Genomic DNA, 56,719 nt, shown 5'->3' on the forward strand with positions numbered 1-56,719 from the left:
TCGACGAAGCATCAAAGCACTAACGCCACTGGGGCGGCTTTGGTCGCCCTTTGGTTACTTGAAAGGCGAATTTATGACGAATGAAGAAAATGCGCGTCGAGTAGTAAGGGAGTACTTGGACAGCAGGCAAAGCCATCTCTCTTGGAGTGGTCTGGAATTCCGAGGATTGGGCGCGGCAATTGAGGCAGGAGCTAGATTCCCGGTGGAGAGGGATTACATCCTGACGGAACTCACAGCCGAAAATCAAGATAACCTACGATCCCTGGTTAAAGATTCCATTCATGATTCGATTGCATGGGAGGCGTGCAAGCAAATTTCAGAACAGTTTATAAGGCGGCATGAGCCGGTTCCTGCACTGCTGGAGAGTTTTGTCTTGGATCTACTTAATGGCAATAATCCCCGGCCAACTGTGCAGAGAACGGGGCCAGACCCATATAAAAACGACGGCAGGGATTCAGCTATAGTAATGGCTGTCTACAAGGCAACAAAATATCTGCCTGAGTACAGCAACGGAAATGAAACCGGTATGACTGCCTGTGCGCTGGTCGCTGAGATAATGCGCGAATACGGAGTGAATATTAAAGTTTCAACCGTTGTTCGGATTTGGGAAGAGACTATAAAGCAGAGGTTTGGGAAGCAAACCCACACGTAAACCAAAGTCAAAATAAAACATTTTTTAATATCCTATCCCGCCCCATGGCACGAAAGTAAATTGACTCCAAACACAGTAACGTTTGGAGTCCAATATGTCGATCAAGTCAAAACTAAGCCGCACTGAAAGCGCGGAATTTCTCACCAACCAGGGATTCCCTGTTAGCCCTCGGACGCTTGCCAAATATGCTTGCATTGGCGGCGGCCCATCATTCCGAAAATTTGGCCAGCGCGTCCTATACACTCCTGATGATCTAATTGCTTGGGCTGAGGCTAAAACCTCCGCACCCGTCAACAGTACCAGTGAATCACTGGCAGGCGGTGCATAATGCAGACAAAAAAATACCCCGGACGCTCTAACGGCCAGGGCACAGATAAGTTTTCTAACACCTCGAATTATAGTACAGCCAAAACGGAATCGCTATCGCTTGATGATGTGCGGCAGATGTTGTCATTCATTCCCGCCGATGACTACGACGAATGGCAAAAGGCTGGAATGGCAATTCATTCAGAATTTGACGATTCCGGCTTTTCTGTATGGGACGACTGGTCGCAAAGCGCCGATAATTACAAACCGGCATCTGCGCGGACGGCATGGCAATCGTTCAATCCTGGTGCAATAAAAATTGGCTCTCTTGTCTACTTGGCGAAACGCTACGGATGGAGCCCTCAAAGCGATCCTAAGCCGCTTCGCCCTATACCTAACCCAAAGCCCGCGCCCAAGCCGATAGCGTCCAATACGCAACGCTACGCGCTTGAATTGTGGCTCGCTTCTGACTATGACGACGATGTTGTAGCAGGCCATGAGTATGCTCAAAGAAAAGGCATTGATTGGGCCGCTGGCGCAGCACGTGGTATTGCTTCCGGCAAGCTGATCGGCAAACAAGCCGATTGCATTATCGTTCCCATCTACTCTATCGAAACCGGAAAGCTACAGGGCGTTCAGTGCATTAATTCAGAGGGCGAAAAACAAAGCTTTGGCAGAGTGTCCGGCGGTTGTCTATTACTTGGCAACACCCTTAACAAAGCGTCCTCCTGGTACGTTGCCGAAGGCTGGGCAAGTGCCGTTTCTATGGCTTTTCACCATTGCAAAGGTAATTCAGTATGCGCGGCATCCTTTGGTAAAAGCCAGCTCGAAAATACAGCGCGAAAAATCGGAGAAGTTCACCAGCCAAGCGAGATTGTAATTCTCCAGGAGGTGGACGCATGACAACGATTAGAAAGGCAACCTTGCCAAAAGATGATCGTGGCAATGATCCCAATGACCACAGAGAAGATCCGCATTACCTGGATAAGCTCCAGCCCATATCGTCGATGCTATCCCGCTTTACGCTTAACGGGCAGGCCGGAGAAATGAAACTCCGAATGCTGGACGACAAGTTTGTAATGGGAACCATTGCACTGCTAGGCCAAAGCACGGTTATTTATGCCCGCCCGAATGCCGGTAAAACCTTGCTGGTTATCTGGATGATTATCCACAACATACAGTTGGGCGAGATGCGCGGCGAGGACGTGTTCTATATCAACGCCGACGACAACCACAAAGGACTGACCCATAAGCTCGAACTGGCAGAACAGCACGGTTTTATGATGCTGGCGCCAGGCTATAACGAGTTCCGCGCTGACATGTTGGCGGGTGTACTGGCTGAATTGATGGAAACAGGCGAAGCACGAGGCAAGGTGTTGATATTGGACACCGTGAAGAAGTTTGCTGACCTAATGCGCAAGGATAAAGCCTCCATCTTTGGTAATGCCGTTCGCCAGTTTGTAAGCCACGGCGGAACAGTGATTATGCTCGCCCACGTCAATAAACACGCAGACGCAGATGGCAAGGTGATATTTGCCGGAACCAGTGATCTGGTAGATGATGCCGATTGTGCTTTTACGTTGGAAGTTTTGACGGACGATAAGGCAACCGGCACCCGCAGCGTTAAGTTTGAGAATTTCAAAAGCCGGGGGGACGTCGCACAAGAGGCGGTCTATGAGTACAACGCTGGTGAGGGCGTAACCTACTTTGAACGGCTGGCCTCAGTTCGCGCTGTAAACGATCAGGAGCGCGAGGAGCTGGAACTGCGCCGTCGCCTGGATATTACCCTAGATCGAAACAGAGAAGCGGTTGAGGCGATCAAGGAGGCGATCAAGGCCGGGTTCACTCAGAAGACGCCCTTAGTTAAAGAGGCGTGCTCAAGGTCAGGACTCACAAGGCGCAAGGTTATTCGAGCCCTTAGTGACCACACCGGGAACGACACTTCAAAGCACCAATTCTGGCATGTAAACGTGGAAGACAAGAACCGGCACGTTTACCAACTCAATTGGGGTGTCAATTGATGATCTGCACCCACCCCCTGGGAAACAGGAAAACTGGAAAACTGAATTTCCATCACTCAGGGCTTGTGGTGGGCAAGAATCCTACACCCCGCTCTGTGACTAAGTTTCCCAGTTTTTTATGTTTCTTAGTTTTTCTAGTTTTCTTGGTTTTCAGTTTCCCAGTGTGCGGGAGGCTTTTTTGATGCAAACCAGAGAATTGAGCCCTACCGCCAGAGATACCCCTGGAAGCTACCAAGCAAGCCGCTGGTATCGAGTAACCACTGGCACCGGATCCTGCAAGATGATCTGCCCCCACCCAATGACCCGAGACGAGGCGCTGAGAGCAGCCAGAAGGCGCTGGGATGAAGCCGAGATAGACACTAGCTTAGATAACCAGGAGCAACCATGAGCAATAAAGTTTCAGCCAAACACAGACGGGAATTATGGCAGCGGCAACAAAGAATCCTAACTTCTAGGAAGAAGCCAAGGCGGCCTGACGAGCCTGTACAAGCAGACAGTGCTATGCTAGGCTGCAAACACAGAACGAATTCTGGCAACGCGGTTATCCCTATGGGAGCTCGCGGACCCGGACACCAGTTTGGCACTGCTATGCGGGGCGCGACTGACCTAAACCATTAATTGTTTAATGGGTGGGTTGGCCGCGCCTTTTTGCGTTCTGGCCCCCGCCCTCAGAAATGAGGCAACAACATGTTTAACGATCTAACCACCAATCAGCGACTCGCTGTTAAAAAACGTGCTGGCGAACAACTCCGCAAAGCTGGTTTTACTGACCTTGAGGTAATGGAACCGCACACGCTCCAATGGAATGAATTGCACGAACGCAAAAAGACGTTGGCAGTTACGGCCCGCCAGCTCCTGGACACCATTATCGACAGCACCTCCGAACTTGAAGCGCGGGAGATCGAGTCCGCTGTTGATGGCCTTATGGCTGCACACGGCGCCATACAGGGCGAGCTAGATACCCGTGGCCAGCTCAACGACAAGAGCCCTCGCGCCCATGGTGGCGATACCCGCCGGCCCATTGGCGAAGACATGACCGTGCGCGGTGATGGGAGCCTGGCCGGCGACAGTCGTTCCGATGTATGGCGAGACAAGGAAGGCAAAGAGATTCGCACCTATGCGCCCAATGAGCGTATTTCACAGGGTACTGATTCCAGCCTGTCATTTGGTGGTGGTGTTCGCGCCCTTGTATTTGGTGCAAGGAATGAAGCCGAGGGCCGAGCCCTAAGCGAAGGCACGAACAGTGCCGGAGGCTGGACAGTGCCGGCACCTTTGGCAAGCCAGTTCATTGACGCATTACGTGCGCAATCCGTGGCGATCCAGAGCGGCGCAATCACTGTACCAATGACAAGCGAAACGTTGCAGATTGCCAAGCTCGCGAGCGACCCCGGCTTTGCATGGCGAGCCGAGAACGCGGCAGTAGGTGGCAGCGATCCAACGTTTAGCCGCGTGTTGTTTACAGCCAAATCTTGCGCAGCCATCGTGAAGGCATCCCGTGAAGTGCTGGAAGACTCGGTTAACGTCGAGCAAATCCTGATGCAAGCATTCGCCCAGGCTGCCGCACTGGAAATTGACCGGGCTGCCCTGCAAGGTTCTGGTGCAAGTGACGAGCCGCGCGGCATCCTGAATATTTCAGGTATCAACGAAATGGAAATGGGCACCAACGGCGCGGCCTTCACTGATTACGATCCATGGTTGGATGCAATCTATGAGCTGGAGCTGGACAACGTGCCTGGACCTTATGCGAGCGCCATGCACCCGCGTACAGCCCGTGACCTTCGCAAACTGAAAACCGGCCTAAGTGGTGACAATACGTCACTGGTTATGCCGCCCTCAGTGTCAGAAATCGCCCGGCGCATTACCACCACACTGCCCATCGACGAAACCCAGGGAACAGCCGAGAACGCATCTAGCGTGATTATCGGCAACTTCTCTCAGATGATGGTTGGCATACGCTCTGACTTGCGCATTGAAGTGTTGCGCGAGCGATACGCGGACAACAATCAGATTGGTTTCCTGGCTCACTTCCGGATGGACATTCAGGTGCGACACCCTGAAGCGTTTTGTGCAATCAAGGGCGTGATACCCGCCTAAGACTTCCTGCTGTTCCCGCAGTTGGAGAAATGGCCGTAATCGGCTGGGATTAGACGGTTAGTGCCCGGTTCTTCAGCCTAAACCCCGTCAGCCCGTGGGGAGGAACCTTTAACCAATGTAACCCATTGGCCTCCCGCGACGGGCACTCATTCACTCACAGAGGCAGCACTATGAATCAGCAAGAAGCAGCAGAAGCATTTGAGAGAGAGCTGGCAGCAAGCGATATGCCAGAGGAAAAGAAGGCAGCAGCACGGGAGCTTATAGAGCGCCTTAACAATGGCGAGAGAGTAGCCGCTGTACTCAAGGACTTAGCTGTACCGCTTGGCCTGACGGTTGACCACATCATGGCTGCACTCGTGCCGATAGATGAACAGAAGACGTTGCATTGATGCTGTGCTGTGTAGGTGGGGAGGGGCCATTGCCGTTTGCGGAGCCTTCCCGCTCCAGACCAGCGGGGTAGCCGTTTATTCAGCCACACGACCAAGTTTTGTTTTTTGCAGGGCTCCAAAATGTCAAAGGTAATACCGATAACTGATGCCGTACCGGCTCACCTCAGCGCCGAATCAAAACGGTTGCTGCGTGATCTGCAAGCAGATTACAGCCTGGACGACAGCGCTGGTCAAGCGCTATTGCTTCAGCTTGGCGAGACCCTGGACCACTTGCGCGCCTGTCAAAAGCAAATCAAGGAAGACGGTTTATCCGCGCCAGGATCGCGCCGAGGGACTGTCAGACCGCACCCACTGTTAAAGGAGTGCACCGAAGCGCGGCGCCACATACTGGCGATTTTCCGCAGCTTGAACTTAGACCTGTCACCGCCGAGCTAACTATGCCAAACCCCAGACTATCCCGACAACGTAAACGCAAGTCCGCGGCCCTCAGTGGTGCGGAACTAACTTTTCTTACTGGTGAGCTTCAATCGCGCACCAACATGTTCGAGCTCAATCAATCCTTGCTTGGCCCCCCTGGCCTTGTCCGCCGTAAGCAGTTAATCGAGCAGTACCCGCAGCTTATACCGGATACCAAAAAGATCGAGCTTATGAAAAAACGCGACTGCTCACGATTAATCGAGAATGAAGGAGTTCTGACGTATGACTGACTTTGACCCAATAATCTCTCAGGGCATTGGCGGTTCGTACAAGTGGCGCGTTGCCCGGATAGTGAGCTGGTGTTATCGAAACCGCGCAAGCGACTCATTACCCATACTGGTGTCGATGGCGGACGCCGTAATTGACGCCACAGAGGACGAAGAGTCGTGGCTCTCTTTGATAGAGGACTATTCGCCGCCGGATGCTAAGGAGGGCGCTTTTGAGGATGTGCGCAATACCCTTCAGGCCGAATACTCGAGTAACCCCAAGGACACCCTGGGCGCTTTTCTGGCTGGCATGGACGGGCTGTTGGTGGTGTGCGAAGAAGTAGCGTCTGTATATACCGGCATACTTGACGGCGAGACCCACCCGCAAGCGGAAGAGTTCCTAGATTTACACGCGATGATTGCTGCCGCGTTTTTAACCGGGTACGCCAAAGAATTAGGTAGCACACAACGTGGCCACTTGAGCCGACTGCGCGGCTACGTGAGCCCATTGCTCAGCACGGTGAGAGATCCCTTGTACCACCCCCTAAACACGAATCGTCTATTTCTGCTGCCGCCATTCTGGGCTGAAGGTATGCACATTAGATTCAAGCACGGAGAGGCCACTAAAAAACTCTTCCCGTGAGCCGCACCTACACCAACAAGCACGGCACCACATCTTTACGCATGGTACGCAGAAAAGTATGTAAGTAATTGATTCAAAAAGAATAATGCCGGAAGGCGGGGATTTTTGTTGCGTGGAAATTATTTTTTGCTGCTTACCCTGTGCTTACCCAATAAAAAAGGGCTAGCAGTTACTAACCTGCTAGCCCTCCGAATAGTGGTAGCTAGGGGCGGACTTGAACCGCCGACCCCAGCATTATGAATGCTGTGCTCTAACCAGCTGAGCTACCTAGCCACTTCAAGGGCGCGTATTTTGGCCAGAGGGCGCCCCAAAGTCAAGCCCCGTGGGGCTCGATTTCCTCGCCTTTTTTGACTAGACGTTAAACCGGAAGTGCACCACGTCCCCGTCCTTCACCACGTATTCCTTGCCTTCCAGGCGCCAGCGTCCGGCGTCTTTGGCGCCCTGTTCGCCCTTGTGAGCGATAAAGTCGTCGTAGGCTACCACTTCGGCGCGGATAAAGCCTTTTTCGAAGTCCGTGTGGATTTTGCCGGCGGCCTGGGGGGCGGTGGCGCCAATGGGGATGGTCCAGGCGCGCACTTCTTTCACGCCGGCGGTGAAATAGGTGTGCAGTCCTAGAAGGTCGTAGCCGGCGCGAATCACACGGTTGAGGCCGGGTTCGTCCATGCCCATTTCGCCCAGAAACTCGGCTTTCTCGTCATCGTCCAGTTCGGCTATTTCCGCTTCCAGCTTGTTGCAGATAGGCACCACGACGGCGTTTTCCTCGGCGGCAATGGCCTTGACCTGATCCAGGTAGGGGTTGTTCTCAAAGCCTTCTTCGTCCACGTTGGCGATGTACATGGTGGGTTTGACGGTGAGCAGATTCAGCTCGCCCAACAGTGCCAGTTGATCCTTGTCCAAGCCAAAGGAGCGTAGCGGCTTCGCCTGGTCCAGGTGTGGCTGAACCTTTTCCAGCAGGGCCTTCATGGCGATGGCGTGCTTGTCCTGGCCTTTGGCGGCTTTGGCGAAGCGCTGCAGGGCTCTATCCACGGTATCCAGGTCGGCCAAGGCCAGCTCGGTGTTGATCACCTCAATATCCGCCGCGGGGTTGATGGTGTTTTCCACGTGAATGACGTTCTCGTCCTCAAAGCAGCGCACCACGTGCGCAATGGCGTCGGTCTCACGGATGTTGGCCAGAAATTTGTTGCCCAGACCTTCGCCCTTGGAGGCGCCCGCCACCAGTCCGGCGATATCGACGAACTCCATGGTGGTGGCGATGACTTTTTCGGGTTTGACGATTTCGGCCAGGCGATCCTGGCGCGGATCGGGAACCGCCACCACCCCGGCATTGGGCTCGATGGTGCAAAAAGGAAAGTTTTCCGCGCCTATGCCCGCTTTGGTGAGCGCGTTGAAAAGCGTGGATTTGCCGACGTTGGGCAGGCCGACTATGCCGCAGTTAAAACCCATGTTGCTGTACCCGATGACTGACTGAAGGCGCGATTATACAGATCACACCCATTGGACTCTATGGCCCCAGAAATTAAGCGCGCTCCGGCTTGACAAGGATCATGGTGCCACTAAAGGGGATGTGGTATAACACGATAAAAATGCGGGGCCTAATTGCGTGGTCGTAGTGGATGTATTGACCACCAGCGAATAATAGGGTTCTCTTCACTGAGTGTGTCTTAAGGATAGGTTATGCACAATGTACCGCTTTTCAACACGTCTATCGGCCTAGAAGCCCCGTGGCAGATTTAGAGCTCGGGCTGGCAGGCCACATCCAAGCTCCCGGTCGGCGCGGCCCAGAGTTCGACCGCTCGCTTCTGCGTGCCATTCAAGAAGCCTCTCCAGACGGCATTCTCGTGGTCGACGAGCAGGGTGTGGTGGTGTCCTACAATCAGCGCTTTATCGAGACGTGGAAAATCTCCATAGATCATCTAGATTACCACTCCAGCGACGATGGCACGGTTCCCGAGGATCGTTTAATGCACGCTGCCCTGGCTCAGCTTAAGGACCCGGACGCTTTCATAAAGCGGGTTATGGAGCTGTATGCCACACCTTCGGCAAGGGACCACTGTGAGCTTGAACTGAAGGATGGGCGGGTGCTGGAGCGCCACTCCGTGGGTTTACACAACGATCTCAATCGGTACTTGGGGCGCGTGTGGTTTTTCCGGGACATCACTGAGCGCAAACGGGTAGAGGCGGCGCTGCGGGAGTTGGCTTGGCGCGACCAGTTGACCGGCGAGATGAGCCGCGGCCACTTTTTGTCTTGCGCCTCCGACGAGTTGGCCCGGGCAAAACGGTACCGACACCCCTTGGCCATTCTCATGATTGATTTGGATCACTTCAAAAGCATCAATGACCGCTATGGCCATGCAGCGGGCGATGTCGTGCTGGTGACGGTTTGTCAGCGTTGGCGCGACGTTTTGCGGGAGGGAGACCTGCTCGGGCGTATCGGCGGCGAAGAGTTTGCGATTTTGCTGCCAAATAGTGACCGGGAAGCGACGCAAAAGGTGGCTGAACGCTTGCGCGCCTGTGTGGCTGAACCATCCATCCAAGTTTTCGATGACGAAATTGCCTGTACCGTGAGCGGCGGGATTGCCATGGTGGACGTCGACCAGGGTTCCATTGACAATGCTCTGAGCCGAGCCGATGACGCGCTGTACCGTGCCAAGCACAAGGGCCGAAATCGCATGGAAATGGATGGGGCAGGTTAAGCTTTGGTGTGTAGCCGGTTCATTGCGGCAGCCCATTCACCTTTGGTCAGTTCAGGCATCACATCAATTGCCCGGTCAATGGCATCCTCGATGAGGCGCTGATCGTCAGGCTCCGCCTTCTTTAGTACATAGACCACCACTTGCGACGCAGAACCAGGATGGCCGATTCCCAAGCGGAGACGGTTAAAGTCACGGTTGTTCCCCAAGGCTTTAATGGTGTCGCGCAGACCGTTGTGGCCGCCGTGGCCGCCGCTGTGCTTGAGACGCGCGGTACCGGGGGGTAGATCGAGCTCATCATGGGCAACAAGAATGGCTTCGGGGGGGATTTTATAAAACTGTGCCAGTGCGCCAATGGCCTGACCACTGCGATTCATAAACGTGGTGGGAATCAAGAGGCGCAGGTCGCGCCCCTGGATTTGGATGCGGGCAGTTAGCCCAAAGAACTTGCTTTCCGGGCTGAGGCTGGCGCCGTTACGGCGCGCCAGCTCAGCAACAAAGTCAGCACCGGCGTTATGACGGGTCCGGTCGTACTCGGGGCCGGGATTACCCAGCCCCACAATGAGTTGCAGCGGAGTGTCCATGACCAGTGCTAACCTCGCTCAGCTGTTTTAGGCTTCGCCTTCCTCGGACTCGCCAGCTTCTTCCGCATCGTCTACCGCAGCGCCTTTAGGCTTGTTCACGGCAACCACGGGCAAATCGTGGTCCGCGCCGTGGGACAGAGCGACTGAAGTGACGCCTTTGGGAAGTTTCAGGTCGGAGATGTGCACCACCTGGCCCAATTCCGCATCGGCCAGATCCACTTCAATGAATTCCGGCAGGTTGGCGGGCAGACAGCTGACTTCCAGCTGAACCATGTTGTGTACGATCTTGCCACCCTGGAGCTTAACGCCTTTACAGGTGTCTTCGTTCAGGAAGTGCAAAGGTACGCTGGTTTGCAGCTTGTGGGTTTTGGATACACGCAAGAAATCCGCGTGCATGGTGTAACCCTTGGCTGGGTGGCGTTGCAGGTCCTTCAGAATGACATCTTCGGACTTGTCGCCCACTTTCAACTCAATAATGTGCGAGAAGAAGGCTTCGCTTTCCAAGTGCTTGGTAAGCTCTTTCTGGCTGATGGCGATGCTCATCGGCTTCTTCTGTTTGCCGCCATACACAATGGCGGGCACTTTGGCTTCCAGACGACGCAGGCGGCGGCTCGCACCTTTCCCCAAGTCGTCACGGGCCTCGGCATTCAAAATAAAATCTTCAGACATTGGTCAGTCCTCAATAATCCACAGGGGTCCGCGACCAGAACCGCACTGCGGGGTTTGCTAAAACCGCCGCAACACCATTGTCGCGGCGGTGGTTATCCGAGCACCCGCTCCGCGTTAGCGGAACATGGCGCTCAGGGATTCTTCGTTACTCAGGCGGCGCACCGCTTCAGCCAACATGCGCGACAAGGTGAGCAGGCGCACACGTTTGCATTGGCGAGCCGCATCGCTCAGCGGAATGGAGTCAGTCACAACCAACTCATCCAGCTGGGAATTGTTCAAGTTGTCGATAGCCTTACCTGACAGCACCGGGTGGGTACAGTAGGCGACGACTTTTTTCGCGCCTTCGCTTTTCAGAGCTTTGGCGGCGTTGCACAAGGTACCGGCGGTATCGACCATATCGTCCACCAGCAGGCAGGTGCGGCCATCCACTTCACCGATGATGTTCATTACCTCGGCGACGTTGGGGTTGGGCCGACGTTTGTCGATAATGGCCAGGTCCACACCCAATTGTTTGGCCACCGCCCGGGCGCGCACCACGCCGCCGATATCCGGTGAGACCACGATCAGGTCATCGAAATTCTGTTTTTCAATATCTTCCAGCAATACCGGTGAGCCGTAGACGTTGTCCACGGGCACATCAAAGAAGCCTTGAATCTGCTCGGCGTGCAGATCTACGGTTAGCAGGCGATCAATGCCAGCACCCACCATCATGTCGGCAACCGTTTTAGCCGTAATGGGTACCCGGGCGGAGCGCACACGCCGATCCTGGCGGGCGTAACCAAAGTAGGGCACCACAGCGGTAATTCGCCCCGCTGACGCTCGGCGCAGGGCGTCGACCATGATGATCAATTCCATCAGGTTGTCATTGGTCGGCGCGCAGGTGGGCTGTACCACAAACACATCCCGACCGCGCACATTGACGTGCAGTTCGACCGCAATTTCACCGTCCGAGAACTGGGATACTGAAGCATCTCCCAGGGGAATGCCCAGAAAGTCCACGATCTTTTGGGCCAGCTCCGGGTTGGCGTTGCCGGTGAATACCATTAGCTCAGTCACGTCTGGTACCTGCTAGTGTTGTGGTTGTTTTGTTCCGCTCTACAACGGCCTGAATAACCATCGACGGCTTATACCTGTTCCGGCCCGTTCGGGAAACAGCTCGAAAAAGACAGGGATAGGGGAGGCATCAATGGACATGGCTGCTAGTGTCGCCGCGTTGGCACGCCAGGCGCTACTGAAAATATGGCTGGGGCGGAAGGATTCGAACCTTCGCATGACGGGATCAAAACCCGCTGCCTTACCGCTTGGCTACGCCCCAGTAGATTTAGATCTTTTCTAGTCGGGAAGCAACTCGTACACCGGCGATCGATCCACACTGCGGGCGACAAAACCCGGCAAGTGTGTGGGTGCCTGAGCCAGTATTTCACGCGCCTTTTGTGCCGAATCAAAAGCGGCAAAAATGCACGCGCCGGTTCCCGACATCTGAGCATGGGGGGCAAACTGTTCTAGCCAGTTCAGGGCTTCATCCACAGCGGGATACAAGCGTCTGACCAATGGCTGACAGTCGTTCCGACCACCCTGCCCAAGAAAGGCCGCTACTGTAATGTTCGGTGTGTCTCTTGTCAAATCTTTGTGTGAAAAAACACGCGCCGTGGCCACCTGGCATTGAGGGGCGATGACCAGGTACCAGCGGGAGGGCAGATTGAGGGGGGTAAGTCGCTCCCCGATGCCCTCCGCCCAGGCGGTTTGCCCCCCGACGAACACCGGCACGTCCGCACCCAGTTGCAAGCCCAACTCCTGCAACTCCTGCCGAGTCAGGCCGCAGCGCCAGAGGTGGTTCAGGGCCACCAAGGTCGTAGCCGCATCGCTGCTGCCGCCACCCAGGCCGCCACCCATAGGCAAACGTTTGTCTAACGTTACATTTACCCCGGCGTTCACGCCGCTGCGCGCTCGCAACAGCTCGGCGGCGCGCACAATGAGATTGTCCTTGGGAGCAACACCCGGGAGGGTGGGGCTGAGCTCTATGCGTGTGTCCGCCCGGGGAGCGAAATGTAGTTGATCGCCAAAGTCCAACAATTGGAACGCCGACTGCAACAGGTGATAACCGTCTGCACGGCGGCCGGTAATGTGCAAAAACAAATTGAGTTTGGCGGGCGCACTCAGGCTTAGAGGTTCGAACATAACGGGTTTCGTGCCCAATCTGCGCGTATGCGGTTTTTTTGATGAGAGGCTTTACTCAAGGGTTCCCGCCTCAGCGAAGCTCGGCATGGTGCGGGGACCAGTTGTGGATAACCAGGGTCAAGCGTACTTCGTCCCGGCTGGCAATGATTCGCCGGGGTAAATGCCAGTGGCCGTCCACTAGAGTGTAGTTGCTGTAGCGTAGATGCCAGCCGTCCTGTTCCAGTTCGGACAGCAGGCCGTCGTCATCCCTTTTCATGCGGCGCGCTTGGGTTTCCGGGGAGGGGACGCCGCGCACCCAATAGAGCAACTGGTCCACCGGCACCAGCCAGCCGGTGGCCAGCCAAATCAGCTCCTCAGCGCTCGCCGCTTCCAGTAGTTCGTCGTCACCTTGGTCAAGGGTCACAGAGCCTGGCGTGCCGGTAATAACGGTGCGCCCCTGCCCAAAGGGGCCGCTTAGATCAATGCGGAACTCATCTCGGTCCTGATCCCAACGCAGTCGTGCGCTACCGCTGTTGTCGGGCAGGCGGGCGCCCAGTTTGCCGCTGATCTGCCAGCTTTCCAAAGCCGCTACACGCGCTTGATGTTCTTCCCAGCTGTCAATGGGCTTGAGGGTGTGAGGCGCACAGCCAACAATTCCCAGCAGCAACAACGATAGTGCTGCCAGTGGCCACCGATGGATCATTCAGGCACTCCCAGCCGCTTTTTGGTGGCGGGAATCAGCTCGCTGTCGGGGTCCTCTTCCAGCCCTTTGTTCCAGGCTTCCCGAGCTTTCTCCCGTTCGCCGAGCACCCAGAGCACTTCGCCCAGGTGGGCCGCGATTTCCTGGTCCGGGTAGGCATCCATAGCTCTCTGTAAATAAGGCAGGGCCTCTTTCGGATTGCCTTGGCGGTAAAGTACCCATCCCATGCTGTCCAGGATGGCAGGGTCATCAGGCATCAGTGCCAGGGCTTTGCGGATTAACTCTTCCGCTTCATCCAGATTGAGATTGTTGTCCGCCATTGTGTACCCGAGCGCATTTAAGGCGGCGGCATTGTTGGGGTCATAAGTGAGAATCTGACGCAAATCTTGCTTGGTTTCTTGCAGGCGATCCTGCCCGATGTAGAGCATGGCGCGAGCGTAGAGTAAGTCGCTGCTGGTGGGATAAGTGTGCAACGCCCGATCCAGCAATGCCTCAGCAGTGTCGTGGCGCTGGTGCTCAGTCAATGCCCGCACCTGCAAAAGGTAGAGCCCTTCGGCTTGGTCCGGGAAGCGGTTGCGCAGCCGGTTCATGTGCTCGTCGGCACTCTCCGGGTCGTTCTGGCGCATAAAGATGTCCAGCAGGTCCACAGTGGCGGAGAGAAAGTCGCCGCCCGGCTGAACCTGTAAATAGTGCAGTACGGCTTGGTCGAGGTCATCGTCCCGCTCCGCCATTTGCGCCAAATAATAGTGGGCGGGGGACACATGCTCGCCGAGGTCGAGGAGCGCGTCAAAACTCTGTTTGGCTGTGCTCAAGTCGCCCCGCTCCATAGACACAATACCCAGGGAAAGCCTCAGATCGGGATCCTGGGGGGCTTTATCCACCAGGATTTCAAATTGTTCCTGGGACTTGCCGAGATCCTTTTGCGTCAGCAAACGCGCGTATTGAAGGCGTAGGCGCAAGCTGTCTGGCTGGTGCTCAAGGGCGCTTTCGATGCGTTTGACCGCTTCATTATATTGTCCCAGCTGGTAGAGAATGTTGGTTTCCAGCAAGGCGGCGCCGGTGCTGCGGGGACTGCGCGCTAGGGCGCGCCGGGCATAAGTTAGCGCTTCCTCCGGTTGGCCCAATTGGTGCGCAAGCAGGCCGGTGCCCACCAGCAGTTCCTGATGGTTCGGGTATTCGTTCAGCAGTTGTTTATAGGAGGAGAGTAGAGTCTCTCGCTGAATGTCCGTGGCTTCCGCCGCACTGGCGGCGATGTTTTGGAATAGGGTCGGCTCCCCCTGGGCGTGCAGCTTGCGGGACATGGCGAACGCTTCCTGCAAACGGCCATTTTGCAGCAGCGCTAGGGCGGCGTTGATCTGCGCCTCGGTGTCGTGCGGCACAATGTCTACCCACAGAAGGGCAGCGTCCAGAGCTTCCTTTTCCGCGTTTAGAAAACGCGCAATATGGGTGGCGCGCGCCGCTACCTGGGGGTCACGGGTCTGATGGGCTTGTTGCACGTAATTCGCCAGGGCAATGTCAAAACGTTCGCGACTGCCCGCCAGCTCTGCTGCCAGGAGCGCGTACAGCGTCTCGCTGGTAAAGGGGCGTGTGGGCGCCTTGAGCTGTGGTATCTGTGGGGTGACCCCCGCCTCCCAGGTATCCGGTGCGTGCCTTGGCTCCGGCTCAGGCTCATGCGGGTGCTCTTCCGTGGGCTGCTGGGCACAAGCCACAAGCAGGCCCGAGGCCAGGGCGGCGATGATCAGGGAATGTTTTTTCATGCTGACAGTGGGTCCATGGGGGCATTCAAAAAGTGCCAAGTTGATGAAACATCATAAACACAGCAGCACTTTATCTCCAGCCCGGGGGTGCGCGAACGGTCTTTGGAGTGTAAAGATGGAGGTAAATTCCGCGTTCCGCAAGGTCCAAGGGCCGGCACCTGTAAAAACTTCCTCTTGTCAGGGGTGTCTTGGGGCCGGACAATGACGCCTCCAATTGGTAACTGCTTCGCGTTTTATGACCCTACTGGCCTTCGGCATCAATCACACCACAGCGCCCCTGGCCATCCGGGAGAAGGTGGCGTTCGCCCCCGAAACCCTTGAGCAAGCGTTGCGGCAGGCCCGCGAGCAGGCGCAATTGCAGGAGGTGGCGATACTGTCCACCTGTAATCGCACCGAGATTTACGCCGCCAGCGAAGCCGAGGCGGAGCAGTTAACGCGCTGGTTGGTTGAGCACAACCAGATGGGCGATTATGACCTAAGCAGCTGCTGCTACTGTTTCCGTGACGAGGAGGCGGTCAGCCATATGATGAAGGTCGCCGGTGGGCTGGACTCCCTGGTGCTGGGAGAACCGCAAATCCTTGGGCAAATGAAGTCAGCTTATGCGGTGGCCAGCCAGGCGGGTACCATTGGCGGCGTGCTGCACACTGCGTTTCAGCAGGTTTTTGGCATTGCCAAGCGGGTGCGCTCGGAAACGGGCATCGGTGAAAACCCCGTGTCGGTTGCTTACGCGGCGGTAACTCTGGCCCAGCAAATCTTTTCCGACTTAAAAGAGGATACCGCGCTGCTGATCGGTGCCGGAGAAACCATTCAGTTGGTGGCGCGGCATTTACGCGAGCAGGGCATGACGCGCCTGATCGTGGCCAACCGTACCTTGGAGCGGGCGCACGCTTTGGCCCAAGAGTTTGCCGCAGAGGCGATTTTGCTCGCGGATATTCCCGAACAACTGCACCGGGCCGATATTGTCATTTCTTCGACCGCCAGCCAGTTGCCCTTGTTGGGTAAAGGCGCGGTGGAATCCGCGTTGAAAAAGCGTAAGCACAAACCCATGTTTATGCTCGACATCGCCGTGCCCCGGGATATCGAAGCGGAAGTGGGCCGTTTAGACGACGTCTATTTATACACCGTGGATGACCTGCATGAGGTTATCGATCAAAATAAGCAATCTCGAGTTGCCGCCGCGGATAAAGCTCAAAGCATCATCGCTGAAGGCGTCAGTCACTATCGCGACCAACTGCGTGCCAGAGATGCCGTGGCCACCATCAAAGCATTCCGCCATCAGGCCGAATCTTATCGGGATGTGGAGCTGGAAAAAGCGTTGCGCGTTTTGGCCGCCGGGGGTGATCCCGAGCAGATACTGACGCAAATGGCCCGCAACTTAACCAATAAATTACTGCACACGCCCAGTGCGAACCTGCGCGAGGCCAGTACCCAAGGCCGCGCGGACGTAATCCAAATTGCCCGGGAGCTGTTTGACCTGTCGGACGACGATCTGGCCGGCAATGCTCCCGATAAAGAGACAGAAGACAAGCGAGACTGAATGAAAGCATCGATATTGGAAAAACTGGACCGCCTCGCAGAGCGCTATCAAGAAGTCAGTGCATTGCTGTCTGACCCGGATACCATTGCCGATCAGGGAAAATTTCGGAACCTCTCCAAAGAGTTCGCCGAGCTGGAGCCCGTGGTGCAGCAGTTGGAACGCTACCGGCTAGTGCTTGCCGAGAAAGCCGAGGCCGAAACCCTCATGCAGGAAGGCGATAGCGACATGCGGGAAATGGCCCGGGAGGAGTTCTATGCTTGCGAGGAGCAGCTTGAACCTCTCGCGGAGGAGTTGCAGCGGCTGCTGTTGCCCAAAGATCCCGACGACGAAAAAAACGTATTCCTTGAAATTCGAGCCGGTACCGGCGGTGACGAAGCCGCCATTTTTGCGGGTGACTTGTTCCGCATGTACAGCAAATACGCTGAACAGCGACGCTGGCAAATCGAAGTGCTCAGTGAAAGTGAAGGCGAGCACGGCGGCTACAAAGAAATTATTAGCCGGGTCAGCGGCCAAGGGGTGTACGCCCAACTTAAGTTTGAATCCGGCGCGCACCGGGTTCAGCGCGTACCGGCCACGGAGTCTCAGGGGCGCATTCACACCTCGGCGTGCACCGTGGCCGTGATGCCCGAACCGGATGCCCTGGAAGAAGTGGATATCAACAAGGCGGATATACGCGTGGACACCTTCCGCGCTTCAGGCGCTGGTGGTCAGCACGTTAACAAAACCGACTCCGCCATTCGGGTGACACACCTGCCCACAGGCATAGTGGTGGAATGTCAGGACGAGCGTTCTCAGCATAAAAACCGCGCCCGCGCTCTGTCACTACTGGCGGCGAAGCTTAAGCAACAAAGCGAGGAGTCAGCGGCCAAGAGCATCTCCGATGAACGCCGTTCACTGGTCGGCAGTGGTGACCGTTCCGAACGTATTCGCACCTACAATTTCCCCCAGGGTCGGCTCACCGATCACCGCATCAACTTGACTCTTTATAAACTCGATGAAGTCATGCAGGGTAGTTTGGATGAGGTGATTCAAGCCTTGGTCAATGAGCACCAAACTGACCTGTTGGCGACCCTGGCTGAGTAATGGGCGGGGTGCCGAACAGCCAGGACTCAACAGTAAGTGTAGGCCAGTGCCTGGCTTGGTCGGCGCAGTTGGAGCACGTCAGCGATTCTGCGCGATTGGATGTGGAACTGCTGCTGTGCCAGGTGTTGGATCGCAGTCGTACCTGGCTTTACACCTGGCCGGAAAAAGACCTGACCGAAACACAGCTGACTTTATTCAAAAAGTACCTGGAGCGTCGCGCACAAGGCGAGCCGCTAGCGTACATTCTTGGTCAGCGTGAATTTTGGTCGCTGCCGTTGGAAGTCAATTCGAGTACGTTGATCCCGCGCCCGGACACGGAGTTGTTGGTGGAGGTGACTCTGGAATGTTTGGGTAACTCCACTCAAACACAGCGCGTGTTGGATCTTGGCACGGGCACCGGCGCCGTAGCGTTAGCGTTGGCCAGCGAGCGTCCCGCTTGGTTGGTTCAAGGGCTGGATGTGTCGCCGGAGGCGGTGGCACTGGCAGAGCGAAATCGCGAACGCTTGGGCTTCAGTAATGCTTCGTTTACGGTCAGCGATTGGTTTTCCGCCGTATCAAAACAAACCCTTTATCAGGCCATTGTTGCCAACCCGCCCTACATAGCGCCGGATGATCCGCATCTGGATCTGGGTGATGTACGCTTTGAGCCTCGTTCCGCTTTGGTCGCCGCCGATCAGGGCTTAGCGGATATTCAACAAATTGCTAAAACCGCGCGGCAGTTTCTGGCTCCAGGCGCTTGGCTGCTATTGGAACACGGTTGGGAGCAGGGTGAAGCGGTTCGACAGGTGCTGACGGAGTTGGGTTACGACAAAGTAGAAACACGAAAAGATTATGGCGATCAGGAACGAATCACTTATGGCTGTTTCGGGGGAGACGCACTGTGAACGATGAACAGCTCTTACGCTACAGCCGGCAGATACTGTTGCCAGATGTGGACATTGATGGGCAGGAAAAACTGCTGTCCTCCCGTGTATTGATTCTCGGCCTCGGCGGCTTGGGCGCACCGGTGGCGATGTACCTCGCCGGCGCAGGGGTGGGGCATTTGGTGCTCGCCGATTTTGATGCCGTCGACTTGACCAATTTGCAACGGCAAATTATTCACACTACGGATCGTATCGGTGAGCCGAAGGTGACTTCCGCTGCGCAGGCTTTGCGGGAATTGAATCCTGACATTCAAGTGACGTGCATACAGGAGCGCCTCGAAGGCGAGGCGTTGCATCGTCAGCTTGAACAAGTCGATTTGGTGTTGGATTGCAGCGATAATTTTACTACCCGCTTTGAATTAAATGCCGCCTGCGTCGCCACGGGTACTCCGTTGGTGTCAGGAGCGGCAGTACGTTTGGAAGGCCAAGTGGCGGTGTTTGATTCTCGCCGCGAGGACAGCCCCTGTTATCGGTGCCTTTACCATACGCAAAGTGAAGAAGATTTAACCTGCTCGGCGAATGGTGTGCTGGCGCCCGTGGTGGGGGTGGTAGGCTCAATGCAGGCACTGGAGGCCATTAAATTGTTGGTGGGTTTTGGTACGAGTTTAACCGGCCGATTGCTACTGTTCGATGCCCGCCACGCGCAATGGCGTGAACTTAAATTGGCTCGTGATCCTGATTGTCCTGTATGCGGAAGGCGTTAGCTGCGCTACGCCGCCAGCCTGTATTACTACGTCATTTCCGCAAAAGCGCACTGCTGTCCGGAATAAATTAGGGGGAATAGCTGGAGGAGTTGCAGGCCAAGGCTTTGGAGGTAAACTCCGAGTTGACGACTTTTTTCGTTTACAACAAAACTCTACTAAGTTCTGATTCCGCAGACGTTCGGAGCTTTGGTGGAGTGCTGCTCATCGGTACTCGAAGTTGTTCTGCTGGATCTCCGCTTTCGCGGAGATGACGATAAAAAGATCCTCGTACCTCTGCGTCATTCCAGCGAGGCAAAAAACCATTTCAGTGTGCTGAAGTTATACCTTACTCCCTTATTTCCCGAAACTTTCAGGTTGGCACCGCGGAGAGTGGGGCAGGCATTCCCGGACTGTCGCAGACAGGAAGTCTGCGTCAAGCCCCCAGGGAGGGGTTCACGGCGTGTCCGGGTGTGCCTGCCCCACTCGTAGCACTCGACTAAAACCCCAGCGGGAAGCGCCTACTCGCTAGCCGCTAGTTTTCGAGTGTCTGACATTAAAAACTGGGACGAAGCCGCGCAATTCTTGGGTTTCCACCATCTGTCCAAAATTATTCCGGACAGCAATGCGCGAAAGCGGGAATCCATATACCTGTGAACTGATGGACTCCCGCCTGCGCGCACTAATGTCCAGAACAATTAAGCTAATTAGCGACTTCGTAAGCAAGCCCCGGGGCCGCGCAGGGTGAGTGTTCAGCAACCGTCGTGAATCCGCCCCTGGAGACTGCCTCAAAAGGTTCCCTCTTTTGAGGCTTGCTGAACACTCACCCTGCACGTCCCCAGTAACCTTCAAGCTATGGCACTCTAAAGAAAGTACGCCTTGGTGCGGCAGCGGAGGGTCACGCAGGAAGTCTTAACTTTGTGAACCAAAAAACTCCCGCTTAAGCTCCTGATGCTGCTCTGGGCGAAGGCGGGGTCCGTATTGGGTAACTACTTTACCGGCTGCCAGGCTCGCAAAGCGGCCGGCGGTTTGATAATCGTGGCCGTGGGAAATTGCATAGATAAACGCGCCTGCGAACATATCCCCGGCCCCGTTCGTATCGATTGCTTTGACCGGCTGCGCTTCAATCGAGTAAGAGTGGTGGCCGTCAAATACCAGTGCGCCATCGGAACCGCAAGTAATCGCGAACGTCTTGCAATAATCTTGAAGAGCTTGTGCCGCACTCTCCAGATCGTGGGTGCCGGTAAAGCCCATGGCCTCATCCTGGTTGCAAAATAACAAATCGACTCCGTCGCCGATCATCTCCAGCAAACCCTCGCGGAAAAATTGCACCATCGCCGGGTCCGATAGACTTAACGCCGTGAGCGCCTTGCGGTCCCGAGCCTGATGGCGCAACTCAATGGCCGCAGCACGACCGGTGTCCGATGACACCAAATAACCCTCGATATACACATAGTCGGCGGCACTCACGGCTGGCGCGTGTAACTCTTTCTTGGATAATGTCGCGCTGATACCCAAAAACGTGTGCATACTGCGCTCGGCATCCGGGGTAATCATCACCAAGCACTTGCCGGTGATGCCCTTGGGCGGGCGAACTGCGGGCGTGTCCACGCCTGCGGCGGCCAAGTCGTTTAGATAAAAGCGGCCGTTCTCATCGTCTGCTACCTTACAAGAGTAAAAACTGCGGCAGCCAAAGTAACTGGCAGCGATCACTGTATTGGCACCGGAGCCCCCGCTGGCGCGACTGGAGGCCACCAAATGATCCTGCAAATAGTCAATCAGCTCCGCCTGGCGCGGCTCATCCACCAGCGTCATTACGCCCTTGGGTACTGCCATGGCTGTGAGGTCCCGATCACTGACGGCGATTTCCATGTCCACCAGGGCGGCGCCTATGCCGTAAAGATGATAGTGGTCGCGCATAAATTACCTCGTTGTCGTTTGGGATCTAGTCCCTTGGTCTTTGGGCCCACATTATGCAAAATAAGCGCCCGCCAATAAAGAACAGCGGGTTTTAACCCGTTTCAGAGCAGTCGCCACACCCATGACCAAACGCCGTAGCCCGCGCCGTACCAGCCGTCGCAGAAAAAAAGTTAAAGCCGCCAGCCAATTCTGGACCCGGGTGCGCCGCTGGGGTTTGCTTGCCTGCGGCTTCGTATTGGTGTCCTTCAGCCTTTGGGTGGTGTACCTGGATCGCGAGGTGCGGGAAAAATTTGATGGCCGAAAATGGGCCGTACCCGCCCGTGTGTACGCCCGCCCCTTGGAGCTTTATCGCGGTTTGGCGCTCACCCCGGAACTCCTGGAGCAAGAGCTGCGCGCCCTGGGCTATCGGCCCGTGGAGCGCGTGAGCGCGTCGGGGCAATATGCACGCCGTCAGGCAGGCGCCGCCACTGAATATCACCTGTTCAGCCGCGGCTTTGATTTTTGGGATCAAAACGAACCCGCGCGCCGCTTCACGCTGACCCTCAGCCAAAACCGTATAACCGACTTGGAGGCCCGCGACGGCGCGAGTCTGGTGCGGTTGGAGCCGGAAGAGATTGGGGGTATTTTCCCAGCTCACGGTGAAGACCGCTTGTTGATACGACTGGAAGATGTTCCGCCCTTGCTGGGTGAAACGCTATTGGCAGTGGAGGATCGGGGTTTTCTCGACCACCGGGGCCTGTCCCCCACGGGTATCGCACGCGCCGCTTGGACCAACTTGCGCGCCGGTCGAGTCGTGGAGGGCGGCAGCACACTCACGCAACAATTGGTGAAAAACTTTTACCTAACTCAGGAGCAACGCTTCCAGCGCAAACTTCAGGAAGCCATCATGTCGCTGTTGCTGGAAAGGCGCTATAGCAAAGCCGAGATCCTGGAAACCTACATAAATGAAATTTACCTGGGCCAGAGTGGCACCCGTGGCGTGCACGGATTTGCCCTGGGGGCGCAACACTACTTTCGACAACCGTTGAGAGAGTTGGAACCTCCTCAAGTCGCTCTGTTAGTGGGGTTGGCCAAAGGCGCATCTTTTTACAATCCCTGGCGCAACCCCGAGCGCGCTCGCGCCCGTCGTGATCTGGTGTTGAGGGTGATGGCCAATGAGGGGTTGATCAGCGCGCGCGAGCTGGAGCAATACGTTCAGGCGCCGTTGGGGATTGTGACCAGCAGTACCTACAGCCGACAGACTTACCCGGCGGTGATAGATTTGGTTAACCGGCAGCTGCGGCGCGACTATCGGCAGGAGGACCTGCAAAGTGAGGGGCTGCGTATATTCACCAGTTTGTCACCTATGGTGCAGCGTCAGGCAGAGCAGGCGGTGCAAAAGCGTATTGAGCAGTTGGAAGAGGCTCATGGTGTCACCGACCTGCAAGGCGCCTTAGTCGTCACTTCTGTGGGGGCGGGTGAAGTTCTGGCGTTGGTGGGCGACAAGAATCCGCGCTTTGCCGGTTTTAATCGCGCCTTGGACGCCCGTAGGCCGGTGGGGTCGCTGATTAAGCCGTTTGTGTATTTGAGTGCCTTGGAGCAGCCCCAGCTATACCACCCGGCTTCGCTGATCAGTGATGCGCCGGTTACCGTGACCGCTCGGGACGGTCAAGTCTGGCAGCCTCGCAACGCAAACCTACAGAGCCATGGCGATGTGCCTCTGTATCAAGGGTTGTCGCAATCCTATAACCAAGCGAGCGCCCGGTTGGGCATGGAGCTGGGGTTGGAAACGGTGTATGACACGCTCCGGCAGGCGGGTTTCCAGGGCACAATCCCCGCCGTGCCTTCAATAATATTGGGCGCTGTGGATATGGCGCCGCTGGATGTAGCGGGCATTTACCACACCTTGGCAGCCGATGGCGTATACACCCCGCTTAGGGTAATTCGCGAAGTGCAAACGGCCGAAGGTCAGCGGCTGCGACGCTATCCCCTAGAGTTGGAGCAGCGCTTCTCTCCACAGTCCAGCTATCAGCTGCAATACATGCTGCAACTGGCGCTGCGTGAAGGCACTGGTCGGCGAGTGTACGATCAGTTTCCCGCTGACCTGATGTTGGCGGGCAAGACCGGCACTACCAATGACCGGCGCGATAGCTGGTTCGCCGGCTTCAGCGGTCAGCACTTGGCGGTGGCATGGGTTGGCTTGGATGACAATGGCGTGACGCCGCTCACCGGTTCAGCCGGTGCCCTGCAGGTGTGGGCGGATTTTATGCGCACCCTGCCCACCCAGAGTGTCGGCCTTGAGCCGCCTGCGGATATTAGTTTTGACTGGCTGGACAGCAGCACGGGTTTGCTCAGCGCTGAGCACTGTGAAGGCGCCACCTGGCTACCCTTGCGACCTGATCAGCAGCCCCGTGGTTCAGCACCGTGCCGGTTGGCGAGCGGAAGTAACTCCAGTTGGTGGCAGAGACTGTGGCGTTAATCCTTGTGAGAGGTTATAAATACGCCCTGGGATTTTGGGAGTAGAACAATATGCGTAACACTCTGCGGGTTATATTTTGCCTTGCCATGCTGGTACTGGCGGGCTGTGTTGGCCCCTTGGTGCAGGAATCCGAGGCCCCGACCGAAGCGGTGGAGCAGACACCAGAGCGCAATCCAGCGGTGGACGGGTTAATCGAGCAAGCTGGCCTGGCCTACCAGGCAGGTGATTACCAGGGCGCCATTGCCAGTGCTGAGCGGGGTTTACGCATTGATCGTCGTGAGCCGGCACTGTATCTATTACTGGCGCAGAGTTATTTAGAATTGGCCCGGCCGCGGCAGGCGGATGAATTTGCCCGCCAGGGACTACGCTACAGTGCCCCTGGCTCGGTGCTCTTCGACGCTCTGGAAGCCGTCCGGGCTGAGTCAAATCAGAGCAATGGGCCTACTTTGACATTCTAACGCTCGTCATCCCACTCCTCTCGTTATAGCGGGTAGGAGGAGCGGCAACTCTGCTCGCTACCAGCTAAATATAGCTATTTCTTATGCTCAGCCTTCGGATCTATCTCCAATCGGTTTAGTTTTTATGCGTCCCGCACTGGCGGTTCTCGCTCTAGCGGCCGATACTTAAATTGGCTATCGGTTTCCTCTTCTGTTGGAGCTTCCAATAGCCTGAGGCTCAAGCGGGCCATGAGATGCTTCCTTTGTGTACTCCAAGCTTGAACCGGCACCTAGTCAGTGCCGGTTCTTTTTATGGCGTTTACAGAAACCAGTCAGGTGCTTATAATCCGCCCTCGGTTGTCGCTCATTGCCGAGCGCTCGGCATGTAGCATCGGAGCGTAGCGCAGTTTGGTAGCGCACCTCGTTCGGGACGAGGGGGTCGGAGGTTCGAATCCTCTCGCTCCGACCAATATTTAAGATTAGAAGCCCTCGATTTCCATCGCGAACTCGGGGGCTTTTGCGTTTAAGCTCGCAGTGTGTTGAAGTAGAAGTGCATCCGTAACGGAAAACGCCCAATCCTGTTCGGGTTGGTTTTTGAAACAACTGGGAGGAGTAGTCATGTCAATTGCCAAGCGGGTATTGGTTGGCCTTGTGGCCAGCTCTTGTTGGGTCGGTCTGGCGCATGCCAATGAACCGGAGTTCTTGGATTTCGATAAAGAGAATATCTACATCGGTGGTGGGTTGAGCTACAACTCACTGTCAGGTGGATTCGATGATGCCGTGGGTCTGCAGGGGTTTGCAGGCTGGGATTTTATGCGGATCGGGGGGCTGACCGTGGCTGGGGAAGCGGGTGTGTTTACCACCGGTTCTTTTTCCTATGATTTTGGTGGCAGTGAAAGTCTCGAAGGTCTGTACATCAACGGTGTAGCCAAGTACGACCTGACAGACGCACTGTGGGTGCAAGCTCGCGCGGGTACTAACTTTAGTGACACAGGTGCAGGAATGGTCGGTGGTGGCGTCGGTTTTCGTGTCACCGAGTCTATTTCGGTACGGGCTGAAGCCGCGCGCTATGGCAGCGTTACCTCTCTGATGAGAGTGGACGTGGTAATGACTTTTTAGGCGAACGTCCAGAGCGTCTGACCTTTGCCGCCAAGCTGCACAAACGGGTGTTTAACAACGCCCGTTTGTTGCAGCTCGGCGACGGCCTCCTTGCCGTTTCCGGCCATTAGAACTTATCAGTTTTCTCTTTAATCTTGTCTTTCGCTTTACCCTTCATGTCTTGACCTTTTCCTTTGGTTTCTTGGCCGTGACCTTCCGCTTCCAGACGTTCGTTATCGGTGGCCTCACCTGCGCTTTGCTTTCCTTTTCCTAAAGCTTCGTTACCTTTACCTTTGAGTCGATCAGTAGTACTAGACATACATCTCTCCTTTTCTGAGGGTTGTCCCAACTTTAGACCGGGCCGCAAAGGTTTGTTCCGCCTAAATTTTTAACAAACGTGCGATTGGCGCGGTTATACCTAAAAAGTATTTGGAAGCTGTAGAGTTGGTGCTAGTTTATAACGACAGCTGGCTGCGCAGCTGCCGCGCTTGCCGACGAGAAACCTCCACTTGCTGGCCATCGCGCAGGGTTAACAAATAGCCTTCATTGACCCAGGGCTCGATGTTTTTAATGCGTTGCAGATTAACTAAGCAACTGCGGTTGGCGCGGTAAAACAGCGTGGGGGCTAAGCGTTCCTCCAGAGCATTTAGGCTTCGGTTCAGAATTGCCCGCTGTTGGCGAAACGAGACTTGCACATAATTACCGGCGGCCTCGATCAAGTCGATGTCCTCCAGTGCGACAAACCAGCATTGGTCGCCGTCGCGAATAAACACCTGGCTCTTGGCTGTGAGCCGCGCAGGAGTCGGCTCTGGGGCGGTGTGTTGGTTCTGCAACCGCTGCCGTACTCGTGTGAGTGCTTGCGTCAACCGCTGTGGATCTATGGGCTTGACCAAGTAGTCCAGCGCATTGGCATCAAAGGCTTTAACCGCATAGTGATCGTATGCCGTGGTAAATACCACGGCCGGGGTTTGGTCCAGTTGTTCCAGTAGATCGAATCCGCTTCCGCCGGGCATCTGAATATCCAGTAACAACAAATCGGGGAAATTCTCGGCGAGGGCGGCGAGAGCGCTGTCCACACTGTTCGCTTCGCGAATTTCGACAATGTCCGTATGGGGCTTGAGCAAAGTTTTGAGTTCTTGGCGCGCCAAACGTGTGTCATCGACGATTAAAACTTTCATGAATCGCGCTCCTGAGGCAGTACCAACTTTGCTTTTACTAGCCCTTGATGTTCGTGGATGTCGAATGCCGCGTGTGCCGACCAAGTTTTTAAACGTGCGCGCAGATACGCCAAGCCCACGCCTTCGCGAGTTTGTCTCAATGTACCGGGATTGGTAACGGTCAGGTTCAGGGCCTGCTGCTCAACCGTGGCGATGATGACCAGTTCGCTGGGCTGCGGGTTGTGTGCAACTCCGTGTTTTATGGCGTTTTCCACCAGAAGTTGTAAAAGCATGGGCGGTAGGTGTGCGCTCATGGCCGTCGCCGATAGTCGGCGTATCACGTGCAAACGCTCGTCGTAGTGAACGTGTTCTATCGCCAAATAGTCTTCGACTACAGCCAATTCCTGTTCGAGACTGACGCTGACTTCGTGGGTGTGCTGAAGCGCGTAACGGAGTGTGTTTGAAAGCCGTGTCACCATCTCACGAGCGCGCTCGGTGTCTTCGTTGATCAAGGCGCGCACGTTGTTTAGCGCATTGAAGACAAAGTGGGGATTCAAACGCGCGCGCAAACTGTCGAGCTCCAGCACCCGGCGTTGCACTTCGTCTTCCAGCCGTTGATGTTCTAGTCGGCGGTTGCGAGCCCTCGACTCTATCACCAGCCAAGACGCCAGCCACACGCCGAGCATAAATAGGGTATTGAACCAATACATCAACACCCGGCTTGGGCGATAGTCCGGCCCGCCCTCCGGCAGGCTGACCCAGCCGAGTCCCCAGCTGGGTATCAGCACCAAAAACACCAGCACTTGCACACCCACGGCCAGCAACATCAGAGTGAGCCCCAGCCTGGGGAGTAATTGCAGGGCGGGGCGTTGCAGCCAGCTGCGCTTCAGTGCAATGGCTCGAAGCGTTTCGCTGGCTCCCCAACAGCCCACCCCAACGGTAAACGCAATCAAAAAAAAGCCGGACTTGAGGGGATACCCCGGCAGTGTACTGGCAAGAACGTACAAGGTGGTCCAGCCGCCCCAAAAAAGCGCCTGGATCAGTTGTCGGTTCAGTGTGTTGTCCGTTTTATTGTTCATTGCAGAAAGTGCCGTACTTCGTCCAGCAACCACTCCGGGTCGTCCCACATAAGAAAGTGATAACCGGCATCGCTGAAAGCCAATGTAAACTGCGGCATATTGGCATACTGACGTTCAAAGCGCGACCGAGTACTCTCTTTTGTGGCTCCGTAGTTCTGGTAGGCCGCCCATGCTCCAAGGATCAAAACAGGTTGCTGAATGTGACTCAGTTGTGGCCGCAGATCTTGGGTCATTAGCTCGTACATGGCTTGAGCCGACGTGTGCGCATCGCTGGCCAAGCCCCACTGCAGCAAAGTGTTCACTCGCTCCGGATCTCGAGTCATGGTAGTGGCAGAGTGGCGAATGGAAGCGGCGCGAGCGTCTTCATCGTCAACGAGCATGTTCTCGCGCATGGATTCGGCGAACGGTTTCGCGGATTCGGGGCTTAAGGCTTCGTTAAATGCGGCAGGCAGGAAGGGCAGCGAATCGACAATGATCAGCGACCCAAGCTGATTCGGCTCCGCCTCGATGGCCATTTTCATCGCCAGAAAACCCCCGAGGCTATGACCCATGATCACTGGCTGTTCCAGGTCGGCCTCGTCAATATAAGCTAGGAGCGCCGCAGTCATGGAGCCCAGAAAGTCGTCGTAGGAGGAGGCTTTCTGGCCGGCGAAGCCGGGCAGCTGCACCAAATGACAGGCTAGGCCATCGCTTTGCAAGGCTTGGCAAGTCTGGTCCCAGGTAGCCGCTGCGCTGTTCAGCCCAGGAATCATCAGCACTGGTTGCCCCTTGCCGCGCACCTCCACGTAGAGGCCAGATGCCAAAGTGGTGCCCGTTGGGAGGGAATCAGCGCTGGTAGTGCCGGCAGCGAACAGTAAGAGTGCAAGAAAAAATTGGGTTAGGGTTCGAAAAGTTTGCATAAGACAGTCTCCTTGTGACGAGTGCACAGACTGCCACCAAGGCGGGTGTACCGTTGGTTAAATCGGGTGAACGGCGGGCAAATAGGAGCAGCGGCCGCAGGCTTGGGCCAGCGGCGGCTTTGAACATCTAATCCGACAGTGTTACCGGAGAGACGAAACCTGAGGGTTTGACGGCGAGTACGGAGCACTGCAGCTGTTCTAAAATGGCTTCCGCGGTATTGCCAATCAGCAAGCCGGCGATACCGGTGCGCGCCACGGTGCCCATGACGATCAGGTCCGCTTGCAGTTGCTTGGCAGTTTCCGGAATCGCTTTGGAGGCGGAACCCCGAGGCATATGCAACTGGGGCGAAATGTAGTGGTACGCCTCTTCACCTAGCTTGCCTTTTAGTTGGTTGCGCAGGTCGGCCAGGGCGCGCTCATGGCGGGCGCGTTTGCCTTCCACGTAACGCTTGCTGTCCTCGTCTGGGTTGTCGCTCCAAGTGCGAACGGTGATTTCCCCCGGGGCGTCCCAGGCATGAACTATGTGTAGCTCAGCCAAATCCGATAGGGCGAGTGAACTGGATGCCTCTAAAATTTGCTGATTAAGATCTTCGCTGCTATCAGCCTTCGACTCTAGGTCGAAGTCAACGGCGGCCAGAATGCGCTCATAAGCCGGTTTCCCTTCTGGTTTCATGAACCACAAGGGACAGGGACATTTACGCAGCAAGTGCATGTCGTCGCTGCCAAATAGGCGCTCTACAAAACTGGGATTTTCGGGGACCTTTATCACCAGGTCGTACCGGTTGAGCAGCACGGCGCGAATGACTTCCAGAAAGGGTTTGCCCACTAATATATCCACATGGAGTTCGGCGCGTGTTCGGAAAGGTTCGATAAGTGTGGTCAGTTCTTCACGGCGTGCTTTGACGAGCGCCTCCTGTAATTGAACCGGCGTCGCTTTATGGGAGGCAGTGTCGATGCCCATGGTCACGGTGGGAACCACTCCGACGACAGTCAACGTCGCCTGGTTGTTTTCCGCCAGTGCCACAGCGCGCTCGAACGCAGTGCCCTGGGGTACTAGATCATCGCATACGTACAAAATGTTCTTGAAACCTTTCATTGCTGCTTGTCCTGAGCTTGAGAGAAATTGCCTGTGGTGTTTAGATTACGCCTTTTCCCCATTAACTGAAATATCGAAGTGCAGTACCTCTTCCCGCTTGCCCAGCTTCGTATAGAGCTCAATGGCAGGCTGATCGACTTCGCCCGTGTCCGCTTGCACAAAGATAACATAGGCGCCTCTGGCTTTGGCGAGCGTTTGAAGGGCTTTAATCAGTGCCGTGGCCACACCTTGTCGCCGGTGAGATTCTTTTACCGCCAGGTCGTAAATGTAGATTTCACTGCGCTCCTGCTCAAACTTCTTTAGCTCGTAAGCGGCCAGGCCGCCGATCACTTCTTTTTCCTGCAGGGCCACCAGGGTAACAAAGTAGTCGCTGCCCAATAGTTGGTGCAGATAGCTCGCGCAGGGGCGGTTCTTGGAGTAGGTGTCGGGCTCATTAAACACCTCGCCGAAGAGCGTAAGCAGCGCGTCCATTCGTGCCAGGTCGTCAGGTGTAAGTTGAACAATGCGATAGGGAGTGGGTTGATGCACCGGGCACCTCCTGCCTAAGCCATTACGACTCAAGTGTAAACCACTTGGGGAGTGGGTTTAAGAGAGCCCTGCTGACTTGGTAAATGTGAAAACACTGTGAAAGCGGCCCGCGCACAGGCTTGGGCCCTGTTCTTTACCCCGTCACATGGCTACCATTGGCTTCTAACCCCTTATATTACTGGATCATTCCATGCGCCTTAACATCGGTCGCAAGCTCTGGCTGGCATTCTTCTGCACACTGACGCTGTGCGTACTGACCATGTATCTGTTGATGCACAACAGCCTAAAGCGTGGCTTCCTTGACTACACCTCCCAGCAAGCCGTGCAGCGGCTTGAAATATTGCAGGATGCCTTGGTCAGCATTCACCGCGAAGACGGTTCCTTCGACGAGCTAACCTCTGACCCAACGCGCTGGCTAACATTAAAATCCATTATTTTCTCCGGCGACAACCCGCGTATGACCGCTCAATCGGACCCTGCAGAGTCCAGCAGGAGGCGTTCGCCCCAAGAGTACTACCGGGAGTTCGTCAGCAGCGTCAGCCTCTACGACGTCGATAAAACCCTTTTGATGGGGGTTGTTAAACCGAATCAGCAGCTTAGCTGGATGCCAATTAACAACGGGGACCCGCAGCTGGGATACATCGGTTTCGTGAAGCCCACGGCAGTGATTCGGGATGTTGACCGGCGTTTTATGGCCCATCAGTTGCGGATCTTTGCCGTTATCAGCCTGGTGATCCTGGCTATATCCATTGGGATTGCGACCTTGCTTGCGCGAAGAATCAGTAGGCCCATCAGCGCCTTGTCGGAAAACACCATGGCGCTAGCGTCTGGCGACTACAAGCGCCGGGTGGACGTCAATAGCCAGGACGAGATTGGTCAGCTGTGTCAGGGCTTTAACCAGTTGGCGCAGACGCTGGAGGCAAATGAACACTCCAGAGCCAACTGGATTGCGGATATCTCTCATGAAATGCGCACTCCGGTTTCTGTGCTCAAGGCGCAGATTGAAGCCATGCAGGACGGCGTGAGGCCGGTCAACCCGAAAACTCTGGAATTACTAAATGAGAAAATATCCGGCTTAAACGGGCTCATCGACAACCTGTTTGAGCTTACACTCTCCGATATTGGTGCGCTCGATTATCAGAAAGAAGACCTCTCTCTCGCCGCACTGACTCGATCGTGTGTGGAGCATTACCAAGCGGCAGCCAGTGCAGCCGGGTTGACTCTCAAGGCCATAGTCCCAGCGCGTGACCTGGTACCGATACACGGAGACCCCAAACGCTTGGAGCAGCTGCTCACCAATTTGTTACAGAATGCCATTCGCTACACCAACACGGGTGGCCAAATTCAGGTTGAGTTGGTCGATGGCGGGGAAAACGCGACGCTGTGGGTTCGAGACAGCGCCCCAGCGGTAGCCCCCGAAAAGCATGAAAAAATCTTTGAGCGCCTGTACCGGTTGGAAACCTCCCGAAACCGCAGTACGGGCGGCGCCGGCTTGGGGCTGGCCATCTGCAAAAACATCGTGGCCGCCCATCAGGGCGAGATCGCCGCTGAAGCCTCGCCCTTAGGCGGCTTGGCTATCCGAGTCACATTGCCAAAAACCCAATAACAATTACTTAAGAGATGGAACCCTATGTCCGCGCCTTTAATTTGCATTGTAGAAGACGAGCCGGAATTGGCTCAGCTGGTCGACGACTATCTGCAAGCCGACGGTTATCAAACCGTACAGTTTCAACGGGGTGACACGGCCGACGCTTGGTTGGCGGACAATGCGCCCGATCTGATTTTGCTTGACTTGATGCTGCCCGGTCTTGATGGCCTGGAAGTTTGTAAGGCGCAACGTAACCGCAACTTTACGCCAATCATCATGATGACCGCCAAAGTGCAGGAAATCGACCGCCTGTTAGGACTAGAGTTGGGCGCCGACGATTACGTGTGTAAGCCGTTTAGCCCTCGCGAGCTAGTGGCTCGCGTAAAGGCGGTGCTGCGCCGTAGCCATAGCGATAGCGCGCAGCCGGGCTCGGAGTCACCATCCGATGTCCTACTCGACGAGCACGCCTTGTGCGTCACACTTTTTGGCAAGACGATTGAACTGACTACCATTGAGTTTAAGCTCTTTTCGCTGCTGTTCTCCCATCCGGGCAGAATTTTCTCGCGCCAGTACATCTTGGACAATATTTATCACGACTATCGCGTGGTCAGCGACCGCACTGTGGACAGTCATATCAAGAAACTGCGCAAAAAGCTGATTAGCCCTGAATTAAGCACCGAACTGATCCGCTCCGTGTATGGGAGCGGGTATAAGTACGAAGCGCCCTGAAGAGGCGGGTTACCTCGCCTTTAGGCTCGTACTTGCTCTCGCCCTCCGTTCCCGGCTCTTCTCAAGCATTTGCGTTCTGTAAACTCACCTCCTGAAGCCATACCGTGCCGCTTCTGCGGCTAATCGTCTCCATTTCACCCACCTGTAGCCCTCGGTCACTCCTTTAAGATGAGACTGCCTGTTCGCCATTCAGGCGACTTGCACATTCCTTTCACATTCCCGTCACTTTCCTTCCTCAGTGTTTGGTTACTTTAACCCTGTCTCTGGCGTACACCGAAACGGTTGAGAGAGGCAACCAAAATCACATACACGGAACAGAGGAAAATACTATGAAAAAGCTAATTTTTGTTTGCGCAGTACTCGTTGGTATCAGCAGCCTGGCTTACGCTGGCTCCAAAGCCGACTGCGAAGGCGCCAATAAATTTCTGACCAACCTTGATTTGGATGAAGCCCGCGCGTACGAAGCAGAACAAATTCTCAGTGACTTCAAACAAGTAAAGGATCTGGCGATGGACGGCCGCAAGGACGAAATCCCCGCCTTTATTCAAGATCAGATCGAGCAGCTAAAGGTGGTTCTCACCGAAGAGGAATATCAGCAGTTCCAAGAAAACATCGGGGAGTGGGCCGAAGATAAGGACTTTTCCAAGTTCATGATGATGTCCGGAAAAAAGGGCCGCTAGATCTAACTGAAGAAGCAGCCATCGGCGTCGGTCTTGCCATACCATACTGCGAGGCCGACGTTTCTTCACTAGTAACAGCGAATCGCTACTCCAACATCAAGCCAATACAGGCCAACATCAGGATAACCCCATGAACTTCAGAACAACCACCACCGTCGTTATCTCCCTGGTGTTTATCACCTTGATGACCACCGGCATACTTCTGTATGCGTTACCCTGGAATTACTTCATCGGTGCCATTCATATATGGGCGTCGATATTCTTCATGATCGGTACTGCGTTTCACTTCAAGAACAACTTCAAAGTGTATGCTAGCCATCTTAAGAAAAAAATCGGCCGGCGCTCTATGCTCTATTCAGGGTTGGGTTTTCTAACAGTGGTCACCGGTTTAATATTCGGCATGGCACCCTTCGCGTCTGTCATGGAGCTGGGGGAAAAACTCCAAAAATCCAATCAACCGATCACCGCAACTTATACGCTAATTGATATGACGGCTGGCGACGATTCGGCCAAGCTTGAACTGTTCATTAAAGCTGGCAGTGCGTATGAATCCGATCCGCAACCGGCTTTCCTGGGTTTTACTTACACCAGCGTGCCGCAAATCGTTGTGTGGATGGAAACCATGGAGGGCAAGTACATTGATACGCTTTATATCACCGGAAAAAGCGCCGAATCGGGTTTCGGCAATACCGAAGACGGACCCGTACGCCGACCGGAAGCACTGCCGTACTGGAGCCACAGCCGCGGCATTCAAGAGAGCGACGGCTTCTTCGCGCCCCATGAAGCCAATGCTGACCTGGACGGCATCAGCGGCGCGACACCAAAAAGCGATTACCTCATTTCCTTGCCTGCACCGCGCATGGGACGTTACCGTCTGCTGGTGGAAGTCAATCGCAGTTATAACTTTAATGAATATTACACTCCAGATCGTTTCCCGGATGATCCCATTTACAGTGGATCCGGCTCATCCGGCCAGCCATCCTTGATTTACGCCACCACCATAGACCCAAGCGCGCCGGGCCAGCAATTGTTGTCAATTATCGGTCACGGCCATCACTCGGGTGCAGATGGGGAGCTTTACACGGATCTAAGCAACTTCACCACAGCAAAAGACATTCTCTCGTTCATTGTTGCCAGAGTTGAGTAAATCTAAGCTGCAGCTTGCCATTGGTACGTGGCTCGCTGTAGCTGTCAGATTTTCACACGTTAATACCCTCTAACCCTGTATATCCCACAAAGCCCCCCGTGAGATGAAAACCCCTGGCATCTGTGCCAAGCTGGTACATATTAGTGTTAAGCAAAGAGGGGCGGTGATGAACTCGGAGCAGAAAATTGCGAGCATGCAGGAGCGAGTGCGCCTGTGGCTGAAATCGACCGAGTCGAATGGCCATACCGGCACACTGGCGGGCCTTGAGGCCGATATACAGGCCCTTGAGGGTGAGTTAAAAGCGCTGTTTCCCGCTGGCCAGAAAGGCGAGGACACGTGGGTGACCCTCAAGGAGCAGGCCATGTTCCGCACCGTTCTCGAGTCCATGATTGAGGGGGTGATTGTAGTGGATATGCAGGGACAGCCTCTGGTTTTCAATGCCGCCGCCCGGGAACTGTTGGGCCAGGACGAAACGGACAGCGGTCCCGAAGGCTGGAGTGAGCAGTATGGGCTCGTTCACGCCGACAGCAAAACCTTATTGCGATCAGAAGAGCAGCCCCTTGCTCGTGCTATAGCAGGGGAATCCGTGGATGACGAGGAGCTGATCGTTCGCAGACGAGGGCAGCGAGAGGATGTGCATATTAGTGCCAGCGCCCGGCCCTTGTGGACCGGTAATGGCGAACAACTGGGTGGGGTGATGGTATTTCACGACATCACCCGCTCTAAGCGAGTGGAAAAGGTGTTACGTGAGGCCACTAATCGGGCCGAAGAAGCATCACGCATTAAGAGCGAATTTCTGGCCAACATGAGCCACGAAATTCGTACGCCCCTGACGGCTGTTCTGGGGTTCGCCGACTTGCTGCTGGATCCCGGCCTGGGCGAGAGTGATCGGTTGAACTATATCCAAGCGGTCAGGCGCAACGGCCAGCACTTGCTCGGTTTAATCAATGACGTACTCGATCTGTCCAAGTTGCAGGCTGATAAAGTGCAGGTAGAGCGGGCGGACTTTTCTTTGCACCAATTGTTGCATGAAGTGGTGTCCGTCATGCAGGTGCGGGCTCACGAGAAGGGGCTGCACTTTAATGTGGTGTACGACACTCCCATCCCGATTTGTATACATAATGATGCCATGCGTATCCGCCAAATTTTGTTCAACCTAATCAGCAATGCCATCAAGTTCACGCATAGGGGCTCTGTAACTCTACGCTGTCGTTGCCTGGACCCGGGAACGGAAGCCTCCAGGCTAGAGTTGGCGGTTTGCGACACCGGTATCGGTATGAGTGAGGAGGAGATCGAAGAACTCTTTAAGCCGTTTCAACAAGCTAACCTGTCCACCAGCCGGAAATACGGGGGAACCGGTCTCGGCCTGGCGATATGTAGGGCACTCATTAAGGTCCTAGGCGGGGAAATCCAAGTGGAGAGCCGCTTGGGTGAGGGCAGCGTTTTTCGATTGGTAATGCAACAGCCCGTGGACGTGGATGCGGAAATGGTCGCCGAGCATTTCCTTCACCCGGATGACCATGAAACAGAAACGCTTCTGTCCAATGTTTCGGAGGAGCTGTCAGGTCGCATCTTATTGGCGGAAGATGGTCTGGATAACCAGCTGTTGATTTCCACTATTCTTAGGCGTCAGGGGCTCGAAGTAGACATCGCCGGGGACGGGGAACAAGCCGTGGATAGAGCCTTGCAGGCTCTGTATGACGAGCAGCCTTACGATCTGATTCTGATGGATATGCAGATGCCTCGCCTTGACGGCTACGGGGCCGCAGCCAAACTACGCCTCAAGGGCTATGCCGGCCCAATCGTAGCATTGACAGCTCACGCCATGGCGGGCGAGCGTGAGCGCTGCATAGCCGCTGGTTGTGACGACTATCTCACCAAACCAATCTCCCGGTCGATACTGTTTGCCGCGGTGCAATCGTATCTTCAGCGCGCGCGGGACGGCGATTTACCGCCAGTTGAATCCGCCGCACTCTCAACTGAGACACCGAATACAGAAAAACCCATTCACAGTACCTATGCCAGCGACCCGGAAATGCAGGAGTTAGTCGAAGGTTTCGTCGAGCGGCTACCGGCATTTGTTCAAGACATTCAGGCGGCGTACGACGGCGGAGACACAGACGCTCTGCGTCGCTTGGCCCACCAGCTCAAGGGCTCGGCTGGCGGCTACGGATTTTTGCCGGTTAGCCAGGTCGCGGCAACGCTTGAGGCGGCCGCTCTCCAACCGGAGTCGGCCAATGAGTTAGGCTCAGCCATGACACAGTTGACGCAGACCTGTGCACGCGTCCAACGGGTAAGTCAGGAGTAGAGTAATGTTGGGAGATGCCGAACGCCAATCCGTTCTGGTGGTCGATGATTCCGATGATATCCATCAGCTCGTCAGTGTACGCCTAAAGTCCGAACAACTGAGTCTGCTGCATGCTTATGGTGCAGATGAAGCGCTGGCTACAGCGCGCCACGAGCCCCCGGATTTATTCCTGTTGGATCTCGATATGCCGGGCACCGACGGCTTGACGCTGTGCCAAATACTTAAAGAGGAGGAAACACTAAAGCACATACCGGTAGTTTTTCTGACCGGTACACTGGATGTGAATACCAAGGTCAAGGCCTTTGATCTTGGTGCCGTGGATTACGTGACCAAGCCGTTTGACAGTATTGAGCTCAAGGCACGTGTAGGTGCTGCGCTTCGAACTAAACGCTATCACGATCTACTGACCACAAAAGCACATATTGATGCTCTGACCGGATTGTGGGATAGGGGCTATCTCGACGAGCAACTGTCCTCGGAAGTTTCGTTGCTGCATCGCAAAGGTCGCCCCGTGTCGTTACTTATGCTCGATATCGATCATTTCAAACCGTTGAACGATACTTACGGACACCCTTTCGGGGATCGTGTGATACAGCGGGTCGCACAAGTCCTCAACCGCCTATCCCGGGAAAGCGACATTACCTGTCGTTATGGCGGAGAAGAGTTCTGCATGATCCTCCGTGATACAACTACTGACGGCGCCATGGTATTGGCTGAGCGCATCCGGCAAGAGGTTGCGGCGCTTGACTTCAAGGCCAACGCTGGGCCCGCTTCAACCACCATCACCATCAGCATCGGAGTGAGCGGCAGTGATGCCTTCGAAAACGAGGATAACTTGCCAGGACAAACGTTACTCGAAGCCAGTGATAGAGCCCTCTATATGGCCAAGTCTAATGGCCGCAACCGGGTAGAGTCGGCTTAGCAGTCACAACTTTTTTACTCCCATTAGTGACGATTCCCGGTGAGCGCTGAATGGTCATGCACTAGTCATTCAAACAACTTGCACTTTCCTTTCACAATCCCGCCACGTTCCTTCCTCAGTGTTTGGTTACCTTAACCTTGTCCCTGGCGTACACCGATCACGGTGAGAGGGACACCACACAATCACACACGGAACTGAGGAAGTAATTATGAAAAAGCTAATTTTTGTTTGTGCAGTACTCGTCGGTATCAGCAGCCTGGCCTACGCTGGCAACAAAGCGGATTGCGAGGGCGCCAATAAGTTTTTGACCAACCTCGACCTAGATGAAGCCCGCGCGTACGAAGCGGAACAAATACTCAAAGGCTTCACTCAAGTGAAAGATCTGGCGATGGATGGCCAAAAAGAAGAAATTCCCGCCTTCATCCAGGGTCAGATCGAACAGCTGAAGGTTGTTCTAACGGAAGAAGAGTACCAGCAGTTCCAAGAAAACATTGGCGAATGGGCTGAGGGCAAAGACTTCTCCAAGTTCATGATGATGTCTGGAAAAAAGGGCCGGTAAAGCCAGCAAATGAAACACACTAAAAACGCCGGTCTCGCGGTACTCCTACTCGCACTACACGATGCGATACCGCGAGTCCGATGTTTTGGTGATACTCAGTACGCCACAAGCTTGTTCACCTCACACCCTGTTCACCTTACGCGAGACACCTACCAACTTCTTCTGAAACTCAACTAAGAACCTATTAGCACTACCGCCGAGACGACTTTCCAGGCGCCCCTTCTGTCGCAGGGAGGGTTAGCTAGCTCACACTACTCATGTTCAAAAGTTGACGAAGTCAGAATATGGCGTTAAATTCAATAAGACACCTCCTTTAGCCTTGGTGCTCTAATGCAGCCCTTCGGCGACAGGTGGAACCACTAAGGAAGTAAATACAAGAATAAAGGTAAATATGTTCGATCAGGGAAGCCTTCTAAAGAAGCTGTCACGCGTCATATTTCGTCTGCCTACGCTCCTTTCTAACCTGGCAACAGGTCTTGTAGCCGTGGTCCAGGCTGCGACCGCCTGCAGCCTCCATCGGCCTGTAAGCCGCCTTTCGATCTCTACCTCTTGTGAGCTTCCCTTCTTCTTTCCATCCACGCTGAGTGAATCAGCCCAATGAATGACCTTAGTGTATGGTGAATAAATGAGAACTCTAATTCCTTCATTGTTGATATTGGTAATAGTATTGTTTTTTCTACCAGGAGAAAAATGTACAAAAAAATTTCCTAATAACATTGCTGGTTTCTCTGGTTGTTGTTTCTACTCTTACCGTGTTTAGAGAAGTTCATTACTTTGATTGCGATCTGAAAGGCTTGTTGTCATTGGAGGTCTGCCGAGTGGAAGCTCGCCTGAGTATGTTTTCTGTGTATATCATGGTTCTTTGTAACTTGATAATTTTTTCAAAATTTGCTTTGTATAGGTTTAAGTTAACAAAAGAATACTAATGTTTAAGCCGAATCAATGATGGCGGGTAAGGGCGAGGTAATGTGCGGGCGAAAGGCGGCTGAAGCGGCCTGTCAATGCCGCACATACTAGCAGGCTGAGGGCGAGTCGAGTTTAGGTCGAGGAAATATTGTGGTGGACAAAAAAATAAATCTGTCCCCTTTTTTCTTCTGGTGGATTGTTGGTTAAATGAAATTTTCTAGCCACTTTCTATTTCGTATTTAATATTCGAGTTTACGTTATGTCTAGCGTCAGAGCTATTCTAATTTTTGTGTTCTTACTACCTTTTTCATCGCAGTCATATGAAGTGCTTGTTGTCGATGAGTTTCTTGATGCACTTGTTAATTATCGATCGGCAATGAACCGTCGCCACATCATCGATAACCTGAATAATATAAATAGTTTTCGAAGTGAAAGAAGAGTTCTTAACGAAATAAAAAATGATGATAATTTTTCGAATGATATTGAGTGGGATAAGAAATCTGCAATCGAGGTTAGTAGTGCATTAGAATCGCTATTGTTTGACGGGAGGTTTCGGGAGATTGGGGAGCTTGGTTGTGATGTTCCGAGCATACATTTTTCAGTATCCCGGCACATTTCAGTAACAAATGAATTTGAATCCTGCTTAGAGACTGCTTGTAGCAGTCTTGGGTCTTTGGTGATAAGGCTGTCGTTGAATGTTGCCGATAGCAGAAAAACTGTAAATGAATGCATCGCTAATCTCTCTGCTTATAAGTCAAGTAAGGGAAAAGGGTAGGAAACTCTCATGACTAAGCGATATTCCGTGCAGTGAACGCTAGAAGTTAGGAGCTGGTGAAATGTATTGTAGGTGGATTTCAATAGTGATCGCGCTTTTTATATTCTTTCAGACGGGGTGTTCGAAAGAAGCGAAGATTTCAGACGACTCCGTAGCTGAAGATCTAGCTTGGGGGGAATGATGCAGGTTAAGAAGTCGGTAGCGTTTATCCTAGGTTTATTTTTGATTTTCCTGGGAGTATCTTCATCGATTTCACCTGATGGAGGACGTGGCTTTGTACCATTTGTTGGCATAGTTGTGTTGGGAAGCATCTTTTTAGCGTACGCCTTTGGAAAAATAAAGTAGTAAGGTAAGGTTCAGAGGAACGACAGTCTTGCACTGGTCTAGTACGTTTGTCCATTGGTCACCCTATGTTGTTGGTGAGGTGATGATATCACCTCCAATTAGGTGGCCAAATTCACTATGCCACTACAGTGAGTGCCTTCTACTGGTAATTCGATAGGATCAGAGTATGGTCAGACCCCCTATGCTAGCAACGCGAGACGGGATAGAAAGACCGCTAGACGGTCATTCACTAATAGATCGCTTAATGTCAATCAAAGAGTTTGGTTTATCTAATTCATTTTATGGAGGGGCGAATAGTCAGGCACTCAAAGGTGGCGTAAAGGGGGGATATGGGCTGTGCTCTCGGGGTAATTACTTCCTGGCCTGCGTATGTAGTGGGCTTATTTGACCGGAGGCAAAAAGTTGACGTTTGTTAGAATCGTATTTAAAGCCTTGTTTATGCTACTTTTGCTTTTAGCAGCTTTCGAGAGTCATGGAGCGCCTAGAGTATTTTGGGTTAATTTGATATCAAATTTTGATTCCGAAGTCCGCGGAACTATTGAGATTTCTAGTTTCAATCGTGGAGCGATTGGCGCGCCTGCCACCTATAGCATTCTATACTCTTACTATGTCGGGGATGATCTATTTATTTCACGAGTCGTTTCTGGCCACGACTTTTCTCAGCGAGTGAAGGAAACCTTAAGCAAGTATGAGAAAGGTCAGGTTGTCGTTGTCCATTACGATTCCAGGCGGCCTGGATATTCGGTTATCGAAAAAACCGGAATTAGTTTTTTGGTTGGTTTAAAAATGTTTTTTGTTTTACTAACTCCTTTGACATATTTGTTCTGGAATATTTATTTGAGAATGAAATAGAACATGAATAATAGTATTTCCTATGTATCATGCCCGCAGTATTTCGGTGTCTTGTGACTCGTTCTTGAGGAGATTTGTTGCGTTAACGTTTTGTACTAAATATACGTGAAAAGGGGTAGGCAGACTTGTCTGTGTCCGCGATAGTGGGCTACACAAGAAGAGCACGCGGGCAGCTTGACGAGGCAGGTATCAGCTACAGCTATTGTGGTGTCGACAACCAGCAGGTGGCCGCTGACCTGCACTGCGTACGGCTCGAAGCGCGAAAGGTTTTTCACCGTCGTTCCAATGCCCCTACTCAAATATATGCTCCTCCTCCGGAAACACCCCACTCTTCACATCCGCCACATACTTTTTCATCGCGCCGGGGATATCACCGGCTTCGGTGAGGAAGTTGTTTGAAAACGTGGACGGTTGCTCGGTCAGGAGGCGCCGATATTAGCAGCGACGATGAAAGGCGCGTCTGAGCGAAGAAATTTCAAGAATTATTTACCCGCTTGTGGAAAATTTTACCCGTTGGACGCAATAATTCGTTCACTGCCCTCCCTTTTTAATTCCCCAAACTCCACATTGGCTCATGAAAGCTTCAATGGCATAAGTGTTGCGAGAGCCTCTTCAGGCGCCGGCCATGTGGCCACGGCTTTCGGGGATGCTCATGCGGAAGACCGCCAAGTTCTGGCCGACATTAACGTTGCAACGAAAAGGGAGAGGTACCATGCAAACACCTAACCCCAACGAAAGAACCGGAAATGGAGATGCAAGTCGTTCGTCCCAGAGAAGTGCGGAACAGTTCCAAGAGAAAGCCAAGGAGACGGCGCGCGATCAGGCGACCGCAGGGGCCGAGCGAAGTAAGGACGCGATCTCAAAAACTGCCAGTCAAAGCGCGGAGGCGCTCAATCAGGCCGCGTCCAGTTTTAGTGAGCAGGGCCAGACGAGCATGGCCGATACAACCTCGTCAATCGCCAAGAACCTGTGAAGCCTGGCAAACCGATTGGAGGGCCGCAGCGCGGACGAACTGATACAGGATGTCGTTCAACTGGCCCGCCGGAGCCCTAATACCTTTTTACTGGGAGGATTGGGCGCCGGCCTGATACTCAGCCGTTTTTTTAAGGCTTCCCCAGAGACTTCCCGTAAAGCATCTTCCAGTACACAAGAGCCGTACCCACAATCCAGCGAGACTGATCATTAGTGGGACCCGCTCTTTAACCTACAAGAGGAGATCGACATGGCTGAATCAGCTCAGAAAGAACAGCCGAAACTGAGAACTGCCTATACCGCACCGGAGGACTCACCCCAACATGAAGAAAAGGCACGATTTTTCGGCTTGGTTAGGCACCTGGTCGATGATATGGCCATTTTGGTTCGCAAAGAGTTGGCACTGGCGGGATCGGAAGTCTCCCAGTCGGTTAACGATACTAAGAAAGGCGCGGCAAGCATGCTCAGTGGCGCGGTGGTTTTGAATTCTGGATTTATTGTGTTGCTGGCGGCGTGCACATTGGGGCTGGCGCAGGTAATGCCCGCCTGGGCTGCTGCGCTTATTGTCGGCGGCGTCGTCACTTTAGTGGGTGTCATTATGCTCCTATCGGGCAAGAAAAAATTCGAAGCTTCCAGCTTTAAGCCTGAACGAACAATAGAAGATCTGCGCAAAGATCAAGAAATGGTTAGGAGGTCAGTACAATGAGCACTTCGAAAGATAACCTAAGAGAGGATTTCTCGAAAAGGCCTGAAGACCTCGAGCGTGAAGCTAACGACGTACGGGAGGATATGGAGAAAACCATCGATCAACTGATGAACCAGCTGTCACCCGGAGAGCTGATCAATCATGCCTTGGATCGGTTCAAAAATGGCGGCGACAGCGCCTTCACACGAAACCTGGTGAGTCAGGTGCAGAACAATCCCGTGCCTGCGGTACTAACGGGTTGCGGCTTGGCCTGGCTGATGGCCTCCTCTAAACAACCACCTGCCTCGGCGGGTCATACCGGCGTAGGCGTAGGTGAAGCGAAAGAGCAGGCCGGTCACCTGAAGGAACAGATGAGCGAAACCCTTCACCAGTCGACGGAAAATGCCCGTCAAGGTGTTCACGCGGCGCAGCAAAGCTATAACGACTTGCTTCGGGAGCAGCCCCTGTTTATGGGTGCGCTTGCCGTAGCTGCCGGTGCGGCCATTGGGGCTATGCTGCCCGCCAGTTCCGTAGAAGATGAAATGGTCGGCCCAACCAGCGAGAAAACAACGGAAGAGCTTGAAAGAAAAGCTCAGCAAAAAATGGAAGAAGGTCAAGAGCAAGGCGCCGCCGCTTCGAGCCCCGAGCGGTCGTCACAGGAGCACCCCGCCCAGGAAAGCCAACAGGCTTCCACAAGCGACCAATCTCAGCAGGTACAAACAGGACAGTCGGCTCGCTCTGAGGAGCATCGTTCTCAAAGCCCGGTGCCGCCCTCGGGGCGCAGCCCGGTGTGAGCATGGCGAGGCGGGGGTTGAATACTCCCGCCTCGTTCGCTGGGGCACCAGAAACCTGGCTCCACTTTGTAAATTTTGCTGAATTAACGAGAAGCTTTAACCCTTGTCCCTGTCCCTAACGGGGGCTTGTCAGACTACCCTCCCGCTGTAGGTTGGTTTTGGGCAGTCTTGCCTATTGAAGACGCGTCAAAGATTGGCCCATACCAACGCGGCCAGAGTCGCTACCACAACTGCGATTGACAGGTTGCGCAGGCGGATCTTGAAACGCTCGGGGGCAAGACGGTATTTACTTAGCTGCTGACGACCGACCACCACAAAAACCAGTGCCGCGCCGACAAAAGGTACGACCAGGTACTGGCTAAAGGTTGTCAGACTGTACAAGCCGACCAAACCCAGGGTAATGGCCAGGGCAAAACACAACCCCGCCAGGGGCGTGTCGTCTTTACGGGTTTTGCCGTGTTTTTTCATCGCGGTCCTCCTGCTCCTTATTACGGCTGCGCCTAGCGGGCGATGTTCACGTCGAAGCCTCGGTTGCTTTGTTCCGCCCTTGGCCTCCATTTCATGTACTTACTCGAACACGTGTTCCGGCCCGGGGAATTGGCCGCTCTTCACATCCGCCACATACTTTTTCATCGCGCCGGGGATATCGCCGGCTTCGGTGAGAAAGTTTTTTGAGAACTTGGGCGGTTGTTCGGTCAGGCCAAGAATGTCGTTGATCACCAATACTTGAGCATCGTTATCCAAGCCGGCGCCTATGCCGATGGTGGGGATGGGGATGTCGGCGGTGATGCGTTTGGCCAACGCTGAAGGAACACATTCCAGAACCAGCAGGTCGGCACCGGCGTTGGCGAGTGTTTGGGCGTCGGCGTGAATTTTGTCGGCGTTGGCCGGGTCGCGGCCCTGGACGCGGAAGCCGCCGAATTTATTGACGGATTGTGGCGTTAGGCCCAGGTGAGCGCAAACGGGTATGCCGCGTTCGGCGAGCATGGTGATGGTTTCGGCCAGCCAGGCGCCGCCTTCGAGTTTGACCATTTGCGCACCGGCCTGCATTAAGCGTGCAGCATTGCGCAGGGCATCTTCGGGGGTGGCGTAGGTCATAAACGGCAGGTCGCCGATGATCAAGGATTTTTGGTTGCCCCGCGCTACGGCTTCCACGTGGTAGATCATGTGGTCCATGGTGACGGGGATGGTGCTTTGGTAGCCCAAGACCGTCATGCCTAGGGAGTCGCCCACCAGTACCGCTTCTACGCCGCACTTTTGTGCCATGGCGGCCATGGGGGCGTCGTACAGTGCCACCACCACAAATTTTTCACCGCTGCCTTTGAGTTTGCGCAGGGTGTTGATGGTGACGCTTTTGTTCAGTTCGGTAGCGCTGTGGTTTCCGTAGGGCATAGTCGTCTCGCGCGTGATTGGGTTCAGAGCATGGCCGACGGGTTGTAGTAGTGACGGCCGCTCTTAATGGTGAGTATGTACTCCACCAGTTGTTTGAAGTGCTCGCGGTTGTTGGCCAGGTCCAGGTCCTGGGCGTTGACGATCAACAGCGGCGAGGAATCGTAATAATGGAAAAACTGAGTGTAGGCGTCGTGCAGCGCTTCCAGGTACTCCAGGCTGATGGCCTGCTCTGAAGCGATGCCGCGCTGGCGTATACGCTCGGCCAATACGTTGGCGGGCGCTTGCAGGTAGATCACCAGGTCGGGCACGGGGGCGTCGATGGTAATTTTGTCGTACACCTGCTGGTAGATGGCCAGTTCATCCTCGTCCAAGGTGACCTGGGCGAACAACTGATCTTTTTCCATCAAAAAGTCGGCCACGCGCACCGGCTCGAAAATATCGGACTGACGCAGTTGCTGTATTTGGTTGGCCCGTTGAAACAAAAAGAACAACTGGGTGGGCAGGGCGGTGGATTTGGGGTCTTGATAGAAGCGTTCCAAAAACGGGTTTTGTTCCGGTTGCTCCAGCAGTATGTCGTAGTTAAACAACTGAGCGATGTTTTTGGCCAGGGTGGTTTTGCCTACCCCAATGGGGCCTTCCACCGCCACGTACTGCGGCAGGGTGTTCCCTGTGACCTCCAGCTGTAATTCTTCAAATACCGCTTCCACGCGTGACTCCTGAATAACTGGTTTAAGGGGCTAGGTGCTGCAGCCCGTCCTGGGAGACGTGCGTTAATAATGCCGCAAGCGGGGTGCCCGAGGGAAGAGTCAGGTCCGGCGCCAGCTCGGCCAATGGGTAGAGCACGAAGTTGCGCTTGCTCAGCTCCGGGTGCGGCACTTGCAGCCGGGGCTGGTCGATGATGCTGTCGCCGTACAATAGCAGATCCAAATCCAGGGTGCGCGGCCCCCAGTGCTCACGCCGGACGCGCTGGTGGCGTTGCTCCAGTGTTTGCAGTTGGTCCAGCAAGGCCAGGGGCGGCAGGGTGGTGTCCAGGGCGGCGACGGCGTTTACAAAATCGGGCTGGGGCGGGCCGATGGGGCGGCTTTGATACAGTGCTGAGGCAGCGATCAGCCGCGTGTTCGGCAGTTGCCCTAGCTCTTGCAGGGCGGTTTCTACCTGATGGCGGGGGTCGTCCAGGTTGCTGCCTAAACCGATGTAGGCCCGCTGCTCGGACTGAACCATAGCCACTATTCGCCCGTTGAGGGTGGGTTCGGTTTGGATCTTGACCGCCCGGAGCGCCGGCGCCTTTTCGCGCGCGGTTTTTGTTTCTGTGCTTCTAGCACCATGCGCTCCCGTTCGGCCTCGTCAGCGGACTGATAGCGGGTCCACCAGTTGCCCAATCCGTCCAGGTGCTCGCCGGAGGCTTCCCGTAAGATCAAGAAATCGTAGGCAGCGCGAAAGCGTGCGCGCTCCACTAGGCGTGGAGCCCGATGGAACTGAGTCAGTCGCTCCTGCATGTCCCACATTTCCCGCATGGGCATCATAAAGCGCTTGGGAAGGGCCGTGTGGTCGAGTTGGGCACCGATCACATCATGGGTAGCCTGCATATGGGCTTCCAGCGGCGTGTGGCTCTGGGACAGCTCGCGCAGCCGACTTTGCAGGGGAGGCCAGAGCAGAGCGGCGTAGATAAAGGCGGGCGTGACGGGTTTGCCGGCGCGCACGCGTTTGTCGGTATTGGCCATGGTCTGTTCAATCAGCTCCAGGCCCAGTTGGTCGCCGTCTGCCAGGGCCGCAGCCGTGGCAGGGAATAGGTGCTCCAGCAACTGATATTCACGCAGCAGGGAGAAGGTGGCGGTGGCGGAGCCGTTCATAAACAGCTTGAGCACTTCCTCAAACAACCGCGCGGGGGGGATGTTGCGCAGCAGGGGGGCCAATTCGAAAATGGGCTTGGCCGTACCGTCTTCAATGGTAAAACCCAGCTTGGCGGCGAAGCGCACAGCGCGGAGCATGCGCACCGGGTCTTCTTTGTAGCGGACAACCGGGTCACCAATAATGCGTAATTGGCGTTTTTCCAGATCTTTGAGGCCACCGGTGTAATCGTGAATGGCGAAGCCATCCAGGGTGTAATAGAGCGCGTTGACGGTAAAGTCCCGCCGCACAGCATCGGTTTCCACTGTGCCGTACACGTTGTCCCGCAGCAGCATGCCGTCGTCGTTGACGGACTGATCGTGAGGGCCGCGGAAGGTGGTGACTTCAATGATTTCCCGGCCCATGCGCACGTGCACGATCTGAAAGCGCCGGCCTATGATGCGAGCGCCGCGAAACAGCCGCTTGATTTGTTCCGGCCGCGCGCTGGTGGCGATGTCGAAATCTTTGGGGTGCCCACCCAGAAGCAGGTCGCGTACGCCACCGCCGACCAAAAATGCCGGGAAGCCGGCTTCGTCCAGTTGCCGCATAATCCGCAGAGCGCCGGAACTGATGTTCTTGCGGGAGATGGGGTGCTGGTCGCGGGATACGATCACTGGAGTATGAAGTGGGGTCGCGTCCGGGCGAGATGACAGGAAGTTTAGAAGCCTTTTCAGCATGTGTAATACGGCATGTTAGTTAGTTCGTTGTCTGGGGAACGATCCTGCGGGTTCCGGGAGAAATAGGGCGGAAGTTTAGCACGAGCCCAGACGTGTGGACAGGGCGTCAGCCGCAGAAGGCGTGGGGGTTTGGGGTTAACAAACGAAGGGGCCAGAAAGCAAAAGGGAAAGCCTCAGCTTTCCCATGGGAGTGGTCTCATTTTGTCCCGCTTTTCGCAGCAGCAAAGGGGTGCGCTTCCATGCCCCTAAACAGTTTGCTTGCCTGCAATCCCGCTCCAGTGTTAGTCAGTCTTTCCGCTTGTTATTTTGTTTTATCATTCTTTTTTCTTGCGCTAGCAGTTTCTGTTTCTGCTTTGTTATTGTTTCTTGTTGTTATTCTATTTGCCAATTTTTATTGTTTATTGTTGTTAGTAGGAACTTTTTTTATTGTTTGTTGTTGTTATTCTCCGTTCTAAGAGCACTTCCTATGCCAAGTCTTGTTTTTCCTTATAAATCAATGGTTTAACTTTTTCGTCTGACTACTTATTAAGTTTTGCTATTTCGATCCGTTACAAAATTCCCGAAAGATTGTTACTGAAGTTGGTTGAGGTAACACCTTGCCTCGCAAGTGGAGGCGGGTAACGCTTTTTGGCGCATGACACGGCAAGATGGCGCCTGTCGCTAGAAATCAGCGATACAGGCGCGAGGGGATGGGGTTTTGGGTAACAAATATGGATAAAAAGAGGCTATTTGCTGGCGGCTGCGGGGGTCGTGCTCTTGGTGCGCGGGATGCCCAGGCGCTGACGGCGCTCCCACAGGCACTTGCGGCTGACGCCCAGCTTACGAGCCAGCTCCGTCTCGCTCATGGTGTCCTGGTGCTCCAGGACGAAACGCTGAAAGTAATCTTCCAGGGATAGATCTTCGCTGGGGTCTTGGGCGGCCGAGCGGCCTCCGGCGGCTCTGTGATGGCCGTAGGTGGCTTCGTTTTCATCCGTCTCGGACTCAAACGGCACTAGATCCAGGTCGATGGCCAGCAGGTCGTGGCTGATTTCGGCGTTGTCCTCGCACAGAATGACCGCACGCTGAATGGCGTTTTCCAGTTCCCGGACGTTACCGGGCCAGGTATAGGTGGTAATGGCCTGAATGGCTTCGGGAGACAGACGCAGGCCAGGCTTGGACATTTCGCTACAAAAGCGCTGCAGTAGGCTTTCCGCTAGGGAGATAATGTCCCGGCCGCGCTCGCGCAGTGGCGGCAGCTCCAGCTGTACCACGTTGATCCGGAAGTAGAGATCCTCCCGGAACTTGTTCTCCCTTGCCAGCTTGCGCAGATCCCGGTGGGTGGCCGCTACCAGCCGCACGTCCACCTTGCGCGACTCCACCGAGCCAATGGGCCGAACCTCGCCTTCCTGCAACACCCTTAACAGGCGTGCCTGGGCTTCCAGGGGCAATTCGCCAATCTCATCCAGAAACAGGGTGCTACCATCGGCGGCGGCCACCAGGCCCTCGCGCATGCTGGCGGCGCCGGTGAAGGCGCCCTTTTCGTGTCCAAACAGCTCCGACTCAATCAGGGTTTCTGGAATGGCGGCGCAGTTGACGGAAATCATGGGCTTGCCGCTGCGCGGGCTCTCTTCGTGCAGCGCGCGGGCTACCAGCTCTTTACCGGTGCCGGTTTCGCCGTGGATAAGCACCGTGGCCTTGGTGGGCGCGACTTTGTGAATGCGGTTGTACAGCGCGTGCATAACGTCGCTGCTGCCGATCATGCCGGCAATGGCGTGGCTGGCGGTGGTGGAGCTGTGTTTTTGGCGGTGAGCGGCGCTGGCTTTACCGATCACTCGTTTGACGGCGGTGACCATTTCGTCGTGATCAAAGGGCTTGGCGATGTAATCCACGGCGCCCATGCGCATGGAATCGACAGCGGAGCGTAGGCTGGCGTAGCTGGTCATGATCAGCACTGGCACTTCGCCGGCCAGCTTGATTAAGTCCGTACCCGGTGCGCCCGGCAGGCGTAAATCGCTGATGATCAGTTCAAACTCGGACAGTTCGAACTTGCTGGTGGCCTCCCTGACGGAGGGCGCCTCAGACACCTCGTACTTGTTGCGCTCCAGTAGCTTGCGCAACGCCGTGCGGATGATGGTTTCGTCTTCAACGATTAAGATTTTGCTCATAACTTTGTGTCATCGCCTCTCGGTCTGGGATCGGCGGCTGCCAAGCCTCAAATATTACTGAGCTTTACAGCATCGATTCAATATGGCGCGGCAGCTTGATGGAGAATTGTGCGCCACGAAGATTCACTTTGTCCACCGGGCTCACGATTTCCAGGTTGCCGCCGTGGTCTTCGATAATACTGTATACCATTGCCAGCCCAAGACCGGTGCCTTCCCCGGGATCTTTGGTGGTAAAAAACGGTTCCAGAATCTGGTCCATCTTGTCGGGAGGGATACCGCTACCTTCATCGGTTACCGAGAACATAATGCTGTATTCGTCCTCGCTGCTGTCCAGCATAACACGACCTTGGGGTGGGCTGGCATCCCGGGCATTGGACAACAGATTGATGAATACCTGAATGATGTGCTGGCTATCGCCCGCCACTATGGCGTTGCGAGCGATATTGTTGTGGAAGATTACCTCGTTTTTGTCCTTCTGCAAGGACAGCAGTTGGATGGCCTCCTCCGCGCATTCGCGTAGCTTGACCGCTTCAAACTCGGTCTTCTTGTTCTGCCCGCTGTGGGAGAAACTCACTAGGGATTGCACAATACGGCTGACGCGGTCGGTTTGACTGAGAATCTGGTCCGCAGTTTCCAGAATTTCCGAGTTTTCCGACTCGTAGCGCAGGTTTTGGGCCAGACATGCGATGCCGGTGATGGGGTTGCCGATTTCGTGGGCCACGCCCGCCGCCAGACGGCCGACTGAGGCCAGGCGTTCACTGTGGATCAGTTCCTGCTCCAGCAACTGGGTTTCAGTTACGTCTTCCAGCAGGATCACCTGATCGTATTCTTCAGCGTTGATGTTGCCCTCAATGTTTGCCTTGTGCAGGCTGATCCAGTGGGGCCGGCCTTCCAGCTCAATTTGCTGCCGGTAGTAGTGGGGCTGGCTGTTGTGGCTGAAATCCAGCAACAGGCCCCGCCAGGGTTCGTCCAGATCCTGCAGCCGCGAGCCCGTGATGTCGTCGCTGGGAATACGGGTGAGTATTTCCATGGCCCGGTTCCACATCAAAATCTCACCATCCCGGCCCAGGGAGCACACCGCCATGGGCAGCTCCTCCAGGGTCTTGCGGTGGTACAGGCGCAGGTTATTCAGCTCTGCCGCCATGCCCGTTAGGTGATCCCGGTACTCGGACAGGCGATTTTCGATCAGGTTGATATCCAATGTATCCCGGCGCTCGGCCATGGTGTAGGGCAGGTGCCGGTCCATGATCTCACCGGCTACGTGAATGCCCATTAGCCCGGACAAGTTAGCTTCAATCTGATCGCGCAAGCGTCGCAATGCGTAAGGGCGGCGCTCGGTAATGCGCAGATTCAACTCCGCCAGGGCCACATCCACCTCGCGGCTGGCGGTGACCTTGCCCAGGGATTTGGCCAGACGGGTTTTGAATTCGACGGCGCTGTGCACATCCAGGGATTGGCGTACTGGCTGGCTTAGCTCGTCCGCCGCACACAGCTCCGCACTGTAGTGCTCTTCCTCGGTTTGCCGGCTGAGCAGGGAAACACCAATAAAAATAGCCGTGTTGGCTCCCAAAGAGAGCAGGGTCACCCCGCTCCAGAATTGTATACCCAGTGGGATGGTGAAACTGGTGCCGGGTACCGCAAAGCCGCTAACACCGGTGAACACCGGCAGCAGCAGACCCACGAACCAGATTAAGGTGCCTGCGGTTAGCCCGGCAATCAGCCCGCGCCGGTTGCCCTTGGGCCAGAAGATAATGGCGAACATTCCTGGCAGGAATTGCAGGGTTTCAATAAACGCCAGCAGAGCCAGGTTGGTCAGGCTCTGGCGATTGTCCAGTAACCAGTAGAACAGGTAACCGCCCACGAAGATGGCGGCAATCAGCAGGCGGCGCAGCCACAGCAGTTGCAGGTAGATGTTGTCGCGGCTGCGCAGCCGCTGGGCGGGCAGAATCCAGTGGTTCATCACCATGGTGGACAAGGCCAGTGTAATCACCACCATGGCCCCGGTGGCCGCTGACAGACCGCCGAGAAAGGCCAATACCGTCAAGCCGGGTGAACCGGCCATAATGGGTACGCCCAAGGTGAAATACTGGGCCGGCAAGGGCACAGACAGCTCAAACCCGGCCCACAAGATTGGGAATACGGGCAGAGCCATAAACAGCAGAAACAGCGGGAAGGCCCACGTCACTGTGTGGGTATTGCGCATCATGGGGTTTTCCGCCACACCCATATGGAAAATGTGCGGCATGGTCACGGCGGTGGCGACGAACACCAGCAGCAAAGTGTGGGTGCTGCCATCCTGAATTGGGGCGTGCAGCAGCGCCAGGTTTTCCGGGTTCTGCAGCAGCCAGTTATCCAGCCCCTGCAGGCCGTCAAACACGCCGTATACGGCCAGGAGGCCAATAGCGCACAGAGCGAAGACCTTGATCAGGGATTCGAAGGCCATGGCGGTCACCAAGCCCCGGTGCTGCTCCCGGTTGGAGCCGAACAGGATGGTGAACAAGGCCAACACCGCACAGTAGGCCATGGCCATCAGGTCTTTGAAGGTAAAGCCGGTACCCACTACGGGTAGCGTGGGATTCCGGCTGACCGTAAGAATGTACATGGTGTCGGCGATGGCCTGAATTTGCAGGGCCATCAGGGGCAGAATGCCCAGCAGCATGCATAGCGTGGTTAGAGCACCCGCACCGTGGCTGTGGTAGCGGAAAACCAACAGGTCCGCCAGGGAGTGTACCTGGTGGCGGCGAGCCAGCTCCGCCAAAGGCGCCAGGGCCACAGGCGCGAACAAGAACAGGGCACCCGTGCCCAGGTAATAGGCCAGGGCGCCGTAGCCGAACTGGAAGGCCAGATCGATGACCCCGTAGAAAGCCCAGGCACTGGCGAAAATCCCCAGGGAAAGGATATAGGTGAGCGGGTGCTGAGTGATGGCCTTGGGCACCCAGCCGCGCTCAGTGATCCAGGCTACGCCAAAGATCACCAATAGATAGCTAACGCAGATTAGCGCTACATGGGTGAGCTCAAAAGTCATGGGGTCTCTTTCGGCGCGCTTGCACTACGTAGGCGATAATAATGACCAGCACCCAGACAATGTAGGGCCGAAACCAGGCGCCTTCGGGATTGATTATCCAACTGAACAGGGTGGGTGAAAAAATATACGCGATCAGGAGCAGCAGTATGACCAGGCGCTGGTTGTTCATGGTGCAGATTCCTCAGCCTTAGCGCTGCTCAGTGGTTGCCTGGGATTCAGGTTTGCTCAAGCCACGAATGGCCGGTGTGCGCCAGTGACTCACAGCCCAGGCCAGCACTTCGTCAGCCGGCGCCTGGGCCAGTTCCTCTGGGGGGCTCTGGTTCAAAAAAACCAAAGCATGCCACAGATTAGCGCCCGCTTGCCCATCATTCAACGCGGGAGCGTGACTTTGTTTGCTCAGTTTCTGCCCCTGGGTGTTCAACGCGAGCGGCACATGCCCGTACAGCGGGGGCTTTTCACCCAACAGTTGAAACAGGGCGATTTGACGAGCGCTGACCTCCAGTAGATCTGAGCCGCGCACCACGTGACTGATGTGCTGAGCGATATCATCCACCACCACCGCCAGCTGGTACGAGAACAAACCATCTTTACGTTTGATGATTTGATCGCCCACTTCCAGGCGCAGGTTCTGAGCTTGGGGGCCTTGAATAAGATCGTCAAATTGGCACACATCCGGCAGCGTGGGTACGCCCGGCGGCACGTCGTAAAGCTTAAGGCGCAGGGCGTGGGGCTGGCTGAGGTCCACCTCGCGTTGCCGGCATCGCCCGTCATAGACACCGCCCATGGCTCGGAGGTCATCGCGTGTGCAGGTACAGGGGTAAACCAAACCCGCCTGTTGCAGTTGCTCCAGGGTGTGGGCGTAGGCCTCAAGCCGTTGGCTTTGGTAGACCACTGGGCCGTCCCAGTGGAGGCCGTGATTATCCAGGCTCTCCAAAATGGCATCCTTCGCGCCAGGCTGTTCGCGCGGCGGGTCCAGGTCCTCCATGCGTACCAACCATTGCCCACCTGCCGCGCGGGCATGCGCGTAGCTTGCCAGGGCGCTAACCAGGGAGCCGAAGTGCAAGGGGCCGGTGGGCGAAGGCGCAAAGCGGCCGACATAGGAAGGGGGTAATGAAGACGCAGAGGTAGCGTTCATGATGGCCAAACGTTTTTCAACAGCCAGGTAAATTGGGTTCGTGCCGAGAGAGCCCCGGCACGAACGAGGGGTGGCGCTTTAGCCACCCACTTGTTTTTCTTTGATTTCATCCAGGGTTTTGCAGTCCACACACAGGGTCGCGGTGGGCCGAGCTTCCAGACGACGAATGCCGATTTCAACGCCGCAGGCGTGGCAGTAACCGTAATCGTCCGTTTCAATCAGCTCGAGCGTGCTGTCGATCTTTTTGATCAGCTTGCGCTCGCGATCCCGGGTACGCAGTTCCAGGCTGAACTCTTCTTCCTGGCTGGCGCGGTCGGCTGGGTCGGGAAAGTTGGCCGCTTCGTCCTTCAGGTGGCTCATGGTGCGGTCCACTTCTTCCATCAGCTCACGCCGCCAGGTCAGCAGCAAATGTTTAAAGTGCTCCTTCTGGTTGGCATTCATGTACTCCTCGCCCTTTTTGGGTTTATAGGGCTCAAAGGAGCGCAGGGTGTAGCTGTCCGCGTTACTTGAACTTTTGGGCATGGCTTAGCCTCGTTTGACTTCCCAGAGCCGGCCGAACCGGCGAAGTTAATAGCAAACTGACAATAGTTGGACTGTCTCTGTATGGGCGTCCTGCAGGACGGCTTCCCTCAGCCACAAGTCCATCTACGGATACTATAGGAGTCTTCAGCGAACATAAACGGTGGCCGCTGCAGTCACCCCTTTTAGAAGGGGTGGCAAGCTACCAGATATCAAAAACCTGCGCCAGCATTTTTTCGGCTCCAAGGGTGTAGTGGTCCATTTCGGTGCTATTTTACTCGTTTCTTGGGGTTTTCGGGGCTGATTCGGGCTTTGGCGCCGTTGGCAGGGGCGCATTTGTCGCTGGCGGCAAATACTGCAAGAATGCGTCTTTCCGTAATGTAAAACTGCAGGAAAACCATGTCTTCTGATTTACCCCCTACCAAGCTCTGGCAGTCTGGCGTATTGCTGCGCCGCTATAAGCGTTTTTTAGCCGATGTGCAGCTGGCGGATGGCTCTGAAATCACCATTCACTGCCCCAATACCGGTTCCATGAAGAATTGTCTGTTACCCGGCAGCGCTTGCTGGTTTTCTGAGTCTGATAATCCTAAACGCAAATACCCCCACACCTGGGAGTTGGCCAGTACTCCGGGTGGCCATTGGGCCGGCATCAATACCGGCCGCGCCAATGCCCTGGTGGAAGAAGCTATCCGCAATGGAGTTATTCAGGAGCTGCAAGGGTACGATCGGCTGCTTAGAGAGCAGCGCTACGGCAGTGAAAAATCCCGCGTGGATTTTTTATTGGAGCGGGCTGACGAACAGTGTTTTGTGGAAGTGAAGAGCGTCACCCTTATGGAGGAGGCCGGCCAGGGGTTGTTTCCAGATGCGGTCAGCAGCCGTGGTGCCAGGCACCTGCGTGAACTGATAGCGATGGCCCAAAATGTCCATAGAGCCGTGTTGTTGTTTTGTGTTCAGCACACGGGCATTCACTGGGTGGAGCCGGCGGACGCGATTGATCCGCTGTACGGGCAGACTTTACGTATGGCGGCGGAGGCGGGGGTAGAACTGCTGGCCTATGGGGCAAGCATTGTGCCCGAGCAGGGGCAAATTACGTTGACCAACGCTTTACCGGTGAGCATATAAAAAAATGGGGCCGGCAAAGCCGGCCCCATACGCTAGAAGAACTACTTAATGGCGCTTAGTGATCGTGATGATCATGGTCATCTTCGTCGTCATGATCATGATCGTCGTGGTGATCGTCTTCGTCGTCGTGATGGTCATGATCATCTTCATCGTGATCGTGGTCATCATGATGGTGGTCGTCGACCAAACCCAGCCACACCAGTCTGTGCGGGACAAAGTCGAAGTAGAAGGTATCTACGACTTCGCCATGATCCAGGTCCACAACCTTAACGGCTTGTTCGGCCGAATCGGTCACAAACGCATAGTGACCATCGCCAGATATGGCGAGTTGGAAAGCACTGCCTTCCAGCGCTGTGGTGCTGTGAGTAACTTGCAAGCGCTCAGCGTGTACGGACCAGTCATGGGTATCGAGCAGCGTTAAACCGCCTTGGTTATCGAGAATAACAAACAGCTCACCGTGATCGGCGAACGCGTAGCCAACCGGTGCCAGGTCTTCGTCTGCCGTCCACGGAATTATTTCAAAAGCACCTTCACCCGCCGGGTCAATGCTGTAAAGAACCCCGGAGCTGACGCCCACGAACGTTTCCACCTCGTGGTGGCCGAAAATCGTGCCTATGCGGTGTTCAAACTCCAGCTTGCGAGCTTCAAAGTCGGAGTGATCTGAGTGTACTTCTTCTTCAATCAACAGTACGCCGTCAGAGCAGCCGAAGGCGACAAAATCATGGTTTTGCGCACTGCCGTGCAGGCCTGGGCAGAGAGCTTCGAACAGTTCTTCCTGATCGTAGTGATCATGGTGCAGATGATAAACGGCCACCTGGTTCGGCAAGGTTGAATCCGGGTCGGCTTCGCTACCGCGGACAGTGGAGATCAGGTACTCGCCGCGCAGTTGTGCCGCACCGTGCTGATTACTGGTGTATTCGAGTACTTTCGGGTCGTGCCCGTGCCGAATGTCGTGCTCGTTGAAGACATTTACAAACGCAGGAGCGCCAGCGTTGCCGTCGAAGAAGATCACCAGGTCGTCACCGGACTGAGTGACGTGGGCGGGGCGATCGCCCTGCAATTCGTAGTCTAATAGGCTCGGATCGTCAGTAATCAGGTGGCCGTGATCGCCGTGAGACTCTTCGTAGATACCGCTATCGACAAAGTTCACCAGGCCATTGTCGCCACCACGTACCACGACGCCGAAACGGTGGGAGGGGCTGGCAAACAACCGAGAGGGAACGCCATCCAGATGAAACTCTGCTACCAGTTCTTCGCTTTTCACATCGAACACATAAATGTGTTGGTCGTCCGGTGCGGAGAGCAACAGGCGGCCA

54 protein-coding genes, 3 tRNA genes and 1 pseudogene (2 of these 58 running past the window's edge) are annotated in these 56,719 nt (G+C 55.1%); 30 read left to right on the top strand and 28 right to left on the bottom strand.

Features of this window, described 5'->3' with window-relative positions:
- The 8 genes from RBH33_RS12975 to RBH33_RS13010 form a co-directional block, all read left to right on the top strand.
- Positions 1-23: the 3' end of a hypothetical protein gene (locus tag RBH33_RS12975; RefSeq protein ID WP_306732633.1), read on the top strand. Its footprint begins 202 nt before the window's first position; the window shows 23 of its 225 coding nt (coding positions 203-225); its start codon lies off the left edge, out of view; its stop codon occupies positions 21-23.
- A 50-nt stretch (positions 24-73) separates the two neighbouring features.
- The gene (locus RBH33_RS12980) at positions 74-652 is read left to right on the top strand and encodes a hypothetical protein (protein ID WP_306732634.1); all 579 of its coding nucleotides are present in this window, start codon (positions 74-76) and stop codon (positions 650-652) included.
- Between the two features lie 327 nt (positions 653-979).
- Positions 980-1,861: a PriCT-2 domain-containing protein gene (locus tag RBH33_RS12985; RefSeq protein ID WP_306732635.1), complete on the top strand. Its 882-nt coding sequence runs from the start codon at positions 980-982 to the stop codon at positions 1,859-1,861.
- Positions 1,858-2,979 (top strand): AAA family ATPase, encoded by a 1,122-nt coding sequence (locus RBH33_RS12990; protein WP_306732636.1) that lies wholly within the window; start codon positions 1,858-1,860, stop codon positions 2,977-2,979. Before RBH33_RS12985 ends, RBH33_RS12990 begins: the two co-directional genes overlap by 4 nt.
- A gap of 687 nt (positions 2,980-3,666) precedes the next feature.
- Positions 3,667-5,073: a phage major capsid protein gene (locus RBH33_RS12995; protein ID WP_306732637.1), complete on the top strand. Its 1,407-nt coding sequence runs from the start codon at positions 3,667-3,669 to the stop codon at positions 5,071-5,073.
- Between the two features lie 170 nt (positions 5,074-5,243).
- On the top strand, positions 5,244-5,462 hold the full coding sequence (locus tag RBH33_RS13000; protein WP_306732638.1) for a hypothetical protein: 219 nt from the start codon (positions 5,244-5,246) through the stop codon (positions 5,460-5,462).
- Between the two features lie 120 nt (positions 5,463-5,582).
- On the top strand, positions 5,583-5,897 hold the full coding sequence (locus RBH33_RS13005; RefSeq protein WP_306732639.1) for a hypothetical protein: 315 nt from the start codon (positions 5,583-5,585) through the stop codon (positions 5,895-5,897).
- A gap of 264 nt (positions 5,898-6,161) precedes the next feature.
- Entirely contained in the window at positions 6,162-6,788 is a 627-nt protein-coding gene (locus tag RBH33_RS13010; protein WP_306732640.1) for a hypothetical protein, read from the top strand.
- 196 nt (positions 6,789-6,984) lie between these two features.
- Here the strand turns inward: RBH33_RS13010 and RBH33_RS13015 are convergent.
- Together RBH33_RS13015 and ychF are read right to left on the bottom strand one after the other, a co-directional pair.
- Positions 6,985-7,061 (bottom strand) — tRNA-Met (locus tag RBH33_RS13015).
- 78 nt (positions 7,062-7,139) lie between these two features.
- Positions 7,140-8,231 (bottom strand): redox-regulated ATPase YchF, encoded by a 1,092-nt coding sequence (gene ychF, locus RBH33_RS13020; protein WP_306732641.1) that lies wholly within the window; start codon positions 8,229-8,231, stop codon positions 7,140-7,142.
- Between the two features lie 278 nt (positions 8,232-8,509).
- On the opposite strand from ychF, the gene RBH33_RS13025 reads away from it, so the two are divergent.
- Positions 8,510-9,481, top strand: a complete 972-nt coding sequence (locus RBH33_RS13025; protein ID WP_306732642.1) for a GGDEF domain-containing protein — start codon at positions 8,510-8,512, stop codon at positions 9,479-9,481.
- On the opposite strand, the gene pth is transcribed toward RBH33_RS13025, so the two are convergent.
- The 7 genes from pth to RBH33_RS13060 all read right to left on the bottom strand — a co-directional run bounded on the left by pth (position 9,478) and on the right by RBH33_RS13060 (position 15,345).
- Positions 9,478-10,062: an aminoacyl-tRNA hydrolase gene (pth, locus tag RBH33_RS13030; RefSeq protein WP_306732643.1), complete on the bottom strand. Its 585-nt coding sequence runs from the start codon at positions 10,060-10,062 to the stop codon at positions 9,478-9,480. The genes RBH33_RS13025 and pth overlap by 4 nt on opposite strands.
- Before the next feature lie 27 nt (positions 10,063-10,089).
- Complete coding sequence (locus RBH33_RS13035) at positions 10,090-10,731, bottom strand: 50S ribosomal protein L25/general stress protein Ctc (protein WP_306732644.1); 642 nt, start codon at positions 10,729-10,731, stop codon at positions 10,090-10,092.
- Between the two features lie 114 nt (positions 10,732-10,845).
- Positions 10,846-11,775 carry a ribose-phosphate pyrophosphokinase gene (locus RBH33_RS13040; RefSeq protein ID WP_306732743.1) on the bottom strand — a complete coding sequence of 310 codons (930 nt, stop codon included), beginning with the start codon at positions 11,773-11,775 and terminating at the stop codon, positions 10,846-10,848.
- Positions 11,776-11,971: 196 nt separating this feature from the next.
- Positions 11,972-12,046 (bottom strand) — tRNA-Gln (locus tag RBH33_RS13045).
- Positions 12,047-12,063: 17 nt separating this feature from the next.
- Positions 12,064-12,909: a 4-(cytidine 5'-diphospho)-2-C-methyl-D-erythritol kinase gene (gene ispE, locus RBH33_RS13050; RefSeq protein WP_306732645.1), complete on the bottom strand. Its 846-nt coding sequence runs from the start codon at positions 12,907-12,909 to the stop codon at positions 12,064-12,066.
- 70 nt (positions 12,910-12,979) lie between these two features.
- Complete coding sequence (gene lolB / locus RBH33_RS13055) at positions 12,980-13,591, bottom strand: lipoprotein insertase outer membrane protein LolB (RefSeq protein ID WP_306732646.1); 612 nt, start codon at positions 13,589-13,591, stop codon at positions 12,980-12,982.
- Positions 13,588-15,345: a tetratricopeptide repeat protein gene (locus RBH33_RS13060; protein WP_306732647.1), complete on the bottom strand. Its 1,758-nt coding sequence runs from the start codon at positions 15,343-15,345 to the stop codon at positions 13,588-13,590. The genes lolB and RBH33_RS13060 overlap by 4 nt, the downstream gene beginning before the upstream one ends.
- A gap of 235 nt (positions 15,346-15,580) precedes the next feature.
- Here RBH33_RS13060 and hemA point away from each other — a divergent pair, with 235 nt between their 5' ends.
- The 4 genes from hemA to RBH33_RS13080 are packed head-to-tail and all read left to right on the top strand — an operon-like array spanning position 15,581 to position 19,592.
- Complete coding sequence (gene hemA, locus RBH33_RS13065) at positions 15,581-16,882, top strand: glutamyl-tRNA reductase (RefSeq protein ID WP_306732648.1); 1,302 nt, start codon at positions 15,581-15,583, stop codon at positions 16,880-16,882.
- Positions 16,883-17,965, top strand: a complete 1,083-nt coding sequence (gene prfA / locus RBH33_RS13070; protein ID WP_306732649.1) for a peptide chain release factor 1 — start codon at positions 16,883-16,885, stop codon at positions 17,963-17,965.
- A gap of 8 nt (positions 17,966-17,973) precedes the next feature.
- The gene (gene prmC / locus RBH33_RS13075; RefSeq protein WP_306732650.1) at positions 17,974-18,849 is read left to right on the top strand and encodes a peptide chain release factor N(5)-glutamine methyltransferase; all 876 of its coding nucleotides are present in this window, start codon (positions 17,974-17,976) and stop codon (positions 18,847-18,849) included.
- The gene (locus RBH33_RS13080) at positions 18,846-19,592 is read left to right on the top strand and encodes a HesA/MoeB/ThiF family protein (protein ID WP_306732651.1); all 747 of its coding nucleotides are present in this window, start codon (positions 18,846-18,848) and stop codon (positions 19,590-19,592) included. The genes prmC and RBH33_RS13080 overlap by 4 nt, the downstream gene beginning before the upstream one ends.
- 888 nt (positions 19,593-20,480) lie before the next feature.
- On the opposite strand, the gene RBH33_RS13085 is transcribed toward RBH33_RS13080, so the two are convergent.
- Complete coding sequence (locus tag RBH33_RS13085) at positions 20,481-21,488, bottom strand: adenosine kinase (RefSeq protein WP_306732652.1); 1,008 nt, start codon at positions 21,486-21,488, stop codon at positions 20,481-20,483.
- A 121-nt stretch (positions 21,489-21,609) separates the two neighbouring features.
- Between RBH33_RS13085 and mrcB the strand changes: the two genes are divergently transcribed.
- The 4 genes from mrcB to RBH33_RS13105 all read left to right on the top strand — a co-directional run bounded on the left by mrcB (position 21,610) and on the right by RBH33_RS13105 (position 25,502).
- Positions 21,610-23,946: a penicillin-binding protein 1B gene (gene mrcB, locus RBH33_RS13090; RefSeq protein ID WP_306732653.1), complete on the top strand. Its 2,337-nt coding sequence runs from the start codon at positions 21,610-21,612 to the stop codon at positions 23,944-23,946.
- Positions 23,947-23,996: 50 nt separating this feature from the next.
- The gene (locus RBH33_RS13095; protein WP_306732654.1) at positions 23,997-24,404 is read left to right on the top strand and encodes a tetratricopeptide repeat protein; all 408 of its coding nucleotides are present in this window, start codon (positions 23,997-23,999) and stop codon (positions 24,402-24,404) included.
- Between the two features lie 371 nt (positions 24,405-24,775).
- Positions 24,776-24,852, top strand: a tRNA-Pro gene (locus RBH33_RS13100).
- A 149-nt stretch (positions 24,853-25,001) separates the two neighbouring features.
- Positions 25,002-25,502 (top strand): hypothetical protein, encoded by a 501-nt coding sequence (locus RBH33_RS13105; RefSeq protein ID WP_306732655.1) that lies wholly within the window; start codon positions 25,002-25,004, stop codon positions 25,500-25,502.
- 106 nt (positions 25,503-25,608) lie between these two features.
- Here the strand turns inward: RBH33_RS13105 and RBH33_RS13110 are convergent, their stop codons facing one another.
- The 6 genes from RBH33_RS13110 to RBH33_RS13135 form a co-directional block, all read right to left on the bottom strand.
- The gene (locus RBH33_RS13110; RefSeq protein WP_306732656.1) at positions 25,609-25,800 is read right to left on the bottom strand and encodes a CsbD family protein; all 192 of its coding nucleotides are present in this window, start codon (positions 25,798-25,800) and stop codon (positions 25,609-25,611) included.
- Positions 25,801-25,936: 136 nt separating this feature from the next.
- Complete coding sequence (locus RBH33_RS13115) at positions 25,937-26,659, bottom strand: LytR/AlgR family response regulator transcription factor (RefSeq protein WP_306732657.1); 723 nt, start codon at positions 26,657-26,659, stop codon at positions 25,937-25,939.
- Entirely contained in the window at positions 26,656-27,717 is a 1,062-nt protein-coding gene (locus RBH33_RS13120; RefSeq protein ID WP_306732658.1) for a sensor histidine kinase, read from the bottom strand. The genes RBH33_RS13115 and RBH33_RS13120 overlap by 4 nt, the downstream gene beginning before the upstream one ends.
- Complete coding sequence (locus tag RBH33_RS13125) at positions 27,714-28,616, bottom strand: alpha/beta fold hydrolase (protein ID WP_306732659.1); 903 nt, start codon at positions 28,614-28,616, stop codon at positions 27,714-27,716. Before RBH33_RS13125 ends, RBH33_RS13120 begins: the two co-directional genes overlap by 4 nt.
- A 127-nt stretch (positions 28,617-28,743) precedes the next feature.
- Positions 28,744-29,712 carry a universal stress protein gene (locus RBH33_RS13130; protein ID WP_306732660.1) on the bottom strand — a complete coding sequence of 323 codons (969 nt, stop codon included), beginning with the start codon at positions 29,710-29,712 and terminating at the stop codon, positions 28,744-28,746.
- Between the two features lie 45 nt (positions 29,713-29,757).
- The gene (locus RBH33_RS13135) at positions 29,758-30,240 is read right to left on the bottom strand and encodes an AAC(3)-I family aminoglycoside N-acetyltransferase (RefSeq protein WP_306732661.1); all 483 of its coding nucleotides are present in this window, start codon (positions 30,238-30,240) and stop codon (positions 29,758-29,760) included.
- A gap of 190 nt (positions 30,241-30,430) precedes the next feature.
- Here RBH33_RS13135 and RBH33_RS13140 point away from each other — a divergent pair, with 190 nt between their 5' ends.
- The 9 genes from RBH33_RS13140 (at position 30,431) to RBH33_RS13180 (ending at position 41,051) form a co-directional block, all read left to right on the top strand.
- A complete protein-coding gene (locus RBH33_RS13140) occupies positions 30,431-31,846 on the top strand; it encodes an ATP-binding protein (protein WP_306732662.1) in 1,416 nt (471 codons plus the stop codon).
- Between the two features lie 24 nt (positions 31,847-31,870).
- Positions 31,871-32,557: a response regulator gene (locus tag RBH33_RS13145; RefSeq protein WP_306732663.1), complete on the top strand. Its 687-nt coding sequence runs from the start codon at positions 31,871-31,873 to the stop codon at positions 32,555-32,557.
- A 329-nt stretch (positions 32,558-32,886) separates the two neighbouring features.
- Positions 32,887-33,237 (top strand): hypothetical protein, encoded by a 351-nt coding sequence (locus tag RBH33_RS13150; protein ID WP_306732664.1) that lies wholly within the window; start codon positions 32,887-32,889, stop codon positions 33,235-33,237.
- A 130-nt stretch (positions 33,238-33,367) separates the two neighbouring features.
- Positions 33,368-34,384, top strand: a complete 1,017-nt coding sequence (locus RBH33_RS13155; protein ID WP_306732665.1) for a DUF4405 domain-containing protein — start codon at positions 33,368-33,370, stop codon at positions 34,382-34,384.
- A 166-nt stretch (positions 34,385-34,550) separates the two neighbouring features.
- Positions 34,551-36,692, top strand: a complete 2,142-nt coding sequence (locus tag RBH33_RS13160; RefSeq protein ID WP_306732666.1) for an ATP-binding protein — start codon at positions 34,551-34,553, stop codon at positions 36,690-36,692.
- 4 nt (positions 36,693-36,696) lie between these two features.
- Positions 36,697-37,614, top strand: coding sequence for a diguanylate cyclase (locus RBH33_RS13165; protein ID WP_306732667.1), 918 nt, complete (start codon positions 36,697-36,699; stop codon positions 37,612-37,614).
- A gap of 208 nt (positions 37,615-37,822) precedes the next feature.
- A complete protein-coding gene (locus RBH33_RS13170; protein ID WP_306732668.1) occupies positions 37,823-38,173 on the top strand; it encodes a hypothetical protein in 351 nt (116 codons plus the stop codon).
- Between the two features lie 1,165 nt (positions 38,174-39,338).
- The gene (locus RBH33_RS13175; RefSeq protein WP_306732669.1) at positions 39,339-39,854 is read left to right on the top strand and encodes a hypothetical protein; all 516 of its coding nucleotides are present in this window, start codon (positions 39,339-39,341) and stop codon (positions 39,852-39,854) included.
- Positions 39,855-40,601: 747 nt separating this feature from the next.
- A complete protein-coding gene (locus tag RBH33_RS13180) occupies positions 40,602-41,051 on the top strand; it encodes a DUF3592 domain-containing protein (RefSeq protein ID WP_306732670.1) in 450 nt (149 codons plus the stop codon).
- Positions 41,052-41,342: 291 nt separating this feature from the next.
- On the opposite strand, the pseudogene panB (RBH33_RS13185) reads toward RBH33_RS13180, so the two are convergent.
- Positions 41,343-41,474 (bottom strand): annotated as a pseudogene (gene panB / locus RBH33_RS13185) (3-methyl-2-oxobutanoate hydroxymethyltransferase); the annotation flags it as partial.
- 289 nt (positions 41,475-41,763) lie between these two features.
- On the opposite strand from panB (RBH33_RS13185), the gene RBH33_RS13190 reads away from it, so the two are divergent.
- From RBH33_RS13190 to RBH33_RS13200, 3 genes are all read left to right on the top strand, one after another.
- On the top strand, positions 41,764-42,024 hold the full coding sequence (locus RBH33_RS13190) for a hypothetical protein (protein ID WP_306732671.1): 261 nt from the start codon (positions 41,764-41,766) through the stop codon (positions 42,022-42,024).
- A 249-nt stretch (positions 42,025-42,273) separates the two neighbouring features.
- On the top strand, positions 42,274-42,729 hold the full coding sequence (locus RBH33_RS13195; protein ID WP_306732672.1) for a phage holin family protein: 456 nt from the start codon (positions 42,274-42,276) through the stop codon (positions 42,727-42,729).
- On the top strand, positions 42,726-43,502 hold the full coding sequence (locus tag RBH33_RS13200) for a DUF3618 domain-containing protein (protein WP_306732673.1): 777 nt from the start codon (positions 42,726-42,728) through the stop codon (positions 43,500-43,502). Before RBH33_RS13195 ends, RBH33_RS13200 begins: the two co-directional genes overlap by 4 nt.
- Positions 43,503-43,688: 186 nt before the next feature.
- Here RBH33_RS13200 and RBH33_RS13205 read toward each other — a convergent pair whose 3' ends face one another.
- The 10 genes from RBH33_RS13205 to dksA form a co-directional block, all read right to left on the bottom strand.
- Positions 43,689-43,970, bottom strand: a complete 282-nt coding sequence (locus RBH33_RS13205; protein ID WP_306732674.1) for a hypothetical protein — start codon at positions 43,968-43,970, stop codon at positions 43,689-43,691.
- Positions 43,971-44,069: 99 nt separating this feature from the next.
- Positions 44,070-44,894, bottom strand: coding sequence for a 3-methyl-2-oxobutanoate hydroxymethyltransferase (panB, locus tag RBH33_RS13210; protein WP_306732675.1), 825 nt, complete (start codon positions 44,892-44,894; stop codon positions 44,070-44,072).
- A 23-nt stretch (positions 44,895-44,917) separates the two neighbouring features.
- Positions 44,918-45,601: a deoxynucleoside kinase gene (locus tag RBH33_RS13215; protein ID WP_306732676.1), complete on the bottom strand. Its 684-nt coding sequence runs from the start codon at positions 45,599-45,601 to the stop codon at positions 44,918-44,920.
- A gap of 22 nt (positions 45,602-45,623) precedes the next feature.
- Positions 45,624-46,115 carry a 2-amino-4-hydroxy-6-hydroxymethyldihydropteridine diphosphokinase gene (gene folK, locus RBH33_RS13220; RefSeq protein ID WP_306732677.1) on the bottom strand — a complete coding sequence of 164 codons (492 nt, stop codon included), beginning with the start codon at positions 46,113-46,115 and terminating at the stop codon, positions 45,624-45,626.
- A 5-nt stretch (positions 46,116-46,120) separates the two neighbouring features.
- A complete protein-coding gene (gene pcnB, locus RBH33_RS13225) occupies positions 46,121-47,458 on the bottom strand; it encodes a polynucleotide adenylyltransferase PcnB (RefSeq protein WP_306732678.1) in 1,338 nt (445 codons plus the stop codon).
- 725 nt (positions 47,459-48,183) lie between these two features.
- Complete coding sequence (locus RBH33_RS13230) at positions 48,184-49,602, bottom strand: sigma-54-dependent transcriptional regulator (RefSeq protein WP_306732679.1); 1,419 nt, start codon at positions 49,600-49,602, stop codon at positions 48,184-48,186.
- A gap of 64 nt (positions 49,603-49,666) precedes the next feature.
- Positions 49,667-52,627 (bottom strand): ATP-binding protein, encoded by a 2,961-nt coding sequence (locus RBH33_RS13235; protein ID WP_306732680.1) that lies wholly within the window; start codon positions 52,625-52,627, stop codon positions 49,667-49,669.
- Positions 52,617-52,796 (bottom strand): hypothetical protein, encoded by a 180-nt coding sequence (locus tag RBH33_RS13240; RefSeq protein ID WP_306732681.1) that lies wholly within the window; start codon positions 52,794-52,796, stop codon positions 52,617-52,619. Before RBH33_RS13240 ends, RBH33_RS13235 begins: the two co-directional genes overlap by 11 nt.
- Positions 52,797-52,814: 18 nt before the next feature.
- Complete coding sequence (gene gluQRS, locus RBH33_RS13245) at positions 52,815-53,762, bottom strand: tRNA glutamyl-Q(34) synthetase GluQRS (RefSeq protein ID WP_306732682.1); 948 nt, start codon at positions 53,760-53,762, stop codon at positions 52,815-52,817.
- Positions 53,763-53,840: 78 nt separating this feature from the next.
- Positions 53,841-54,284 carry an RNA polymerase-binding protein DksA gene (gene dksA, locus RBH33_RS13250; RefSeq protein ID WP_306732683.1) on the bottom strand — a complete coding sequence of 148 codons (444 nt, stop codon included), beginning with the start codon at positions 54,282-54,284 and terminating at the stop codon, positions 53,841-53,843.
- Positions 54,285-54,680: 396 nt separating this feature from the next.
- Here dksA and sfsA point away from each other — a divergent pair, with 396 nt between their 5' ends.
- Complete coding sequence (gene sfsA, locus RBH33_RS13255; protein ID WP_306732684.1) at positions 54,681-55,403, top strand: DNA/RNA nuclease SfsA; 723 nt, start codon at positions 54,681-54,683, stop codon at positions 55,401-55,403.
- 55 nt (positions 55,404-55,458) lie between these two features.
- Here sfsA and RBH33_RS13260 read toward each other — a convergent pair whose 3' ends face one another.
- Positions 55,459-56,719: the 3' portion of a hypothetical protein gene (locus RBH33_RS13260; protein WP_306732685.1), read on the bottom strand. It continues 161 nt past the right edge of the window; the window shows 1,261 of its 1,422 coding nt (coding positions 162-1,422); the start codon falls outside the window, past its right edge; its stop codon occupies positions 55,459-55,461.

The organism is Marinimicrobium hydrolyticum (genome assembly GCF_030848505.1).
Lineage (GTDB): Bacteria > Pseudomonadota > Gammaproteobacteria > Pseudomonadales > Cellvibrionaceae > JAVDDU01.

Bases quoted from the DNA above. Each gene is read 5' to 3' on its own strand.
- prfA (WP_306732649.1), top strand. From the start codon at position 16,883: ATGAAAGCATCGATATTGGAAAAACTGGACCGCCTCGCAGAGCGCTAT.
- RBH33_RS13140 (WP_306732662.1), top strand. From the start codon at position 30,431: ATGCGCCTTAACATCGGTCGCAAGCTCTGGCTGGCATTCTTCTGCACA.
- RBH33_RS12995 (WP_306732637.1), top strand. From the start codon at position 3,667: ATGTTTAACGATCTAACCACCAATCAGCGACTCGCTGTTAAAAAACGT.
- RBH33_RS13190 (WP_306732671.1), top strand. From the start codon at position 41,764: ATGCAAACACCTAACCCCAACGAAAGAACCGGAAATGGAGATGCAAGT.
- RBH33_RS13170 (WP_306732668.1), top strand. From the start codon at position 37,823: ATGAAAAAGCTAATTTTTGTTTGTGCAGTACTCGTCGGTATCAGCAGC.
- RBH33_RS13205 (WP_306732674.1), bottom strand. From the start codon at position 43,970: ATGAAAAAACACGGCAAAACCCGTAAAGACGACACGCCCCTGGCGGGG.
- RBH33_RS13035 (WP_306732644.1), bottom strand. From the start codon at position 10,731: ATGTCTGAAGATTTTATTTTGAATGCCGAGGCCCGTGACGACTTGGGG.
- RBH33_RS13150 (WP_306732664.1), top strand. From the start codon at position 32,887: ATGAAAAAGCTAATTTTTGTTTGCGCAGTACTCGTTGGTATCAGCAGC.
- RBH33_RS13200 (WP_306732673.1), top strand. From the start codon at position 42,726: ATGAGCACTTCGAAAGATAACCTAAGAGAGGATTTCTCGAAAAGGCCT.
- RBH33_RS12990 (WP_306732636.1), top strand. From the start codon at position 1,858: ATGACAACGATTAGAAAGGCAACCTTGCCAAAAGATGATCGTGGCAAT.
- RBH33_RS13230 (WP_306732679.1), bottom strand. From the start codon at position 49,602: ATGAGCAAAATCTTAATCGTTGAAGACGAAACCATCATCCGCACGGCG.
- RBH33_RS13125 (WP_306732659.1), bottom strand. From the start codon at position 28,616: ATGCAAACTTTTCGAACCCTAACCCAATTTTTTCTTGCACTCTTACTG.
- RBH33_RS13235 (WP_306732680.1), bottom strand. From the start codon at position 52,627: ATGACTTTTGAGCTCACCCATGTAGCGCTAATCTGCGTTAGCTATCTA.
- ispE (WP_306732645.1), bottom strand. From the start codon at position 12,909: ATGTTCGAACCTCTAAGCCTGAGTGCGCCCGCCAAACTCAATTTGTTT.
- RBH33_RS13160 (WP_306732666.1), top strand. From the start codon at position 34,551: ATGAACTCGGAGCAGAAAATTGCGAGCATGCAGGAGCGAGTGCGCCTG.
- RBH33_RS13130 (WP_306732660.1), bottom strand. From the start codon at position 29,712: ATGAAAGGTTTCAAGAACATTTTGTACGTATGCGATGATCTAGTACCC.
- RBH33_RS13155 (WP_306732665.1), top strand. From the start codon at position 33,368: ATGAACTTCAGAACAACCACCACCGTCGTTATCTCCCTGGTGTTTATC.
- sfsA (WP_306732684.1), top strand. From the start codon at position 54,681: ATGTCTTCTGATTTACCCCCTACCAAGCTCTGGCAGTCTGGCGTATTG.
- RBH33_RS13105 (WP_306732655.1), top strand. From the start codon at position 25,002: ATGTCAATTGCCAAGCGGGTATTGGTTGGCCTTGTGGCCAGCTCTTGT.
- RBH33_RS13060 (WP_306732647.1), bottom strand. From the start codon at position 15,345: ATGAAAAAACATTCCCTGATCATCGCCGCCCTGGCCTCGGGCCTGCTT.
- RBH33_RS13005 (WP_306732639.1), top strand. From the start codon at position 5,583: ATGTCAAAGGTAATACCGATAACTGATGCCGTACCGGCTCACCTCAGC.
- RBH33_RS13120 (WP_306732658.1), bottom strand. From the start codon at position 27,717: ATGAACAATAAAACGGACAACACACTGAACCGACAACTGATCCAGGCG.
- RBH33_RS13000 (WP_306732638.1), top strand. From the start codon at position 5,244: ATGAATCAGCAAGAAGCAGCAGAAGCATTTGAGAGAGAGCTGGCAGCA.
- RBH33_RS13085 (WP_306732652.1), bottom strand. From the start codon at position 21,488: ATGCGCGACCACTATCATCTTTACGGCATAGGCGCCGCCCTGGTGGAC.
- lolB (WP_306732646.1), bottom strand. From the start codon at position 13,591: ATGATCCATCGGTGGCCACTGGCAGCACTATCGTTGTTGCTGCTGGGA.
- pth (WP_306732643.1), bottom strand. From the start codon at position 10,062: ATGGACACTCCGCTGCAACTCATTGTGGGGCTGGGTAATCCCGGCCCC.
- RBH33_RS13115 (WP_306732657.1), bottom strand. From the start codon at position 26,659: ATGAAAGTTTTAATCGTCGATGACACACGTTTGGCGCGCCAAGAACTC.
- pcnB (WP_306732678.1), bottom strand. From the start codon at position 47,458: ATGCTGAAAAGGCTTCTAAACTTCCTGTCATCTCGCCCGGACGCGACC.
- RBH33_RS13195 (WP_306732672.1), top strand. From the start codon at position 42,274: ATGGCTGAATCAGCTCAGAAAGAACAGCCGAAACTGAGAACTGCCTAT.
- RBH33_RS12980 (WP_306732634.1), top strand. From the start codon at position 74: ATGACGAATGAAGAAAATGCGCGTCGAGTAGTAAGGGAGTACTTGGAC.
- ychF (WP_306732641.1), bottom strand. From the start codon at position 8,231: ATGGGTTTTAACTGCGGCATAGTCGGCCTGCCCAACGTCGGCAAATCC.
- RBH33_RS12985 (WP_306732635.1), top strand. From the start codon at position 980: ATGCAGACAAAAAAATACCCCGGACGCTCTAACGGCCAGGGCACAGAT.
- hemA (WP_306732648.1), top strand. From the start codon at position 15,581: ATGACCCTACTGGCCTTCGGCATCAATCACACCACAGCGCCCCTGGCC.
- RBH33_RS13040 (WP_306732743.1), bottom strand. From the start codon at position 11,775: ATGGTATTCACCGGCAACGCCAACCCGGAGCTGGCCCAAAAGATCGTG.
- gluQRS (WP_306732682.1), bottom strand. From the start codon at position 53,762: ATGAACGCTACCTCTGCGTCTTCATTACCCCCTTCCTATGTCGGCCGC.
- folK (WP_306732677.1), bottom strand. From the start codon at position 46,115: ATGGTTCAGTCCGAGCAGCGGGCCTACATCGGTTTAGGCAGCAACCTG.
- dksA (WP_306732683.1), bottom strand. From the start codon at position 54,284: ATGCCCAAAAGTTCAAGTAACGCGGACAGCTACACCCTGCGCTCCTTT.
- RBH33_RS13110 (WP_306732656.1), bottom strand. From the start codon at position 25,800: ATGTCTAGTACTACTGATCGACTCAAAGGTAAAGGTAACGAAGCTTTA.
- RBH33_RS13240 (WP_306732681.1), bottom strand. From the start codon at position 52,796: ATGAACAACCAGCGCCTGGTCATACTGCTGCTCCTGATCGCGTATATT.
- panB (WP_306732675.1), bottom strand. From the start codon at position 44,894: ATGCCCTACGGAAACCACAGCGCTACCGAACTGAACAAAAGCGTCACC.
- mrcB (WP_306732653.1), top strand. From the start codon at position 21,610: ATGACCAAACGCCGTAGCCCGCGCCGTACCAGCCGTCGCAGAAAAAAA.
- RBH33_RS13175 (WP_306732669.1), top strand. From the start codon at position 39,339: ATGTCTAGCGTCAGAGCTATTCTAATTTTTGTGTTCTTACTACCTTTT.
- RBH33_RS13010 (WP_306732640.1), top strand. From the start codon at position 6,162: ATGACTGACTTTGACCCAATAATCTCTCAGGGCATTGGCGGTTCGTAC.
- RBH33_RS13165 (WP_306732667.1), top strand. From the start codon at position 36,697: ATGTTGGGAGATGCCGAACGCCAATCCGTTCTGGTGGTCGATGATTCC.
- RBH33_RS13095 (WP_306732654.1), top strand. From the start codon at position 23,997: ATGCGTAACACTCTGCGGGTTATATTTTGCCTTGCCATGCTGGTACTG.
- RBH33_RS13145 (WP_306732663.1), top strand. From the start codon at position 31,871: ATGTCCGCGCCTTTAATTTGCATTGTAGAAGACGAGCCGGAATTGGCT.